This is a genomic window from Pseudomonas sp. AU12215 (assembly GCF_001675465.2).
Classification (GTDB): domain Bacteria; phylum Pseudomonadota; class Gammaproteobacteria; order Pseudomonadales; family Pseudomonadaceae; genus Pseudomonas; species Pseudomonas nitroreducens.
Genome location: NZ_MACM02000184.1, coordinates 56,981 through 113,174 on the forward strand (window position 1 = coordinate 56,981; position 56,194 = coordinate 113,174).

General features: G+C 65.7%; 53 protein-coding genes and 2 pseudogenes (1 of these 55 only partly in view). 13 read left to right on the plus strand and 42 right to left on the minus strand.

Features of this window, described 5'->3' with window-relative positions; genetic code table 11:
- Both metF and A9513_RS32060 read left to right on the plus strand, forming a co-directional pair.
- Positions 1–75 carry the 3' portion of a methylenetetrahydrofolate reductase [NAD(P)H] gene (gene metF, locus A9513_RS32055; RefSeq protein ID WP_024764178.1) on the plus strand. Its footprint begins 774 nt before the window's first position, so the window shows 75 of its 849 coding nt (coding positions 775–849); its start codon lies beyond the left edge, outside the window; it ends in the stop codon at positions 73–75.
- Positions 76–229: 154 nt separating this feature from the next.
- Complete coding sequence (locus tag A9513_RS32060; protein WP_065327943.1) at positions 230–2,269, plus strand: DEAD/DEAH box helicase; 2,040 nt, start codon at positions 230–232, stop codon at positions 2,267–2,269.
- A 396-nt stretch (positions 2,270–2,665) separates the two neighbouring features.
- Here A9513_RS32060 and A9513_RS32065 read toward each other — a convergent pair whose 3' ends face one another.
- The 7 genes from A9513_RS32065 to pip all read right to left on the minus strand — a co-directional run bounded on the left by A9513_RS32065 (position 2,666) and on the right by pip (position 11,189).
- Entirely contained in the window at positions 2,666–3,400 is a 735-nt protein-coding gene (locus A9513_RS32065) for an amino acid ABC transporter ATP-binding protein (protein WP_024764179.1), read from the minus strand.
- Entirely contained in the window at positions 3,393–4,355 is a 963-nt protein-coding gene (locus tag A9513_RS32070; RefSeq protein ID WP_065327944.1) for an amino acid ABC transporter permease, read from the minus strand. Before A9513_RS32070 ends, A9513_RS32065 begins: the two co-directional genes overlap by 8 nt.
- Before the next feature lie 73 nt (positions 4,356–4,428).
- Positions 4,429–5,226, minus strand: coding sequence for a transporter substrate-binding domain-containing protein (locus A9513_RS32075; protein WP_024764181.1), 798 nt, complete (start codon positions 5,224–5,226; stop codon positions 4,429–4,431).
- Between the two features lie 221 nt (positions 5,227–5,447).
- Entirely contained in the window at positions 5,448–8,021 is a 2,574-nt protein-coding gene (gene mdoH, locus A9513_RS32080; protein WP_038803333.1) for a glucans biosynthesis glucosyltransferase MdoH, read from the minus strand.
- Positions 8,014–9,543: a glucan biosynthesis protein G gene (locus A9513_RS32085; protein WP_141678563.1), complete on the minus strand. Its 1,530-nt coding sequence runs from the start codon at positions 9,541–9,543 to the stop codon at positions 8,014–8,016. Before A9513_RS32085 ends, mdoH begins: the two co-directional genes overlap by 8 nt.
- Positions 9,544–9,783: 240 nt before the next feature.
- Complete coding sequence (gene dtd, locus A9513_RS32090) at positions 9,784–10,221, minus strand: D-aminoacyl-tRNA deacylase (RefSeq protein WP_024764182.1); 438 nt, start codon at positions 10,219–10,221, stop codon at positions 9,784–9,786.
- Positions 10,218–11,189, minus strand: coding sequence for a prolyl aminopeptidase (gene pip / locus A9513_RS32095; RefSeq protein WP_024764183.1), 972 nt, complete (start codon positions 11,187–11,189; stop codon positions 10,218–10,220). Before pip ends, dtd begins: the two co-directional genes overlap by 4 nt.
- Positions 11,190–11,368: 179 nt before the next feature.
- Here pip and A9513_RS32100 point away from each other — a divergent pair, with 179 nt between their 5' ends.
- Both A9513_RS32100 and A9513_RS32105 read left to right on the plus strand, forming a co-directional pair.
- Positions 11,369–11,797 (plus strand): hypothetical protein, encoded by a 429-nt coding sequence (locus A9513_RS32100; protein ID WP_065327945.1) that lies wholly within the window; start codon positions 11,369–11,371, stop codon positions 11,795–11,797.
- A complete protein-coding gene (locus A9513_RS32105; RefSeq protein ID WP_065327946.1) occupies positions 11,794–12,270 on the plus strand; it encodes an NUDIX domain-containing protein in 477 nt (158 codons plus the stop codon). Before A9513_RS32100 ends, A9513_RS32105 begins: the two co-directional genes overlap by 4 nt.
- A gap of 2 nt (positions 12,271–12,272) precedes the next feature.
- On the opposite strand, the gene A9513_RS32110 is transcribed toward A9513_RS32105, so the two are convergent.
- From A9513_RS32110 to A9513_RS32120, 3 genes are read right to left on the minus strand one after another with little or no spacing between them, the layout of a single operon-like run.
- Positions 12,273–13,172, minus strand: a complete 900-nt coding sequence (locus A9513_RS32110) for a transporter substrate-binding domain-containing protein (protein ID WP_065327947.1) — start codon at positions 13,170–13,172, stop codon at positions 12,273–12,275.
- A 39-nt stretch (positions 13,173–13,211) separates the two neighbouring features.
- Complete coding sequence (locus tag A9513_RS32115) at positions 13,212–13,562, minus strand: RidA family protein (protein ID WP_024764186.1); 351 nt, start codon at positions 13,560–13,562, stop codon at positions 13,212–13,214.
- 24 nt (positions 13,563–13,586) lie between these two features.
- Complete coding sequence (locus tag A9513_RS32120) at positions 13,587–14,831, minus strand: D-amino acid dehydrogenase (RefSeq protein WP_065327948.1); 1,245 nt, start codon at positions 14,829–14,831, stop codon at positions 13,587–13,589.
- A 63-nt stretch (positions 14,832–14,894) separates the two neighbouring features.
- Here A9513_RS32120 and A9513_RS32125 point away from each other — a divergent pair.
- Positions 14,895–15,876 (plus strand): annotated as a pseudogene (locus A9513_RS32125) (LysR family transcriptional regulator).
- 43 nt (positions 15,877–15,919) lie between these two features.
- On the plus strand, positions 15,920–17,389 hold the full coding sequence (locus A9513_RS32130; protein WP_141678561.1) for a hypothetical protein: 1,470 nt from the start codon (positions 15,920–15,922) through the stop codon (positions 17,387–17,389).
- A 116-nt stretch (positions 17,390–17,505) separates the two neighbouring features.
- Here the strand turns inward: A9513_RS32130 and hutG are convergent, their stop codons facing one another.
- The 12 genes from hutG to A9513_RS32190 all read right to left on the minus strand — a co-directional run bounded on the left by hutG (position 17,506) and on the right by A9513_RS32190 (position 32,295).
- Entirely contained in the window at positions 17,506–18,309 is an 804-nt protein-coding gene (gene hutG, locus A9513_RS32135) for an N-formylglutamate deformylase (protein WP_065327951.1), read from the minus strand.
- Positions 18,310–18,525: 216 nt separating this feature from the next.
- A complete protein-coding gene (hutI, locus tag A9513_RS32140; protein WP_065327952.1) occupies positions 18,526–19,722 on the minus strand; it encodes an imidazolonepropionase in 1,197 nt (398 codons plus the stop codon).
- Complete coding sequence (gene hutH, locus A9513_RS32145) at positions 19,719–21,251, minus strand: histidine ammonia-lyase (protein ID WP_065327953.1); 1,533 nt, start codon at positions 21,249–21,251, stop codon at positions 19,719–19,721. The genes hutI and hutH overlap by 4 nt, the downstream gene beginning before the upstream one ends.
- Positions 21,252–21,300: 49 nt before the next feature.
- The gene (locus A9513_RS32150) at positions 21,301–22,116 is read right to left on the minus strand and encodes a glycine betaine/L-proline ABC transporter ATP-binding protein (protein WP_024764190.1); all 816 of its coding nucleotides are present in this window, start codon (positions 22,114–22,116) and stop codon (positions 21,301–21,303) included.
- Complete coding sequence (locus tag A9513_RS32155) at positions 22,113–22,967, minus strand: proline/glycine betaine ABC transporter permease (RefSeq protein WP_038803328.1); 855 nt, start codon at positions 22,965–22,967, stop codon at positions 22,113–22,115. Before A9513_RS32155 ends, A9513_RS32150 begins: the two co-directional genes overlap by 4 nt.
- Positions 22,968–23,029: 62 nt before the next feature.
- Positions 23,030–24,001, minus strand: coding sequence for an ABC transporter substrate-binding protein (locus tag A9513_RS32160; RefSeq protein ID WP_024764191.1), 972 nt, complete (start codon positions 23,999–24,001; stop codon positions 23,030–23,032).
- Positions 24,002–24,080: 79 nt separating this feature from the next.
- On the minus strand, positions 24,081–25,493 hold the full coding sequence (locus A9513_RS32165) for a cytosine permease (protein ID WP_065327954.1): 1,413 nt from the start codon (positions 25,491–25,493) through the stop codon (positions 24,081–24,083).
- 118 nt (positions 25,494–25,611) lie between these two features.
- Complete coding sequence (gene hutU / locus A9513_RS32170; RefSeq protein WP_065327955.1) at positions 25,612–27,288, minus strand: urocanate hydratase; 1,677 nt, start codon at positions 27,286–27,288, stop codon at positions 25,612–25,614.
- A 400-nt stretch (positions 27,289–27,688) separates the two neighbouring features.
- Positions 27,689–28,432 carry a histidine utilization repressor gene (gene hutC / locus A9513_RS32175; protein ID WP_065327956.1) on the minus strand — a complete coding sequence of 248 codons (744 nt, stop codon included), beginning with the start codon at positions 28,430–28,432 and terminating at the stop codon, positions 27,689–27,691.
- 214 nt (positions 28,433–28,646) lie between these two features.
- A complete protein-coding gene (gene recJ, locus A9513_RS32180) occupies positions 28,647–30,362 on the minus strand; it encodes a single-stranded-DNA-specific exonuclease RecJ (RefSeq protein WP_065327957.1) in 1,716 nt (571 codons plus the stop codon).
- 153 nt (positions 30,363–30,515) lie between these two features.
- A complete protein-coding gene (locus A9513_RS32185; protein ID WP_065327958.1) occupies positions 30,516–31,055 on the minus strand; it encodes a YaeQ family protein in 540 nt (179 codons plus the stop codon).
- A gap of 61 nt (positions 31,056–31,116) precedes the next feature.
- Complete coding sequence (locus A9513_RS32190; RefSeq protein WP_065327959.1) at positions 31,117–32,295, minus strand: diguanylate cyclase; 1,179 nt, start codon at positions 32,293–32,295, stop codon at positions 31,117–31,119.
- A 258-nt stretch (positions 32,296–32,553) separates the two neighbouring features.
- On the opposite strand from A9513_RS32190, the gene A9513_RS32195 reads away from it, so the two are divergent.
- Positions 32,554–33,753 (plus strand): CaiB/BaiF CoA-transferase family protein, encoded by a 1,200-nt coding sequence (locus tag A9513_RS32195; RefSeq protein WP_065327960.1) that lies wholly within the window; start codon positions 32,554–32,556, stop codon positions 33,751–33,753.
- A 128-nt stretch (positions 33,754–33,881) separates the two neighbouring features.
- Here the strand turns inward: A9513_RS32195 and A9513_RS32200 are convergent, their stop codons facing one another.
- Both A9513_RS32200 and A9513_RS32205 read right to left on the minus strand, forming a co-directional pair.
- Positions 33,882–34,568, minus strand: coding sequence for a GntR family transcriptional regulator (locus tag A9513_RS32200; protein ID WP_024765198.1), 687 nt, complete (start codon positions 34,566–34,568; stop codon positions 33,882–33,884).
- Positions 34,569–34,640: 72 nt separating this feature from the next.
- The gene (locus tag A9513_RS32205; RefSeq protein WP_024765199.1) at positions 34,641–35,375 is read right to left on the minus strand and encodes an SDR family NAD(P)-dependent oxidoreductase; all 735 of its coding nucleotides are present in this window, start codon (positions 35,373–35,375) and stop codon (positions 34,641–34,643) included.
- Positions 35,376–35,688: 313 nt separating this feature from the next.
- On the opposite strand from A9513_RS32205, the gene A9513_RS32210 reads away from it, so the two are divergent.
- From A9513_RS32210 to A9513_RS32220, 3 genes are all read left to right on the plus strand, one after another.
- Positions 35,689–36,717, plus strand: coding sequence for an ABC transporter substrate-binding protein (locus A9513_RS32210; RefSeq protein WP_065327961.1), 1,029 nt, complete (start codon positions 35,689–35,691; stop codon positions 36,715–36,717).
- A gap of 98 nt (positions 36,718–36,815) precedes the next feature.
- Positions 36,816–37,892 carry a phosphotransferase gene (locus tag A9513_RS32215; protein WP_065327962.1) on the plus strand — a complete coding sequence of 359 codons (1,077 nt, stop codon included), beginning with the start codon at positions 36,816–36,818 and terminating at the stop codon, positions 37,890–37,892.
- On the plus strand, positions 37,889–39,211 hold the full coding sequence (locus A9513_RS32220; RefSeq protein ID WP_065327963.1) for an aspartate aminotransferase family protein: 1,323 nt from the start codon (positions 37,889–37,891) through the stop codon (positions 39,209–39,211). The genes A9513_RS32215 and A9513_RS32220 overlap by 4 nt, the downstream gene beginning before the upstream one ends.
- Before the next feature lie 77 nt (positions 39,212–39,288).
- Here the strand turns inward: A9513_RS32220 and A9513_RS32225 are convergent, their stop codons facing one another.
- The 3 genes from A9513_RS32225 to A9513_RS32235 all read right to left on the minus strand — a co-directional run bounded on the left by A9513_RS32225 (position 39,289) and on the right by A9513_RS32235 (position 41,279).
- Positions 39,289–39,750: a hypothetical protein gene (locus A9513_RS32225; protein ID WP_024765203.1), complete on the minus strand. Its 462-nt coding sequence runs from the start codon at positions 39,748–39,750 to the stop codon at positions 39,289–39,291.
- Positions 39,751–39,764: 14 nt separating this feature from the next.
- A complete protein-coding gene (locus tag A9513_RS32230; RefSeq protein WP_024765204.1) occupies positions 39,765–40,226 on the minus strand; it encodes a glycine zipper 2TM domain-containing protein in 462 nt (153 codons plus the stop codon).
- Positions 40,227–40,349: 123 nt separating this feature from the next.
- Positions 40,350–41,279, minus strand: coding sequence for a LysR family transcriptional regulator (locus A9513_RS32235; protein ID WP_037011930.1), 930 nt, complete (start codon positions 41,277–41,279; stop codon positions 40,350–40,352).
- 98 nt (positions 41,280–41,377) lie between these two features.
- On the opposite strand from A9513_RS32235, the gene A9513_RS32240 reads away from it, so the two are divergent.
- Entirely contained in the window at positions 41,378–41,977 is a 600-nt protein-coding gene (locus tag A9513_RS32240) for a short chain dehydrogenase (protein ID WP_037011915.1), read from the plus strand.
- A 111-nt stretch (positions 41,978–42,088) separates the two neighbouring features.
- On the opposite strand, the gene A9513_RS32245 is transcribed toward A9513_RS32240, so the two are convergent.
- The gene (locus A9513_RS32245) at positions 42,089–42,487 is read right to left on the minus strand and encodes a DUF488 domain-containing protein (protein WP_024765206.1); all 399 of its coding nucleotides are present in this window, start codon (positions 42,485–42,487) and stop codon (positions 42,089–42,091) included.
- A gap of 87 nt (positions 42,488–42,574) precedes the next feature.
- Here A9513_RS32245 and A9513_RS32250 point away from each other — a divergent pair, with 87 nt between their 5' ends.
- Positions 42,575–43,243, plus strand: a complete 669-nt coding sequence (locus A9513_RS32250; RefSeq protein ID WP_024765207.1) for a COG3650 family protein — start codon at positions 42,575–42,577, stop codon at positions 43,241–43,243.
- A 16-nt stretch (positions 43,244–43,259) separates the two neighbouring features.
- On the opposite strand, the pseudogene A9513_RS32255 reads toward A9513_RS32250, so the two are convergent.
- The 11 genes and pseudogenes from A9513_RS32255 to A9513_RS32305 all read right to left on the minus strand — a co-directional run bounded on the left by A9513_RS32255 (position 43,260) and on the right by A9513_RS32305 (position 52,814).
- Positions 43,260–43,511 (minus strand): annotated as a pseudogene (locus A9513_RS32255) (hypothetical protein).
- Positions 43,512–43,525: 14 nt separating this feature from the next.
- Positions 43,526–44,215 carry an aspartate/glutamate racemase family protein gene (locus A9513_RS32260; RefSeq protein WP_065327964.1) on the minus strand — a complete coding sequence of 230 codons (690 nt, stop codon included), beginning with the start codon at positions 44,213–44,215 and terminating at the stop codon, positions 43,526–43,528.
- Positions 44,216–44,232: 17 nt separating this feature from the next.
- The gene (locus tag A9513_RS32265) at positions 44,233–45,333 is read right to left on the minus strand and encodes a PLP-dependent cysteine synthase family protein (RefSeq protein WP_065327965.1); all 1,101 of its coding nucleotides are present in this window, start codon (positions 45,331–45,333) and stop codon (positions 44,233–44,235) included.
- 38 nt (positions 45,334–45,371) lie between these two features.
- Entirely contained in the window at positions 45,372–46,277 is a 906-nt protein-coding gene (locus A9513_RS32270) for a DMT family transporter (RefSeq protein ID WP_024765210.1), read from the minus strand.
- Between the two features lie 118 nt (positions 46,278–46,395).
- Positions 46,396–46,725 (minus strand): Na+/H+ antiporter subunit G, encoded by a 330-nt coding sequence (locus A9513_RS32275; RefSeq protein ID WP_037011920.1) that lies wholly within the window; start codon positions 46,723–46,725, stop codon positions 46,396–46,398.
- Positions 46,722–46,991, minus strand: coding sequence for a K+/H+ antiporter subunit F (locus A9513_RS32280; protein WP_037011922.1), 270 nt, complete (start codon positions 46,989–46,991; stop codon positions 46,722–46,724). Before A9513_RS32280 ends, A9513_RS32275 begins: the two co-directional genes overlap by 4 nt.
- Positions 46,976–47,476, minus strand: a complete 501-nt coding sequence (locus A9513_RS32285; RefSeq protein ID WP_037011924.1) for a Na+/H+ antiporter subunit E — start codon at positions 47,474–47,476, stop codon at positions 46,976–46,978. The genes A9513_RS32280 and A9513_RS32285 overlap by 16 nt, the downstream gene beginning before the upstream one ends.
- Positions 47,473–48,969, minus strand: coding sequence for a monovalent cation/H+ antiporter subunit D (locus A9513_RS32290; protein ID WP_065327966.1), 1,497 nt, complete (start codon positions 48,967–48,969; stop codon positions 47,473–47,475). The genes A9513_RS32285 and A9513_RS32290 overlap by 4 nt, the downstream gene beginning before the upstream one ends.
- Positions 48,966–49,298 carry a Na+/H+ antiporter subunit C gene (locus tag A9513_RS32295; RefSeq protein WP_024765215.1) on the minus strand — a complete coding sequence of 111 codons (333 nt, stop codon included), beginning with the start codon at positions 49,296–49,298 and terminating at the stop codon, positions 48,966–48,968. Before A9513_RS32295 ends, A9513_RS32290 begins: the two co-directional genes overlap by 4 nt.
- A complete protein-coding gene (locus A9513_RS32300; protein WP_024765216.1) occupies positions 49,298–52,093 on the minus strand; it encodes a monovalent cation/H+ antiporter subunit A in 2,796 nt (931 codons plus the stop codon). Before A9513_RS32300 ends, A9513_RS32295 begins: the two co-directional genes overlap by 1 nt.
- Before the next feature lie 256 nt (positions 52,094–52,349).
- Positions 52,350–52,814 carry a glycine zipper 2TM domain-containing protein gene (locus A9513_RS32305; RefSeq protein WP_024765217.1) on the minus strand — a complete coding sequence of 155 codons (465 nt, stop codon included), beginning with the start codon at positions 52,812–52,814 and terminating at the stop codon, positions 52,350–52,352.
- A 205-nt stretch (positions 52,815–53,019) separates the two neighbouring features.
- Here A9513_RS32305 and A9513_RS32310 point away from each other — a divergent pair, with 205 nt between their 5' ends.
- On the plus strand, positions 53,020–53,256 hold the full coding sequence (locus A9513_RS32310) for a hypothetical protein (protein ID WP_037011935.1): 237 nt from the start codon (positions 53,020–53,022) through the stop codon (positions 53,254–53,256).
- On the opposite strand, the gene A9513_RS32315 is transcribed toward A9513_RS32310, so the two are convergent.
- The 3 genes from A9513_RS32315 to A9513_RS32325 all read right to left on the minus strand — a co-directional run bounded on the left by A9513_RS32315 (position 53,241) and on the right by A9513_RS32325 (position 56,140).
- Entirely contained in the window at positions 53,241–54,380 is a 1,140-nt protein-coding gene (locus A9513_RS32315) for a glycerate kinase (protein ID WP_024765219.1), read from the minus strand. The two genes, A9513_RS32310 and A9513_RS32315, sit on opposite strands and share 16 nt — an antisense overlap.
- A gap of 203 nt (positions 54,381–54,583) precedes the next feature.
- The gene (pdxH, locus tag A9513_RS32320; protein WP_024765220.1) at positions 54,584–55,231 is read right to left on the minus strand and encodes a pyridoxamine 5'-phosphate oxidase; all 648 of its coding nucleotides are present in this window, start codon (positions 55,229–55,231) and stop codon (positions 54,584–54,586) included.
- A 108-nt stretch (positions 55,232–55,339) separates the two neighbouring features.
- Positions 55,340–56,140, minus strand: coding sequence for an OmpA family protein (locus A9513_RS32325; RefSeq protein WP_065327967.1), 801 nt, complete (start codon positions 56,138–56,140; stop codon positions 55,340–55,342).
- Positions 56,141–56,194: the final 54 nt, after the last annotated feature.

Below are 56,194 nucleotides of genomic sequence, written 5' to 3' on the forward strand. Positions count from 1 at the left end.
GGTCTGCATTTCTACACCCTGAACCAGGCTGAACCCAGCCTGGCGCTCTGGAACAACCTCAAGCTCCCCCGCTGAGGATCATTGCTCCGGGCTTACCGTCCACGATCCCGGCCAGCGCAACGCCGGCGTATCGTGGGCGGAGTGCTTCCAGCCCAAGGCTGAGCGCTCGCCCCGAGCTTGAAATCACGCGCCCTCGAGCCGGCAGGTTGCCGGCCTACAGGAACCCCGCATGTCCTTTACTTCCCTCGGTCTCTCCGAGGCCCTGGCTGGCGCCGTTGAAGCCGCCGGCTACGCGCGCCCCACTCCCGTTCAGGAACGCGCCATCCCCGCCGTACTGCAAGGCCGCGACCTCATGGTTGCCGCACAGACCGGCACCGGCAAGACCGGCGGCTTCGCCCTCCCGGTGCTCGAACGCCTGTTCCCCGAAGGTCACCCGGACCGCGAACACCGCCATGGCCCACGCCAGGCCCGTGTCCTGGTACTGACTCCGACCCGCGAGCTGGCAGCCCAGGTGCACGACAGCTTCAAGGTCTACGCCCGCGACCTGCCGCTGAAAAGCGCCTGCATCTTCGGCGGCGTCGGCATGAATCCCCAGGTGCAGGCGATGTCCAAGGGCGTCGACGTCCTGGTCGCCTGCCCCGGCCGCCTGCTCGACCTGATCGGTCAGGGCAGCGTCGACCTGTCCCATGTGGAAATCCTCGTCCTCGACGAAGCCGACCGCATGCTCGACATGGGCTTCATCCATGACGTGAAAAAGGTCCTCGCCAAGCTGCCGGCCAAGCGCCAGAACCTGCTGTTCTCGGCGACCTTCTCCAAAGACATCATCGACCTCACCAACAAGCTCCTGCACAACCCGGAGCGCATCGAGGTCACCCCGCCGAACACCACCGTCGAGCGCATCGAACAACGCGTGTTCCGCATCCCGTCGGTGCAGAAGCGCGCCCTGCTGGCGCACCTGGTGACCGTGGGTGCCTGGGAACAGGTGCTGGTGTTCACCCGCACCAAGCACGGCGCCAACCGCCTCGCCGAATACCTGAGCAAGCATGGCCTGCCGGCTGCCGCGATCCACGGCAACAAGAGCCAGAATGCGCGCACCAAGGCCCTGGCTGATTTCAAGGCCAACGACGTGCGCATCCTGGTCGCCACCGACATCGCCGCCCGCGGCCTGGACATCGACCAACTGCCTCACGTGGTCAACTACGAGCTGCCCAACGTCGAGGAAGACTACGTTCACCGCATCGGCCGTACCGGCCGTGCCGGTCGCACCGGTGAAGCCATCTCGCTGGTGGCGCCGGACGAAGACAAACTGCTCAAGGCCATCGAACGCCTGACCAAGCAGCGCATCCCCGATGGCGACATGCAGGGCTTCGACCCCGATACCGTGCTGCCCGAGGTCCAGCAGCCCGAGGCCCGCGAAGTACCTCAGCGCCAGCCGCGCAAGGACAAGGCCAAGCGTGGCGAACGCAAAGACCGCAGCAAGGACAAGCCTCAGCAGCCCCAGGGTGAGGACCAGCAGAACGCTGCCCCCGCAGCTGAAGGCGAATTCGCCGACAGCGACAAGCCAGCCGGCAAGCGCCGTCGTCGTGGCGGCCGTGGCAAGAAGAAGGGTGACGGCCAGGGCAGCGACGCTCAGCCGAACGCCCACACCCAGGCTCGTGAGCCTCGCCAGCCCCGGCAGCAGGACCAGCAGGGTCAGGGCCGCCAGCAGCAGCCCAGGCAGGTCCGAGCACCGAAGGTCGACGGTAACCGCGATCCTGAAGAGTTCCTCGACGACGACTTCGACAACTTTGGCAACCGCGCCGACTACGTCAGCCCGTTCCCGGACAAGGACCAGCAGCGCAGCCAGCGCCGCCGTGGCGGCCAGGGGCAAGGCCAGAACCAGGGGCAGGGCCAGCAGCGCCCGCGCGGCCAGGGTGGCCAAGGTGCCGGCCAGGGCGGAAGCGGTCAGAACCGTGGCCAGGGGCAAGGCCAGGGCCGCGCCGCCAAGAAGCCTAACGGCGGCGGTCGCACCCAGGGCCAGGGCGGCAACGCTCAGGGCAAGGCCGGCCAGCGCAAGCGCGGCGGCAAGGCTCCGGCTTCGCGCATGAACGACGCCCCGCTGCGCGAGCCGAGCGAGTACGGCGCCGCCAAGCCGACCCGCCAACCGGTAGTGATCAACAAGCGCGACCTGGTCCGCACCGACCGCTTCCCGACACCGGAGCAGCTGGAAGAGCTGGAACCGCGCCGCAAGACCGAGCGTCCCGCGCTGCTGACCCGCAACCGCGACTGACGCTGCAGAAGAAACCGCCCTCCGGGGCGGTTTCTTTTTGTCCGGGATTTGTCGCCGGTGTTCCCTGTGATCGTAGGAGCGGACTTTGTCCGCGATGTTCCGAGCTCGCTGTGAGCTATCACGGACGGAGTTGCTCCTACCCGACAGTCCTGTACTCGGATCAGCCCTCACCCTAACCCTCTCCCAGAGGGAGAGGGGACCGTTCGGTGCAGGATGAAACCTTGGTGCCCGCCGGCACGGGCGGCTCCCTCTCCCTCTGGGAGAGGGCTGGGGTGAGGGAAGGCACTGGCACGGACTTACCTGAAGAAGACAGTTGCTCCTACCAAAGCCATCCCTCACCCCCGAGCAAACACCAAAAAGCCGCCCGAAGGCGGCTCTTTCACAGCGGCGAATACCTCACAGCACCTGCCGCAGGAAGCTCTGCGCGCGGGCATCCCTGGGCTGAGCGAAGAACTCCGCCGGGGCGGCGTCCTCCAGCAGCTTGCCATGATCGAAGAACAGCACGCGATCCGCCACTTCGCGGGCGAAGCCCATCTCGTGGGTCACGCAGACCATGGTCATGCCTTCCACGGCCAGGGTCTTCATCACGTCCAGCACCTCGCCGACCATTTCCGGGTCGAGCGCCGAGGTGGGTTCGTCGAACAGCATCACCTTCGGGTCCATGCACAGCGCGCGGGCAATGGCCACGCGCTGCTGCTGGCCGCCGGAGAGGCGCGACGGGTACTCATTGGCCTTCTGGCCGATGCCGACCTTATCCAGCAGCGCCCTGGCCTTGGCCTCGCGCTCCGCCTTGCCGCGCTTGCGCACGACTTTCTGCGCCAGGCACAGGTTTTCCAGCACGGTCATGTGCGGGAACAGGTTGAAGTGCTGGAAGACCATGCCGACTTCGCGACGGTAGGCGTTGACGTCGGTCTTCGGGTTGGCGAGATCGAGGCCGTCGATGCTCACCGAGCCGGAGTCGAACTCCTCCAGGCCATTCAGGCAACGCAGGAAGGTGGACTTGCCCGAGCCGGACGGGCCGATCACCACCACGACCTCACCCTTGGCCACACCGGTGGTGACGTCATCCACCGCGCGCACGACTTGCCCGCGGGTATCGAAGACCTTGGTCAGGTTACGGACTTCAATCACTTTGGCCGAGCCTCCGCTCCAGGCGCCCCGCCAGATGCGACAGCGGCAGGTTGATCACGAGGTAGAGGGCGGCGACGCAGAACCAGATCTCGAAGGTGGAGAACGAGGTGGTGATCGCCTCGCGGCCGCTCTTGGTCAGTTCAGTGATGGCGATCACCGAGACCAGGGAAGTGTCTTTCACCAGGCTGATGAACTGCCCGGCCAACGGCGGCAGCACGCGCTTGAAGGCCTGCGGCAGGATCACGTGGCGCATCGACTGCGCGGCATTCAGGCCCAGAGAGCGCGCCGCCTCGTCCTGGCCGCGAGCGATGGACTGCACGCCGGCACGGACGATCTCGGCCACATAGGCGCCGGTGAACAGCGCCAGCGCTGCCACGCCGGCGAACTCGCGGGACAGGTTCAGCACGGTGCCGATGAAGAAGTAGAAGATGAAGATCTGCACCAGCAGCGGCGTACCGCGCACCAGCTCGACGTAGAGGGTCGAGAGGTCGTGCAGCGTCGGGTTCTTCGACAGACGGCAGAGACCGGTGAACAGGCCGATGAACAGACCGAACGCGCCGGAAACGAAAGAGATCCACAGCGTGGTCCACAGGCCCCAGGCGAGCGGGCCGGCCGCCCAGTGGCGGGTTGCGCCGACCACATCGCCTTCGGCGACGTCGTCGTTCTCGGAGAACTGCAGGCTGTCCGACGCAACGGTCAGCACCTGCTGCTTGCCATCCTCGTCCACCAGCGTGACGCGGGCATCGCTGCCGTACGGCTCGATCTTCTCCACCCGCGAGATGCTGTCCGCACGCAGCGGTTCTTCGGCCTGGTAGGCGAAGTACTGCGGGACGCGGTTCCAGCGCCACTCGTAGGAGATCAGCGAAGTGGAGTACCAGATGGCCAGGCCGATCAACAGCAGGATCAGTCCGGTCAGCCCGTGCCAGGGCCAGGTTGCGCGTTTCGTTCTAGCCACGAATCTCTACCGTGAAAATGCGAACGCGCAGGCTCAGGGCCTGCGCGTCGGGTCGACCAGTGTCAGACGTGGATTATTCCATGTCCTTGAGCCAGTCGGTGTTCTTGAACCACTTGTCGTGAATGCGATCGTAGGTGCCGTCTTCACGAATCTGCTTGAGGAAGTTGTTGATGAAGTTGATCGAGTCGTAGTCGCCCTTCTTGAGACCGAAGGCCAGCGGCTCGTAGGTGAACGGCTGATCCAGGTGCACCAGCTTGCCGGCGCCGAACTTGCCGACGGCAACGACGTTGTACGGAGAGTCGTAGATGAAGGCGTCGGCCTTGCCGTTGACCACATCCATGACCGCTTCGGGCTCGTTGTCGAAGCCGTGGTACTGGGCCTTGGAGAGCTGCTTCTTGGCGACAAATTCGCCGGTGGTGCCGATCTTCGAGGTGATGCGGTACTTGGCGTCGTTCAGGTCCTTGTAGGACTTGATCTCGCCTTGCAGTTCCTTGCGAATCAGCAGGGTCTGGCCGACCACGATGAAGGGATCGGTGAAGTTCAGGCGCAGGTTGCGTTCCTGGGTCAGGGTCATGCCCGAGCCGATCATGTCGAACTTGTCGGTGAGCAGGGCCGGGATGATGCCGTCGTAGGCGGTGGAAACCAGTTCCAGCTTGACGTTCATGGACTTGGCCATGGCCTTGAGCAGGTCTACTTCGAAGCCGACGATCTGACCGCGCTTGTTGGTCATCTCGAACGGCATGTAGGTCGGGTCCATGCCCACGCGCAGGGTGCCGCGCTTGGCCGCTTCATCGATGGCGCCGGCCTGAGCCGCGCTCACGCTGACCAGGGCGCAGACGCCCATCACCAGCGATGCCAGGTACTTTTTCATCCCCATACTCCCAAGCAAGTGAAAGAACTTGTTGTTTTTCCCAGCGATCGAACCGGGCGCGCAAGAGCAAGCCTTGCGCGGAAGGGTGCGAAGCGTACCCCATGCGCCGGATATCTCAATCTTTTCTGGATAGCTGGCGAAGGTTACCAGCAGCGGTGCGCGGGGAAAACAGCGGAAACCGGCAGGTCGCCCCGTCCCGAACGAGACGGGGCGACCTGCGGTCAGGATTGCGCGGCGGGCAGCGCCAAGACGCCCTGTTCCGCAACCGGGGCCAAGGGGACGGCGGGAGCATGGGCATCGGCCTTCAGCGATTGCCGCCAGGGACCGATCCACTGTTCCCTGTCCCCCTGCCAGAGCGCCAGGTGCAGGCGCGACAGCGCCACCGGATCGCTCAGCAGCGCCAGCCGGCGGTTGCCGTCGAGCTGCTCGGGACCGGCTTCCAGCGCCTTCTCGACCAGCGCGGCGCGGGTCGATTCGATGGCGGCGGACTGGCCGTGGCGGGCAGTACCCATGGCACAGGCCAGGGCGTTCAGCACCGGGTCCACGGCAGAGCGGACGAAGCCGTCCTTCAGCGCCTGCCAGCGGTTCTGGTAGGTATACTCGTCGGTAGCGCGCAGCTCGCGCGGGGTGTCGTATTCCTCGGGGATGAGGAACAGCTTCTCGTCGCGCGAGGCCAGGCCCAGCTTGACCCGGCTGCTGATCACCGAGACCGGGATCGACAGCATCAGCGCGCCGACGATGGGCGACAGCCACCACAGGAACCGCGGGTTCAGCCACGCCACCAGCAGCGCCCAGCACAGGCCCAGCAGGGTCTGCAGGCCATGGCGACGAATCGCCTCGCTCCACGGGGTGTCGTCGTCGTCACGCTGCGGCGACTTCCACTGGGCTTCCCAGCCGAGGAAGGCGGCCAGCACGAAGCGGGTGTGGAAGAGCATGCGCACCGGCGCGAGCAGCACGGAGAAGAGCATTTCCAGCAGCATGCTCAGGGTCACCTTGATTACGCCGCCGTAGCCCTTGGCGCCCTTGGCCCAGATCAGCATGACGCTGAGCAGCTTGGGCAGGAACAGCAGGGTCAGGGTGGTGGAGAACAGGGCGATGGCCTTCTCCGGGTGCCACTGCGGCCAGATCGGGAACAGCTGGCGCGGCTCGAGGAAGTACTGCGGCTCCATCAACTGGTGCACCGCCAGCAGCGCGGTGGACAGTACCAGGAAGAAGAACCACAGGGGCGCCGACAGGTAGGACATCACGCCGGTGAGGAACACCGCGCGATGCACCGGATGCATGCCCTTGACCAGGAACAGGCGGAAGTTCATCAGGTTGCCGTGGCACCAGCGGCGGTCGCGCTTGAGCTCATCCAGCAGGTTGGGCGGCAACTCCTCGTAGCTGCCTTCCAGATCGTAGGCGATCCACACGCCCCAGCCGGCGCGGCGCATCAGCGCGGCTTCGACGAAGTCGTGGGAGAGGATCGCGCCGGCGAAGGAGCCCTTGCCCGGCAGCGGCGCCAGGGCGCAGTGCTCGATGAAGGGTTTCACTCGGATGATCGCGTTGTGGCCCCAGTAGTGGGATTCGCCCAGCTGCCAGAAGTGCAGGCCGGCGGTGAACAGCGGGCCGTACACGCGGGTGGCGAACTGCTGCATGCGCGCATAGAGCGTGTCCATGCCCGACGCCTTGGGCGCGGTCTGGATAATGCCGGCCTCGGGGTTGGCCTCCATCAGCCGCACCAGCTTGGTCAGGCAGTCGCCGCTCATCACGCTGTCGGCGTCCATGACGACCATGTACTTGTACTGGCCACCCCAGCGACGGCAGAAGTCGTCGATGTTGCCGCTCTTGCGCTTCACCCGGCGCCGGCGGCGACGGTAGAAGATACGACCGAAGCCCAGGGCTTCCTTGCACAGCTCGATCCAGGCCTTTTCTTCCGCCATGGCGATGTCGGGCTGATTGGTGTCGCTGAGCACGAAGAAGTCGAAGCGATCCAGCTCGCCGCTGGCCGCCACCGATTCATAGGTCGCCCGCAAGCCGGCGAAGACGCGCGGGACGTCTTCGTTGCAGATCGGCATGACGATGGCGGTGCGGGCGTCGGCGGCAATCGGCTCGCTACCCGCGCTGCTGCCGGAGATGCGGTAGCGGTCACGGCCGGTGAGCAGTTCCCAGAAGCCCATCAGGGCGGTCCAGAACCCGGCAGAAACCCAGCAGAAGAGGATGGCGAAGAGGGTCAGCACGCCGAACTGGATGGCGTAGGGCAGCACCTGCTCCAGGGTCTGCAGCCAGGTCTGGCGGTTGATCTCTTCCAGGTCGACGAAGGCCCAGCCCTGGTAGGGCAGGATGCCTTTCATGTAGTAGGTGGCGACGGTGGTCTGGCCGAGCATGAGCAGGACCAGGATGAACCGGCGCAGCGAACCGACTCGTTGCCAGCGCGCCTTGGGCAGGTCGCGGGCGGGCTTGGCCGGATTGCTGCGCCCGGTCAGGCGGCGCCAGCCGCGCATGATCGGGTTGGTGCGCCAGGGTTCGGGAATCACCTTGGTGCGCTGGATCGGCGGCGCGGCCTTGAGGTAGGTGCGGCCGTTGTCGTCCATGCCCAGCATCTGGGCATCGTCCAGGTCCTGCCCATAGCCGTGGCGCAGACGCGCGCCGACCGAAGCCAGCGCAGCGTCCTCGCCCTGGATATCGCCAGCGAGCTGCTGATGCAGCTCGCTGAAGGAACCGGCCTGGGCCAGCTGCTCACGCTCCTGCGCCGAAAGGGGCAGGTGCGCGAGGTAGTCGGCCACCGGCGCGGTGGTAGCGGTGGAGTTATTCATCGGCAGGCAGCTGGTAGCTCCAGGTTTCGGAAATGGTCTGGCCGCCGTTTACCAGCGCCGCACGCATTTCCGTCGGCTTTTTCGGGTCCTTGACCTTGATCCGCAGGGTCAGACGCCAGCCTTTGGTCACCGCGTTGTAGCGCAGGGCGTTTTCCTTCACCTCGGCATTGTCGTCGGTGCTCACCTGGGTGCTCACCGGAGCATCGCCGGCCAGCGCCTTCAGGGTCGGGCCGACAAAGTCGACGACCAGGGCGACGCTGCCATCAGGCTGGCGAATCAGGTTCTTCTGCTTCACGTCGCCGACCGAGCGCAGGGTCTGCATGACCCAGGCGTTCTTCGCGTCGTGCAGCGCGTCCTCATCCTTGGTCCAGCGCATGCGGTAGGCGAAGTCCAGCGGCTCGCCGGCTTCCGGGCGCTTCTCCGGATTCCAGAAGGCGACGATGTTGTCGTTGGTCTCATCCGGGGTCGGGATTTCCACCAGCTCGATGGTGCCCTTGCCCCAGTCGCCCTGCGGCTCGACCCAGGCGGACGGACGCAGGTCGTAGCGGTCGTCGAGGTCTTCGTAGCGGGAGAACTCGCGGCCGCGCTGCAGCAGGCCGAATCCTTTCGGGTTCTCGACGCTGTAGGCGCTGACGGACAGGTGTTTGGGGTTGTTCAGCGGACGCCAGATCCACTCGTCGTTGCCGGCGTGGATCTGCAGACCGGTGGAGTCATGCAGTTCCGGGCGGAAGTTGTGCTCGGCGGACGGCTGGTTGGAGCCGAACAGGAACATGCTGGTCAGGGGCGCCAGGCCCAGCTTGCTCACCTTGTCGCGCAAATACACGCGGGCCTTCACATCGACCACGGTGTCGTTGCCCGGACGAATGGTGAAGCGGTAAGCGCCGGTCGCGCGGGGCGAATCCAGCAGCGCGAAGATCACCAGGTGCTTGTCCTTGGGCTTGGGCTTCTCGATCCAGAACTCGCGGAAGCGCGGGAATTCCTCACCCGATGGCAGCGCGGTATCCAGCGCCAGGCCACGGGCGGAGAGGCCCCACCACTGGTCCTTGCCGATGATGCGGAAGTAGCTCGCCCCCAGGAAGGTGGCGATCTCGTCCTGCTTGTCCGGCGAGTTGATCGGGTACAGCAGGCGGAAGCCGGCGTAACCCAGATCCTTGGTCGCATTGGCGTCGAACTTCAGCGAACCGAAGTCGAAACGGGAGGGATCGTACTTGATCTCCTTGACGTCGGTCGCCGTGACTTCGTTGATCTTCACCGGGGTGTCGAAGTGCATGCCCTGGTGATAGAAGCTGATCTTGAAGGGGGTCTTCTCGTCGGCCCAGTAGGCCTTCTCGTTACGGAAGCGAATCTGCTGGTAATCGGCGAACTTCATTTCGCTGAATTCCGATGGCAGGTTGCTCGTCGGTGCGCTGTACTTCTCAGCAGCCAGCGCCTTGGCCTGTTCGCCAACGTCGTCGAGATTGAAGGCCCAGGCATGGGTAGCGCTCAACGCCAACAGGGCGGAGCCGACCAGTCCGCGAAGGATGTGGCGCGAAAGCGGTTGTTGAACGGAACGGAAAATCACGAGTCCCCCTCGTCCGTGAACACAAAACGATTAAAGCCAGCAAAGGCGATGCCAAATTGCCGGCGATTGAATTCCGACCCCGGTGAGCCTGAATGATTCCCCGCTTTTTTCCACGGGTACTTCCGGCTCCCGGAGGCGCATTGTTCTAGATGCATAAGCCCTAACCATCATCCCACGGCGATATGACAAGCTGCCGCGCGTTCAAGCCTCCAGTAGAAAGGTCACCGGCCCGTCATTGACCAGGTGGACCTGCATGTTGGCGCCAAAACGGCCAGTGGCGACCAGCGGATGACGCTCTCGCGCCTGTTCCACGAGTAGATCGAACAACGCGGCGCCCCTTGCAGGAGGCGCCGCGCTGGAAAAGCTCGGTCGCAGGCCCTTGCGGGTGTCTGCGGCCAGGGTGAACTGCGAAACCAGCAGCAGGCCGCCGCCGACATCGCTCAATGAAAGGTTCATTTTACCTTCATCGTCGCCAAACACTCGATAGTTAAGCAGCTTGTGCAGCAAACGGTTGACCGAGTCTTCGTCGTCCTGGGGTTCGACCCCTACCAGAGCCAGCAGCCCATGGTCGATAGCGCCGACGATTTCGCCGTCAACCTCGACGCGGGCGCCTCGCACCCGCTGGATCAAACCCTTCATTCAGCCTCCGGCGGCAGGTTCAGCAGGCGGCGGCCGATTTCATTGGTGGCGCGGATCAGCGCATCGGTGATGCCCGGCTCGCCGGCCACGTGGCCGGCGTCGCGGACGATCTGCAACTCGCTGTTGGGCCAGGCCTTGTGCAGCGCCCAGGCATTGTCGAGCGGGCAGACCACGTCGTAGCGGCCGTGAACGATCACCCCCGGCAGGTGGGCGATCTTGTGCATGTCGCGCAGCAGCTGGTCCGGCTCGAGGAAGCCGTCGTTGACGAAATAGTGGTTCTCGATGCGGGCGATGGACAGCGAGCGGTGCGGGTCGGCGAAGCGATCCACCACCGCCGGGTTCGGCCGCAGCGTGGCGGTCCGGCCTTCCCAGGTGGACCAGGCGCGCGCGGCGTGCATCTGGGCGATCTGGTCGGGGCCGGTCAGGCGGCGATGGAAGGCGTGCAGCAGGTCGTCGTGCTCGTCGGCGGGAATCGGCGCCAGGTAGTCTTCCCAGTAATCCGGGAACAGGCGGCTTGCGCCCTCCTGGTAGAACCAGCGGATTTCCTGCGGACGGCAGAGGAAGATGCCGCGTACGATCAGCGCCAGCACGCGCTCGGGATGGGTCTGGGCGTAGGCCAGCGAAAGGGTGGAGCCCCAGGAACCGCCGAACAGCACCCACTTGTCGATGCCCAGGTGCTCGCGGATGCGCTCGATGTCCTGCACCAGATGCCAGGTGGTGTTGTTCTCCAGGCTGGCGTAAGGCGTGGAGCGGCCGCAGCCGCGCTGGTCGAAGGTGACGATGCGGTAGATATTGGGGTCGAAGAAGCGCCGCGACATGGCATCGCAACCGGAGCCCGGGCCACCATGGATGAACAGAACCGGCAGTCCGTCGGGCGTACCGCTCTCGTCCACATAGAGGACGTGCGGCTCATCGACGGCCAGTTCATGGCGGGCGTAAGGCTTGATTTCCGGATACAAAGTTTGCATGGCTCGCTCCTGGATCAGTGCGTACGGTCGCTCCCGGACCAGTAACCATCCTAGGGCCTGTCGCCACCTTATAGAAAGTCGCGTTGCCGCAGCGCGACTTCCATCGAAAGTCTTCGGCCCCCACGGTGTCGGGCATGATACTCGGGCCAGCGAAAAACCCATAAGGGAGTTAGTGAGCCATGCCACGGAAGTTGTTTCTTTCTCTTTTCCTGCTGATGCTCGCCTTGGCCGGCTGTGATCGCGACGACCCGCGCGCACAGCTGGACGCCGCCGTGAAGCAGTTGCAGGACAACCTCGAAGCCAAGAATAGCGGGGCCGTGATCGATCAGCTGGCTGGCGACTTCCGCGCCAATGGCGAGTTCGATCGCGACTGGGCCAGGCGCACCATGACGCTGATGTTCCTGCGGCACCAGCAGGTCAAGGTGATCCTGCTCAGCAGCGAGAGCAGGATCGACCCGACCTACGCCAACCGCGGCCATACCGACGCGCAGGTCGCCCTCACCGGCGCCGAGAACCTCCTCCCTGATAGCGCCGGGCATTACTCGGTCAGGCTGGAGTGGTGGCGCGAAGGATCGGAATGGAAACTGGCGAGGCTCGACTGGCAATGACTTCCCCCTTGCAACACCGCATTCGCGCCGCCGGGCTGCTGGTCAGCAACGACGAAATCCTGCTGGTGCGTCATGCAGTCGCCGGCGACGAATACTGGATTCCACCGGGCGGTGGCTTCGAGTCGGACAAGGACGAGTGCACCCGCGACACCGTGCGCCGCGAGTGCCGGGAGGAAACCGGGCTGGCGGTGGAGGTCGGCCCGCTGGTCTACGTGCGCGAGTTCGCCGAGCCGCTGGCCGGGCGCTTCCACATGGAGCTGTTCTACCGCGTGGATGCCTGGGACGGCCGGGTCAACCTGGACAACCTGCGCGGCCTGGGTGGCGACGAGTTCGATATCCGCGAAGTCGCCTGGGTGCCGCGCCGCGAGCTGCCGCGCCTGCCCTCCTACTACCCCGCCGAATTGCTCGACGATGTCTGGGAGCGCCTGGCCGAGGCGCAACCGCTGATCCGCCACCTCGGCCTGCAGCGCTAGGATTACTGCACCGGTTCGCTGGTGGGCTTGGCAATGATCGCCTGCAGCTCGGCGGTCATGGGGAATTCCAGGTTGAGGTTCTTCGGCGGGATCGGCTGCTCGAACCAGCGCTGGTAGATGCCCTTGATCTCGCCGGAGGAATACAGCTCGGCCAGCGTCTGGTTGACCAGGGCGAGGAACTGCGGATCGTCGCGGCGCACCATGCAGGCGTAGATTTCTCGCGATTGCGGCTCGCCCACCACCACCCACTGGTGCGGGTCGCGGGCCTTGGCCTTCTCGCCGTAGAGCAGCGCATCATCCATGTAGAAGGCCACCGCGCGACCCGACTGCAGCATGAGGAAGGCTTCGCCGTGGTCCTTGGCGCTGACCACGTTCATGCCCAGCTTGTGCTCGGCGTTATAGGCCTTCAGGTAGCGCTCGTTGGTGGTGCCGGCGGTGGTCACCACGTTCTTGCCCTTGAGGTCGGCGAAGCCCTGGATGCCGCTGTCCTTGGCGGTCAGCAACTGGCCTTTCACATAGATGAAGCCGTAGGAGAAGGCGACCTGCTTCATGCGCTCGGCGGTGACACCGGTGGAACCGCACTCCAGGTCCACCGTGCCGTTCTGCACCAGCGGAATGCGCGTCTGCGAGGTCACCAGGTTGTACTTCACCTTGAGATCGGGCTTGCCGAGCTTCTGCCGGATGCGCTCGACCACCTTGCCGGCCAGGTCCACCGAGTAACCCATGGGCTGCCCGCTGTTATCGCCCAGGTAGGAGAACGGTACCGAGGCGTCGCGATAACCCAGGGTTATCGTGCCGCGCTCGGCGACTTTCTTCAGCGTGCCGTCCAGTGCCTCGTTGGCCTGCGCCAGCGCGCAGACCAGGCTGGACGCCGCCAGCATTCCCAGTGCAAGTCGTTTCATGGGTGCGATCCTTCTTGTTGTTGTGAGTCGGGTTAGGGGTCAGGGCCGCGCGGCAATCACGGTGATTTCCACCAGCACCTGCGGCCGCGCCAGCAGCGCCTGCACCGTGGTGCGGGTCGGTGCGCAGCCTTCCGGCAGCCAGCCGGACCAGATGCCGTTCATGGCCTCGAAATCGGCGGCGATGTCCTTGAGGTAGATGGTCGCGCTGAGGATGTCCGCCTTCCCGGTGCCGGCTTCGGCCAGCAGCGCGTCGATCTTCGCCAGCACTTCGCGGGTCTGGCCCTGGATGTCGGTGGCCTGCCCAGGTACCTGCCCGGACAGGAACACCAGCGAGCCGAAGACCATAGCGCCGGAAAGGCGATCGTTGGTGGCGATGCGTGTGAGTTGCATGGTGTGTCTCCCCATTCGAAGAAATCAGCCGGCCAGCCGCGCGGGCGTCAGGCCGGTCGTGTCGATATCCGGGTGACGCCCGGCGATCTGTGCGGCGATCAGTTGCGCACTGCCACAGGCGAGGGTGAAGCCCAGCGCGCCGTGGCCGAGATTCAGCCAGAGGCCACGCGGCCCGCAGGCCCCCACCAGCGGCACGCCGGTGGGCGTGGCCGGACGCATGCCGGCCCATTCGATGGCGGCGCTGTAGTCACAGGCGTCCGGCAGCGTATCCGCCGCCTGCTGCCGGATCAGCGCCAGTCGCCTGGGTTCCAGGCGCGGGTCGAAGCCGACGATATCGACCATGGCAGCGATGCGCAGACGTTCGCCGAGGCGTGCATAGACCACCTTGCGGTCGTAGTCGGTGAGGCTCACCTCCAGCGCGTGGTCCTCGGCGCGGATTGGCGCGGTCAGGCTGTAGCCCTTCAGCGGATAGAGCGGCAGGCGCGGTCTACCCGGCAGCAGCGCCGCGCTGCGGTAGCCGGCGGCGAGGACCACGTGATCGGCCTCGAAGGTCTCGCCGCCCGCCTCCACACCGATCACGACGCCATTGCGAATCATCAGCCGGGAAGCCGGGCGGGCATACACCAGCCGGCAACGTCCCGATGCCTGAAGTCGCTCGGCGAGCCGCTGGCAGAACAGGAAGCAATCGGCGACCTCCTCGTCCGGCGTATGGATGCCACCGACGAAGGGCGCACTCGCCAGCGCCGGGTCCAGCCCGCGGCACTGCTGCGCCGAGAGCACGAATTGCGCTGAAGGATCGGATAGGGTCTGCCGCGCACTGCGGAAGCTGCCTTCATCGCGGAAGGCCACCAGCTTGCCGTTGCGCCGCCAGTCGAAGCCGTCCAGCCCATCCTCCCGCCACTGCGCCAGCGTGCTCTGGCTGAACAGCGCGAGGCGCAGTAAATGTTTCGCATTGGCCTGGTTCACCGAGCGCCGACAGGCCGCCGTGAATTCCATCAGCCAGCGCCACTGCGCCGGATCCAGACGCGGGCGCAGGCGCAGCGGCGAGTCGCCGCGCAGCAGCCAGCCCAGTGCCTGCTGCGGTACGCCGGCATCGGCCAGGGGCGCCACGTAGCGGTAGGACAGCTGGCCGCCGTTGGCGAAACTGGTTTCCAGCCCGCCCGCATCCCGTGCTTCCAGCACAGTGACGTCGAAGCTCTCCTGGACCAGCGCCTGCGCCGTAGCCAGCCCGACCACGCCCGCGCCGATGATGCAAATCCGCTGTGCCATTGCCGTCTCACTGTCCATCCATTCCAGGCTCCGACCTTAGGACCGGATGACAGGCGGCGAACAATGAATAAACATGGGCAACCCATAAACCAGGGTTATACCTTGGCGAATCCGCTGACGGAGGCAAGCCATGCGCCTGCGCCATATCGAAGTGTTCCAGGCCATCCGCGAAACCGGCTCGGTCAGCGGCGCCGCGCAATTGCTGCACGTCTCCCAGCCGGCAGTGACCAAGGTGCTGCAGCACGCCGAGCAGCAGTTGGGCTTCCCGCTATTCCTGCGCGTGCGCGGCAAACTGCAGGCGACCCCCGAGGCGCTGGAGCTGGAGCGCGAAGTCGCCAAGGTCACGGAAAGCCTGCAGGGCGTGCGCCGCCTGGCGCAGAGCCTGCGCGGCCAGCCGGAGAACCGCCTGCGCGTGGGCGCCACGCCGGCCCTGGCGCTGTCGCTGCTGCCGCCGGTGATCCGCGAATGGACCGACCGCTACCCGCAAAGCAGTTGCGAACTGGCCACCCAGCATTCCCGCGAACTGATCCAGAACCTGCTGATGCGCGAGCTCGACCTCGCCCTCACCCTGCAGCAGACCGACCACCCCGGCCTGCGCTCGCAGGTCATCGCCAGCGGCCCGCTGGTAGCCCTGGCACCACGCGCGCACTGGCCGGAAGACCGTTTGGGCAAGGCGCTGACGCTGGACGAACTGGCCGGCGAGCCGATGATCGGGCTGTCCACCTCCGACCCGCTGTCGGCGCGGCTGGAAAGCTACCTGGCGAACGTCGAACCACCGCCGCGCGTGCGCATTTCAGTACAGACCTATGCACTGGCGCGCACGCTGGTGGAGGCAGGAACAGGATTGGCGCTGGTCGACCCCTTCACGGCACTGGGCGCGGACGAAAGACTCACCGCACTGCGCCCGCTGTCACCTCCGGTGAAGGTCACGCTCTACGCCCTGACCCGAGCCGACGAGACCCCGCCGCACACCCAGGCCCTGCTGCTGGAGATGCTGGTGCGACATGCCGAGATGCAGTTGGCCGATCTCCAGACCGAGGATTGAAGCAAGGTCCGCGAAGTCTGCTGCGCCTGATTGCTACGCGTCATTGTCAAACGAGGGGAAATACCCGAATCTTCCGCGCCCCGAAGGGATTGGTTTTGATCTGAAAGGACTCGTCATGACATTGCTTCGCCCACTTCTCCTTGCTCCGTTTCTGCTCTCGCTTGGCGCCTGCGCCACGCAAACCGCCACCGGAAAGAATCCCACGCAAGCCCTCGACAAGCTGGTGACCAATACCGCCAGCGCCGGCAACGTTGTGGAAAACAGCGTCCTGCGCGCCGGCAACGAAGCCGCCCTCGCCCTGCGCCTTCCACGCGGCCTGCTGCAGCTTCAGGTAAGTTGCTCGGCTGAGAGCGCCAACTGGTTATATGTCGACACTCCCGGTCGCATGTACGCTGTGGGCCAGTCGCAATATCGCGAACCCATCCCGCTGACGAGTGACACCGCCAGAACACTGCGTAGCTTGCCGCAGGTGGTTCAGGCCTGCGCTCAGAACCCGGACTGGCGCAAACTGGCGAACTTCGAAAGCGGCAACGACGGACATGTCCTGCTGGACATCGCCAGCCTGGAACCACAGCCCGACGGGAGCCTGAAGCTCTGGGCTGCATTCGACTACCCGTCGCTGGCCTACGATGCGCCCTACCAAGCGCCTTACGGCAGCAAGGTCGAGCAACTGCAAGTCAATTGCGGCCGTAACACTTACACCTGGCTGACTGGCTACGACCTGGATCCGCGCCAGCGAGTCACGGATGGCCGCATCGAGGCCTCCCCCAGCGCGCGCACCTTCAGCTCCGCCTCAGCCGACTACCTCGCCATCCTGCAAGCTGCCTGCAAGCCGCACGAACAACTGTCCGCGCTGGCGCGGGCGGAGAATCGCGACAAGCCCGCCCCTGATCTGGAAAACCAACCTGCGCTGGATGCCGGAGTCGCTCGCTACGTGACCTCCCTGGGCTTCGATGCGCCTCGAAAATCTCTGTCCTACCTACGCACCGAAGGCACCTCGACCTTCAAGGGAGAAACCAAGCCATTGATTGAGGAGTTCTGGTTCCAGCCGGGCGATACTCCCGGCCTGCTGCACATCAAGCGGCAGGGCACGGGCTACGTCTCGCAGGACACCAGTTTCATGGGCATGCTGGAGCTCAGCAGCGTGACCCACTACAGCAAGGCGCAGGGCACCTGTGAGGTAGAAAAGCTGGAATTGGAAGGCAACTGGAAACAGATGCCTGTGGGTGAAAAGCTCAGCTACCGGCTCACTCGAAAAGAGAACTTCAGCATCATCGGCCAGACCCGAGACACCCAGGAAACGCGCTGCGAGGTGATCCGCGAGTTGTCCGCAGCCGAGCTGAATCCCCAACTATCCGGCAGCGCCAAAGAGATTCATTGCTCGGTAGTCGACGACAAATACAAGCGCATCGATACCCGATACTTCCTGGAAGACTACGGCCTGGTATTCCGCCAGGGCGATAGCCGAAATGAATTCTATTACTCCGATTCGCGCATCGTTCGCTTTCGCTGAAGCAGTTTCGGGAAGAAAAGACAGCCCCCTGTCACACCGGGGAAGCGCCGCCGGGATGCGTGGTCCAGCGGCGCCGCGCCGACAAGCCCCGGCGCGGCAGGAGGCTGTGTAAAAACTTACCGGCCGTAGTGCTCGCGGCCCCAGGCGATGAAGGTTTCCAGCATGCGCCGGAGTACCTGGGCGGTCGGTGCGGCGAGGTCTTCGCGGTAGCCGAAGGGTGCGTGCTCATCCATGTAGTTGCACTGCGCGAGTTCCAGCTGCACCGCATGCACGTTGTCCTGCGGCTGGCCGTAGTGGCGGGTGATGTGGCCGCCCTTGAAGCGGCCGTTGAGGATGTGGCGATAGGCCGGCGCGTCGGCGCACACCGCCACCAGTCGCTCGGCCAGTTGCGCGTCGCAGCTGGCGCCGCTGTTGGTGCCGATGTTGAAGTCCGGCAACTTGCCGTCGAACAGGTGCGGGATGACCGAGGCGATCGAGTGGGCATCCCACAGCAGCGCGTAGCCGAATTCTGCCTTCAGCCGTGCGAGTTCGCCGGCCAGGGTCTGGTGATACGGCGTCCAGACTTCCTTGAGGTAACGCGCACGCTCTTCCGCGGAAGGCGCCTGCCCTTCCTTGAACAGCGGGCGGCCGTCGAACAGGGTGTCCGGGTAGAGGCCGGTGGTGGCCGTGCTGTACAGCGGCTTGTCGTCGGCCGGGCGATTGAGGTCGATGACATAGCGCGAGTAGCCGGCGGCCAGGGTGCTGGCACCCAGTTCTTCGGCGAAGGCATAAAGCTGCGGGATGTGCCAGTCGGTGTCGGCCAGCTCACGGGCCTCGTCGACCAGACCGGCTTCCACGGCCGGGGTCAGGCGCAGGCCGGGGTGCGGCATGCTGATGAGCAGTGGCACGCGGCCGCGTTTGAATTCGAGAACGTTATTCATGGGTAGTTATCTCCACACCCAGCGAGATGAGTTCATTTTCGTGCTGAAAGTCTGTGCCAATGCTTCCCCCTCACCCCAGCCCTCTCCCAGGGGGAGAGCGGGCCGTCCGTACCGGCCTACAGCAAAGCGTCATCCTGCACCGAACAGTCCCCTCTCCCGCTTGAGGAGCGGGGCGCGCAGCCAGGGTTAGGGTGAGGGGCTTTTGAACTTGCGGTTTCACAACTCTTCGCCGTGACGAATGATGCGCTTGGGCAGGTCGCCACCGAGCCAGTAGGCCAGTTCGGCGGGGCGCTGGATGTCCCAGGCGATGAAATCGGCGACCTTGCCCGCTTCCAGGCTGCCGTGGCTGTCGGCCATGCCCAGCGCCCGCGCGGCGTTGAGGGTGACACCGGCCAGCGCTTCCTCCGGGGTCAGGCGGAAAGCGGTGCAGGCCATATTCAGCATCAGGCGCAGCGACAGCGCTGGCGAGGTGCCGGGGTTGAGGTCGCTGGCGATGGCGATGTTCACGCCGTGCTTGCGCAGGGCGTCCATCGGCGGCAGCTGGGTTTCGCGCAGGACGAAGAAGGCGCCCGGCAGCAGCACGGCAACGGTGCCCGCTTCGGCCATGGCCATGGCGTCGCTCTCGTCCATGAATTCCAGGTGGTCGGCGGATAGCGCGCCGTAACGCGCCGCAAGACTGGAACCATGCAGCGAGGACAATTGCTCGGCGTGCAGTTTGACCGGCAGGCCCAGGCGCCGGGCGGCCTGGAACACCCGTTCGACTTGCGCCGGAGAGAATGCTAGGTGCTCACAGAAGGCATCCACCGCGTCCACCAGCCCCTCTTCGGCCAGCGCCGGGAGGATGCGGGTGCAGACCTGCTCGATGTACTCGTCGGCGCGCCCGGCATACTCCGGCGGCAGGGCGTGGGCGGACAGACAGGTGGTACGCACCGTCACTGGCAACTCCTGCTCCAGACGGCGGGCCACGCGCAGCATGCGCCGTTCGCTGTCCAGATCCAGGCCGTAGCCGGACTTCACTTCCAGCACGGTCACGCCGTCGGCCAACAGTGGGCGGGCACGCTTGATGGCGCTGGCCAGCAGTTCCTCCTCGCTGGCCTCGCGGGTGGCGCGCACGGTGCTGGCGATGCCGCCGCCGGCCGCCGCGATGTCCGCGTAGCTGACGCCGTTCAGGCGCTGCTCGAACTCGCCGCTGCGATCGCCGCCGAACACCAGGTGGGTGTGGCAGTCGATGAAGCCGGGCGTGACCCAGGCGCCGCCCAGGTCGGTGCTCTGTACCGGGCGCTCGGGCAGCTCGGCACGCGGACCGATCCAGCTGATGCGTTCACCCTCGGTGATGATCGCGGCGTCTTCGATGATGGCGTAGCGGCCATCTTTCATGGTTGCCGCGTGGCAGTGGTGCCAGAGGTGTTTCATTGCAGTCTCCCGATGCTCGCGCCGACGCTTTCCAGTGCTGCCGGGTCGGCCAGCAGTGCGGTGGCACGGTCGATGTCCGGCGCCAGCCAGCGGTCGCTGTCATAGGCCGGTACCTGCTCGCGCAGCAGGCTCCAGGCACAGTCGGTGCCGGCGCCGAAACGCTGCGGCTTGAGGAATTCAAAGGCCTGGGCAGCCAGCAGGTATTCGATGGCGAAGATGCGCCGGGTATTGTCGATGGCGCGGCCGAGCTTGAGCGCGGCGCTGGTGCCCAGGCTCAGGTGGTCTTCCTGCAGGCCGGAGGTGACGAAGTTGTCCACCACCGCCGGCTGCGCCAGCTGGCGGTTCTCGCCGGCCAGGGAGGCGGCGACGTATTGCACGATCATCATCCCCGAGTTGACGCCCGGCTGGCTGACCAGGAAAGCCGGCAGGCCGCTGACCAGCGGGTTGATCAGACGGTCCAGGCGGCGTTCGGATACCCCACCCAATTCAGCCACGGCAATCGCCAGCAGGTCGGCGGCCATGGCCACGGATTCGCCGTGGGGGTTGGCCTGGGACACCACGCGGTAATCGTCCGGCGTACCCAGCACCAGCGGGTTGTCGGTGGCGGAGTTGAGTTCGGTCTCGATCTGCTTCGCCGCGTGTTCCAGCTGATCGCGGCAGGCGCCGTGGATCTGCGGCATGGAACGGATGCTCAGCGCGTCCTGGGTGCGGACACCCTTGCTGCTGGCGATCACTTCGCTGCCTTCGAGCAGCGCGCGCAGGTTGGCACCGACCTTCTGCATGCCCGGGTGCGGCTTGAGCGCGATGATCTCGGCGTCGAAGGCGTCGATCTGCCCGCGCAGGGCTTCGAAGCTCATGGCGCCGATCACGTCGGCCCATTGCGTCAGGCGCGTCGCGTCGTCGAGGGCGAGGCAGCTCAGGCCGGTCATGCAGGGCGTGCCATTGACCAGACAGAGCCCGTCCTTGGCGCCCAGCTGCACCGGCTCCAGACCTTCGGCGGCCAGGGCCTGGAAGGCCGGGACGACTTCACCGCGATAGCTCACGTCACCAATGCCCAGCAGCGCCACGCCGACGTGGGCCATGTGGGTCAGGTAACCGACCGAACCCTGCGACGGCACGCGCGGGGTGATGCCATGGTTGAGCAGCGCGACCAGCGCTTCCACCACGCGGCGGTGCAGGCCGGATTTGCCGTGGCTGTAGTTGGTGATGGCCGCGCAAATAATCGCGCGGGTCTGCTCATCCTTCAGCGGTTCGCCGACACCGCAGGCATGGCTGAGCAATGTGTTGCGCGACAGCTGCGCCAGTTGCTCGCCCTGCAGCACCACGTTGCACAGCGCGCCCAGCCCGGTACTGATGCCATAGGCCCGTTCCCCCCGGCTGACGATGCGCTCGACGATACCGTGGGCGTTGTCGATGCGCGCCCAGGCGGCCGCCGACAGTTGCAGCCGCGCGCCGTGGCGCGCCACCGCGACCAGATCCTGCCAGCGCACTGGGCCGTTGCCGATGGTAATGGGGGAAGCGGACGACATGCGGAACTCCTGTAGGCGGGGAAGCCCCCTTCCCCGCCGGTGAATGACGTTAGATAGCAGCGACACGGCGCTGGACGAAGCGGTCGACGTATTCGTCGGCAGGCTTGTGCAGGATGTCGCTGGGCGCACCGACCTGGATCAGCTGGCCGTCCTTGAGGATGGCGATGCGGTTGCCGATGCGCACCGCTTCGTCGAGGTCGTGGGTGATGAAGACGATGGTCTTGTGCAGGGTTTTCTGCAGCTCCAGCAACTGGTCCTGCATGTCCGCGCGGATCAGCGGGTCGAGGGCGCTGAAGGCTTCGTCCATGAGGATGATGTCGGTGTCCGCCGCCAGGGCGCGGGCCAGGCCGACGCGCTGGCGCATGCCGCCGGAGAGCTGGTGCGGGTAGGACTTTTCATAGCCCTTCAGGCCCACGGTGTTGATCCAGTGCAGCGCGCGTTCCTGGCACAATGCCTTGCTCTCGCCACGGATCTTCAGGCCGTAGGCGACGTTGTCGAGCACGCTCTTGTGCGGCAGCAGACCGAAGCTCTGGAACACCATGCTGATCTTGCGCCGGCGGAAGTTTTCCAGCGCGGCAGCGTCGTAGCCGAGCACGTCCTCACCGTCGACCAGGATCTGCCCGCTGGTGGGGTCGATCAGACGGTTGAAGTGGCGCACCAGGGTCGACTTGCCGGAACCGGAGAGGCCCATGATGACGAAGATTTCCCCGGCCTCGATGGACAGCGACAGGTCGTTCACCCCGACCACGCAGTCGGTGGCGGCGAGGACTTCGGCCTTGCTCTTGCCCTGGCGGATCATCGCCAGGGCCGCATCGGCCTTGGCGCCGAAGATCTTGTAGACGTTCTTGACCTGGATCTTGCTCATTTGCTGGCCTCATGGTGGCGCGAGCGGCCGTAAGCCTGGGTGATGCGGTCGATGACCACGGCAAGGATGACGATGGCGAGACCCGCCTCCAGGCCCTTGCCGACGTTGAGGGTCTGGATGCCCACCAGCACGTCCTCGCCCAGACCACGGGCGCCGATCATCGAGGCGATGACCACCATCGACAGGGCCATCATGGTGGTCTGGTTGATGCCGGCCATGATGCTCGGCAGCGCCAGCGGCAGCTGCACGCCGAACAGTTGCTGGCGGCGGTTGGCGCCGAAGGCGGTGATGGCCTCCATCACTTCGCGGTCGACCTGGCGGATGCCCAGGTCGGTGAGGCGGATCAGCGGCGGCGCGGCGTAGATCACCGTGGCGAAGATCGCCGGCACCTTGCCCAGGCCGAACAGCATCAGCACCGGGATCAGGTACACGAAGCTGGGCATGGTCTGCATGATGTCCAGCAGCGGCAGCAGGATCGCCCGGAAGCGGTCGCTGCGTGCGGCAAGGATACCCAGCGGGATGCCGATCAGCACCGAGATGATCGTCGCAACCATCATCAGCGCCAGGGTCTGCATCAGCTTGTCCCACAGGCCCACGGCGCCCACCAGGAACAGCAGCCCGACGATCACCACGGTCGGCAGGATGCGCCGGGTGGCGTGCCAGGCGATGCCGGCGACGATGGCCAGCATCAGCCACCAGGGCGTCGCGCGCAGCACGCTCTCCAGGTTGACGATGGCCCACAGCAGGGTGTCGGAGATGTGGCGGAACACGTCGCCGTAATTGGTAACCAGGGCATCGACCCAACCGTTGACCCAGTCGGCGATGGAGAAGGTGAAGCGTTCGGGAAACATGGCACGTACTCGTCAGGAGTGGGCATCACCGGGGAAGCAGCGCCTCCCCGGATTCGGCGGCGTCAGAGCGCGGCCTGGACCTTCTTCGCAGCGTCCTCGCTGACCCAGGTGGTCCACACTTCCGGGTGTTCCTTGAGGAAGGCCTTGGCCAGTTGCTCGGAGGTGAGTTTCTCCTTGGCCATCTTCGCCAGGTTCTGGTTCAGCAGGTCGATGGGCAGGTTGACCTTTTCCAGCACGGCGACCAGTTCCGGGGCCTGGTCGTGGAAGGCCCTGGACAGGCCGACCTGGATCTTCACGTCCTTGTTTACGCCCGGCTCATCCAGCTTCACCAGGTCGGCCTGGCCCATCAGCGGCGTCGGCGACCAGTAGTAGAAGAGAATAGGCTCCTTGCGCTTGTAGCTCGACAATACGGCGGCATCCAGGGCCGGGCCGGTGCCGGGGCGGAAGTTGGTGAACTTGTCCTCGAGGCCGTACTTTTTCAGCATCTCGGAGTTTTCCAGCTCGCAGGTCCAGCCGGCCGGGCAGTTGTAGAAGCGGCCCTTGCCCGGCTCTTCCGGGTCGCGGAAGACCTCGGCGTACTGCGCCAGGTCAGTGACGGCCTTGAGATTCGGCGCCTTGGCTTCGATGTTGCGCGCCTTGTCGCCCTCGATCACGAAGCGCGGTACGTACCAGCCCTCGGTGGCGCCGACGATGGGCGCGCCCACGCCGACCACCTTGTTCGCGGCGGCGGCCTTGTTCCAGGCGTCGCTGCGGCCAATCCATTCCTCGCTGAAAATCTGGATGTCGTTGTTCGCCAGCGCCTGCTCCATGGTGATGGAGTTGCCCGGCAGGCTGTCGGTTTCGCAGCCGTAGCCGTTTTTCAGGATGATCTGCATGAGGTCGGTGAGCAGCATGCCGCTCTCCCAGTTCAGCCCTGCGAATTTCACCGGCTTGCCACTCTCGCACCAGCCGGCGGCCTGGGCCGAAGTCATGGTGCCGCCCAGCAGACCGGCGGACAGGAACAGGCCCAGCAGCGTCTTCTTGGTGTTGTTCATCTGATGCTCCTAAACGTGAATGAGGTTGGGCAGTGCAAGGGCCGCGCAGGCTTGTGGCCGCGCGGCCGGGCCGGTCTGTTCAGGTGCGGGCCGGCAGGATCAGCCGGTCCGGTACTGCCCGCGTGACGCGGCGGGCGACCAGGTAATAGAGAACGGCCGGAACCACGAGGCCGATGATCCAGGAGATATCCACGCCACCCAGGGCGTCCACCATCGGGCCGGTGTAGAACTTGGTGGAAATGAACGGCAACTGCACCAGCACGCCGATCACATAGACGCTGATGCCGGGGATGTTCCAGCGGCCGTAGCGGCCATCGGGGTCGGCCAGCGCCGGCACGTCGTAGTGCTCGCGGGTGATGCAGTAGTAGTCCACCAGGTTGACCGCGCTCCACGGGGTGAAGAAGGCCAGCAGGAAGAGGATGAAGGACTTGAACGCGCCAAGGAACGAATGCTGGCCGAGCAACGCGATCAGGGTCGCGGCGCCGACGATCAGCAGGACGAACACCAGGCGCTGCACACGGCTCACTTCCAGGTGGCCACGGAAGCCGCTGATCACGGTGGCGATGCACATGAAGCTGCCGTAGGAGTTCAGCGTCGAGATGGTGATCTTGCCGAAGGCGATGCTGAAGTACAGCAGCGCAGCAACGGCGCCACTGCCGCTCAGGCCGACGATATAGGCCACCTCATGGCCGGCGAACTGCCCGTTGGCCCCGGCCGCGGCGAACACGCCGAAGATCATCGCCACCTGGGCACCGATCACCGAGCCCGCGCCCACGGCGAGGAAGGTTTTCACCGAGGACGTCTTGCTCGGCAGGTAGCGCGAGTAGTCCGCGACATACGGCCCGAACGCAATCTGCCAGGAGGCGGCCAGGGACACCGCGAGCAGGAAGCTGCTCCAGCTGAAGTGGCGGATCTGCAGCAACGCGCTGACGTCGGTCTGGCTCATCAGGCGGCTGAACAGGTAGACGAAGGCGATCACCCCGATGACGCTGGCGATGCGACCGATGACGTGGATGACGCGGTAGCCGAGCACGGTCACCAGCACGATGACGCTGGCGAACATCAGGATGCCGGCGCTGTCGCTGACGCCGAACAGCTGGCCCAGCGCCTGGCCGGAAAGCACCGTGCCGGTGGCGGTGAAGCCCAGGTACATCAGGCACACCAGCACGATCGGGATGGCCGCGCCGTAGACGCCGAACTGCACGCGGCTGGAGATCATCTGCGGCAGGCCGAGCTTGGGCCCTTGGGCGGCGTGCAGCGCCATCACGCCGCCGCCCAGCAGTTGGCCGATGAGCAGGCCGATCAGCGACCAGAACACGTCGCCGCCCAGCACCACGGCCAGGGCGCCGGTGACGATGGCGGTGATCTGCAGGTTGGCGCCCAGCCATAGGGTGAACTGGCTGTAGAGCTTGCCGTGGCGCTCGGCCTCGGGGATGTAGTCGATCGAGCGCACCTCGATCAGGGGTTTGGAGCTATCACTGGCCTGGGACATCGTTATTGTTCTCCCGAAGGGAATTCTTGTCTGTCGATGTACTGCTGCTTTACGGACCTGGCCGCCGCACCACGCCGTGCGGCGGCCCTCTCCCTGGTCCTGGCTTGCTATCGCCGAATTACTTGCCGGTGATCATCGGCAGGTTCAGGCCCTGTTCCTTGGCGCAATCGATCGCGATCTGATAACCCGCGTCGGCATGGCGCATCACGCCGGTGCCTGGGTCGTTGGTCAGCACSCGGGCGATGCGCTCGGCAGCTTCGTCGGTGCCGTCGCAGACGATCACCATCCCCGAGTGCTGGGAGAAGCCCATGCCCACCCCGCCGCCATGGTGCAACGAGACCCAGGTGGCGCCGCTGGCGGTGTTCAGCAGGGCGTTGAGCAGCGGCCAGTCGGAYACGGCGTCGGAGCCRTCGCGCATGGCTTCRGTCTCGCGGTTGGGGCTKGCCACCGARCCGGAGTCGAGGTGGTCGCGGCCGATCACGATSGGYGCCTTCAGCTCGCCRCGGCGGACCATYTCGTTGAACGCCAGGCCGAGYTTGGCGCGCTGSCCCAGGCCGACCCAGCAGATGCGCGCCGGCAGGCCCTGGAAGCTGATGCGCTGCTTGGCCATGTCCAGCCAGTTGTGCAGGTGGGCGTCGTCSGSGATCAGTTCCTTGACCTTGGCRTCGGTCTTGTAGATGTCCTCGGCGTCGCCGGACAGCGCGGCCCAGCGGAACGGACCGACGCCACGGCAGAACAGCGGGCGGATGTAGGCCGGGACRAAGCCGGGGAAGTCGAAGGCGTTGGCGACGCCCTCTTCCTTGGCCATCTGGCGGATGTTGTTGCCGTAGTCGAAGGTCGGCACRCCCTGCTKCTGGAAYKCCAGCATGGCKTTGACGTGCACGGCCATGGATTGCTTGGCGGCCTTGACCACGGCGGCCGGGTCGGTCTGCGCGCGGTCGCGGTACTGCTCCCAGGTCCAGCCGGCCGGCAGGTAGCCGTTGAGCGGRTCGTGGGCGGAGGTCTGGTCGGTCACCATGTCCGGGCGCACGCCGCGCTGGATCAGCTCCGGGAGGATTTCCGCGGCGTTGCCCAGCAGGGCGATGGAGATGGCCTTGCCTTCGGCGGTGTAYTGGGCGATGCGCGCCAGGGCGTCGTCGAGGTCCTTGGCCTGCTCGTCGACGTAGCGGCTGGCGAGGCGGAAGTCGATGCGGCTCTGCTGGCATTCGATGTTCAGCGAGCAGGCGCCGGCCAGGGTCGCGGCCAGYGGCTGGGCGCCGCCCATGCCGCCGAGRCCGGCGGTGAGCACCCACTTGCCTTTCAGGTTGCCGTCGTAATGCTGGCGGCCGGCYTCGACGAAGGTTTCGTAGGTGCCCTGGACGATGCCCTGGCTGCCGATRTAGATCCACGAGCCGGCGGTCATCTGGCCGTACATGGCCAGGCCCTTGGCRTCGAGYTCGTTGAAGTGCTCCCAGTTGGCCCAGTGCGGCACCAGGTTGGAGTTGGCGATCARCACGCGCGGGGCRTTGGCGTGGGTCTTGAAGACRCCGACCGGCTTGCCGGACTGMACCAGCAGGGTCTCGTCTTCATTCAGYTCYTTSAGGGTGGCGACGATCTTGTCRTAGCACTCCCAGTTGCGCGCGGCGCGRCCGATGCCGCCGTACACCACCAGYTCCTTSGGGTTCTCGGCGACTTCCGGGTCGAGGTTGTTCATCAGCATGCGCAGCGGCGCTTCGGTCAGCCAGCTTTTGGCGTTCAGTTGGGTGCCGCGCGGGGCACGGATTTCGGTATCACGGTAACGGCCGGTGGAGCTCATCTGGACTTCCTCGATGCAGGGGTGGCGCCACGCTGGAAGGCGGTCCGGCGCGGCGGAAACGGGTGAATAGAGGGCAACAGGCATTGCCGTACTCATCTAGTGTCACCTGATATGTGTAAAACCTTATATCAACCTGTATATACAAGCTAATGCAAAGCGAGGGCCAAAATAGGCCGGCGGTACCCAGGGAGCACAGTCACGTGACGACAATGTCGTTTTATTTCAAATGGATAGAAATCTTATGCACAGGCAGGCGACGCCCCTCACCACGGCCAGCAGCGAGAGAAGGCGGCGAGAAAGGAAGGAGAAAAAGTAACAGCGCGGTGCACAGAGGTAACAAAACGGTGCACCACAGGAGACAGCAGGGCGGATTTTCCGCCCCCCTCGGGATGACAGCTGACTACTGCCCGAAACGACCTTCGAGGCGATAGCGCGACCCCGGATAGACCAGTCGCGCAGCACCCACCTGCCCCTTCGCCGACCAGGTGCGGCGGCGAATCAGCAGGCAGGCGTCGCCACGCTTGATGCGCAGCAGCTTGCAGTCGGCCGCTTCGGCGTTGATCGCCTCGACCACATGTTCACCCTCGGTCAGCGGCGCCAGCTGGATCAGGTAGGCATAGGGGGTGATACGGGTGAAGTCCTGCTGCAGGTACTCCGGCGCTACCTCGGCATTGACGAAGCGCTCTTCCAGTTGCACCGGCACTTCGTTCTCGTAGTGCACGACAACGGAGTGAAAGATGCGCTGGACGTTTTCCAGCTCGAACGGCAGCGCCAGGGTCGCGCCCTCGGGCAGCGGTTCCAGAAGCACCACTTCACAGCGGTGCTGATGCCCGCGTGCGGCGATCTCCTCGGCGATGTTATGGATCTCGAAGAGCGCCGCGTGGCCCTTCTGTTCGGCAACGAAGGTCCCCACGCCCTGCAGGCGCACCAGCACGCCCTCGATGGTCAGCTCGCGCAATGCGCGATTGATGGTCATCCGGCTCACACCGAGCAGGGCGAACAGTTCGCTTTCCGACGGCAGCTTGGAGTTGGGTTTCCAGACGCCGTTGCGGATCTGCTGCAGGATGATTTCCTTCACCCGCGCATACAGGGGCGCCGGAGTTTCCAGCGCGAACGCGGCCAGGGAGGAATGATCTTGGGACACGGCAGCTCCTGAATCGGCGGAAGGCGGGCTAGCCGCCAGTTTACCCGCGGCTACGCCTGCCGCCTACGCGCCGTCACCGAAGCCGAACCACGGGCAATAGGTGTGCAGCTTTGACAGGGCGCATAACGCGCCAGCGTTATCCCCCACGATGGGGGCTGCGGATAACCTGTTCCAGGTTATTCGCCCTACAGTCGACGAAAATCCGTACTCATGATCAGCGCGGCGCAATATGCGCCACCATCAGCTGCACCGTCTCGTTGCCACGGAACTCGTTGACGTCGAGCTTGTAGGCCACTTCCGCCCAGCGCACGGTGGGGTTGGGCCAGATTTCGCGGTCGATGTTGAAGGCGATGGCGTCCAGCTGCAGCGAGCCGCACTCGGTCTTGAGCACCAGCTTCAGGTGCCGCTCGCCAACCACGCGCTGCTGAACGACCTGGAAGATGCCGTGGAACAGTGGCTCCGGGAAATGCTGGCCCCAGGGGCCGGCCTGGCGCAGCGCGCGGGCCAGCTCCAGGTGGAACTCCTCGGCGCCCAGCTGGCCGTCGGAGAGCAGGCGCCCGGTGAGGTCTTCTTCATCCAGCTGACGGCGCACTTCGGCGTCGAAGGCAGCGGCGAAGGCACCGAAATTCTCCTGCGGCAACGACAGGCCGGCCGCCATCGCGTGGCCGCCGAACTTGCTGATCAGCCCAGAATGACGGGCGGCCACGGCGTCCAGCGCGTCACGGATATGGAAGCCCGGCACCGAACGCGCCGAGCCCTTGAGCGTGCCGTCGCCGGCATCGGCGAAGGCAATGGTTGGCCGGTGGTAACGCTCCTTCAGGCGCGAGGCAAGGATGCCGATCACGCCCTGGTGCCATTCCGGGTCGAACAGGCACAGGCCGAAGGGCATCTCCTCCACCGGCAGTTCCTTGAGCTGGGCCAACGCCTCGCGCTGCATGCCCTGCTCGATGGCCTTGCGATCCTGGTTGAGCTGGTCGAGCTGCACCGCCATGTCGCGGGCGACGCTTTCGTCTTCGCAGAGCAGCAGTTCGATGCCCAGGGACATGTCGTCCAGGCGCCCGGCAGCGTTCAGCCGCGGGCCGAGGATGAAGCCGAGGTCCGTGGAGGTGATGCGCCGGCAATCGCGCCCGGCCACTTCCAGCAGCGCACGCAGGCCCGGACGCGCGCGGCCGGCACGGATACGCGCGAGGCCCTGATGGACCAGGATGCGGTTGTTGGCGTCCAGCGGCACCACGTCGGCGACGCTGCCCAGGGACACCAGGTCGAGCAATTCAGCCAGGTTCGGCTCGGCGATGCCGCACGCAGCGAACCAGCCGCGTTCACGCAGGCGGGCACGCAGGGCGAGCATCACGTAGAAGATCACGCCGACACCGGCCATGGCCTTGCTGGGGAAGTCGCAGCCGGGCTGGTTCGGGTTGACGATGGCGTCGGCGGCGGGCAGTTCCGGCCCCGGCAGGTGGTGGTCGGTGACCAGCACGCGCAGGCCGGCGGCCTTGGCGGCGGCGACGCCGTCGATGCTGGAGATGCCGTTGTCCACGGTCACCAGCAGCTCCGGGCGCTTCTCCAACGCCACGGCGACGATTTCCGGCGTCAGGCCGTAGCCGTACTCGAAGCGGTTGGGCACCAGGTAATCGACCCAGGCCGCACCGAGCATGCGCAGCGCCAGCACGCCGACGCTGCTGGCGGTGGCGCCATCGGCATCGAAGTCGCCGACGTAGAGAATCCGCTGGCCCTTTTCCAGCGCATCGACCAGCAGCTCCACCGCCGCGTCCACGCCCTTGAGCTGCTGGTACGGGATCAACCGTGCCAGGCCCTTGTCCAGCTCGGCCGCGCTCTGCACGCCGCGGGCGGCGTAGAGACGGGTCAGCAGCGGCGGCAGGTCGCCCAGGTCGGGCAGGGTTGGCGGGAGGGGGCGGGATTCGATGCGCATGAAGTCCAACTATTCCTTTTTGCTTGGTCTTGCACCTTGCGAGCTAGAGCACGGCAAGGCGTGAACAGGCGTGGGCCGCGGAGTTTGCTGCAGCAAATGAGCAGGCCTGCGCCTGTTCACAACGCAGCCGGGCCGACGCGCAGCTAGCGCAAATCAGCGCTCGCCCATCAGCCATTCCACCTGCAGCTCGTGCTGGCCGCGCTCGTCGGTGACGAAGAGGGTCCCTTCGCTGATCATCACGGTCCAGTTGATCGAGCGCGGAAGGTCGCGGGAGATTTCTTCCAGCGCTTCCTGAGGCAGGGCGACGACATTGAGGTTCTTCAGGTGGCGGACGCTGTCGAGCACCTTGGTGGTCCACACGCGCAGGTTGCCGTAGGCGACCAGGGTCAGCTTCTCGCAGCGGCGCGAGCACCAGGTCAGGCGATCGGCATCCGGCTGGCCGACTTCGATCCAGTGCAGCACGCGGTCGTCCAGGCTCTTTTCCCACAGCGAGGGCTCTTCCACGTCCGACAGCCCACGGCCGAAAGCCAGTTGCTCGCTGTACCAGATGACGTAGGCCAGCAGGCGCACCGCCAGGCGCTCCTCGGTTTCCGAGGGGTGGCGGGCGACGGTGAAGCGCAGGGTCTCGTAGACCCCACGGTCGAGGTCGGTCAGGCTGATATCGGCTTTGTAGGGCGTGGCGGACAGGGCCATGGGCGTTCCCGGCGAATTTTCGAAGGCGGCAAGTCTACCGCGAAAGCGCCGGCACCGTGGGTCAAGTGCGCGGACGTCGGTCGGCTCCAGGCTCCGGCGCGGCCAGTTCGATGCGGTTGCGGCCCTTGGCCTTGGCGGCGTAGAGCGCCTGGTCAGCCAGGGACAGCAGGCGCAGCAGGTCGTGGCCGGCCTCGCGGCTGGTAGCAATGCCGATGCTTACGCTGAGCTGGCCCTCGGCCATGAACGGCAACTCGGCGAACTCCCGACGCACCCGCTCCGCCACCTGGCACGCGCCCTCGGTATCGGCGCCCACCAGCAGGCAGGCGAACTCTTCCCCGCCGATGCGGGCGAACTGGTCGTGCTTGCGCATCCGCGAGGCGGTGATGCGACTGAATTCCACCAGCACGCGGTCGCCGGCGGGATGGCCGAAGGAGTCGTTGAGGCGCTTGAAGTTGTCCAGGTCGCAGAGCAGCAGCGAGGCCTGTTCGCCCCGCTCGGCGCACAGGCGCAGCAGGCGCTCGCCGGTCTCCATGAAGGCGCGGCGATTGCCCACGCCGGTCAGCGGGTCGCTCAGGGCAGCACTGCGGAACTGCAGCTCGGCACGTTCCTTGACCATCGCCAGGGTGGCGAAGGCGATACCGATGGCGAACAGCATGGTCTCGAAGACCAGGAAGGTGAAGAAAGCAGAACCCTGGCCGTTGTTGGCCACGCTCTCGAACGGCATGCCGCGGTCGACCACCAGGCGTACCGAATAGACCAGGGTATGCAAGAGCAACAACGCCAGTGTCGGCTTGAGTTCGACTTCGAGCTTGCGCCGGTCCCGCCACAGCTCGCTGATCGCCGCGAGGCAGTACAGGATGGTGATCCCCGTACTGACCGCGATGCGCGCAGCCAGGGACTCGTAGAAGGGCGGGAGCAGGCACAGCAGCGCCCAGAATGTCGCGCCTGCGCCGATCAACGGCCAGTGCGGTTTGCGTCCGGTGAAGACGCGCATGGAAGTCCAGGTCATTGCCGAACAGAGGTGCAGGACCACATTACCGAGCAGGATCGGCAACCAGTCGATGCCCATGCCTCGCAACGTGGCCAGGAAGGTGCCAATGGCACCCAGCAGCAACGCGACGCTCATGTAGCCCAGCGAGTGATCGCGACGACCGCTGTGCCAGGCGAATGCCATCAGCACACCGACAAGAGTCAGTACGTAGAGGTCGACGACAACCAGCGTCGGCAGGTTCAACGTCATGCAGCCCCCTCGCCACCCGTCAGCTCGCATTCCCCGGAGAATGCCGTCAGACCATCGGGCTGTTGGAAGGAAGACGAACGCATCACGGCATACCTGCGCGAAACCGAGCGAGCTGAAGTAAGAAGCATCTGAATGTGGCTACTCTACGCGCGCTCAAGGCCGCCGCAAAGCGACGTTTCCAGACGCCTGCCCGGCGGCCTGTTCGAAGCGCCGTGCACGCGTTAGAGTCCGGCGATTCCTCTCTGATCGGACAGACCGATGAACAGCACCGCCAAACCCCTCGCCGGCCTCAAGGTCATCGAACTGGGCACCCTGATCGCCGGCCCCTTCGCCTCGCGCCTTTGCGCGGAGTTCGGCGCCGAGGTCATCAAGGTCGAATCACCGGACGGCGGCGACCCGCTGCGCAAATGGCGCAAGCTCTATGAAGGCACGTCGCTGTGGTGGTTCGTGCAGGCGCGCAACAAGCGTTCGCTGACGCTGAACCTCAAGCATGAAGCCGGCCGCGAGGTGCTGAAGAAGCTGCTGGCCGAGGCCGACATCCTGATCGAGAACTTCCGTCCCGGCGTGCTGGAGAAGCTCGGCCTGGGCTGGGAAGTGATCCACGCGCTGAACCCCAAGCTGGTGATGGTGCGCCTGTCCGGCTTCGGCCAGAGCGGCCCCTACAAGGACCAGCCGGGCTTCGGCGCGGTGGGCGAGTCCATGGGCGGGCTGCGCTATATCACCGGCTTCGAGGACCGCCCGCCGGTGCGCACCGGCATTTCCATCGGCGACTCCATCGCCGCGCTGTGGGGCGTGATCGGCGCGCTCATGGCACTGCGCCACCGCGAAGTGAACGGCGGCGCCGGCCAGGTGGTGGACGTGGCCCTCTACGAAGCGGTATTCGCCATGATGGAATCCATGGTTCCGGAGTTCGACGTGTTCGGTTTCATCCGCGAGCGCACCGGCAACATCATGCCTGGCATCACGCCCTCCTCCGTGCACACCACGGCCGACGGCAAGCACGTGCAGATCGCCGCCAACGGCGACGCCATCTTCCGCCGCTTCATGACGGCCATCGGCCGCCCCGACCTCGCCGAAGACCCCACGCTTGCCAGCAACGACGGCCGCGATGCCCGTCGCGATGAGCTCTACGGCATCATCGATCGCTGGGCGCGCTCCGCATCGCTGGAGACCGTGCTCAAGGTGCTGAACGAAGCGGAGGTGCCGGCCAGCCGAATCTTCTCCGCCGAGGACATGTTCAGCGACCCGCAATTCCTGGCGCGGGAGATGTTCCTCTCCGCCAAGCTGCCGGACGGCAAATCCTTCCGCATGCCCGGCATCGTGCCCAAGCTCTCCGATACCCCCGGAAGCGCCGAGTGGATCGGCCCGAAACTGGGCGAGCATACCGACGAAGTGCTTTCCGGACTGGGCTACGACGCAGCCGCCATCGCGGCGATGCGCAAGGATGGCGCGGTCTGACCACTTTGCTTGGGTAGGGCGCATAACGCGCCAGCGTTATCCGCCGTATTGAAGCCGGCGGATAACCTGTTCCAGGTTATTCGCCCTACGGCTCTTGGTGTAGCAGCGAGCTCCTGCAATAAAGCCAGTCAGCCCGCTTCCTGCTCCGGCGCCTCGCTCTGGGCGATGAACTCCAGCATCTTCTCGCTGCCGTCCAGCAGGTCGGCGTGGATCGCCTCGCGGGCGGCGGCGCCGTTGCGTTCGCGCAGAGCGCGCAGGACGTCCCAGTGGTGCTCGATGGCCATGCGCTCGTTGAAGTCGGCGTAGGCCTGGGCGATCAGCGGGCCGGTGCGCATCCACAGACTGTCGAGGAAAGCACGCAGCAGCGGCATGCCGGCGATGTCGGCGAGGGCGAAGTGGAAGGCCTGGTTGAGCTTGAGCGCCAGCACCAGGTCATCCGCGTGGATCGCGTCAAGATTCTCGCGGATGTTGGCTTCCAGTTCGTCCAGCTGCTCATCGCTGGCGCGCGCGGCGGCAGTCTCGGCGGCGAGACCTTCGAGCGCCACGCGGATGCTGCGGATCTCCAGGTACTGCTCGAGGGTGAGCAGCGGCACGCGGATGTCCCGCGGCGTCTTCAGCACCAGCGCCTGTTCCTTGGCCAACTGCAGGATGGCGTCACGCACCGGGGTAACGCTGGTACCCAGCTGCTGGGCCAGATCACGGATACGCAGGCGATCATCCGGCTTGAAGCGGCCGGTGATCAGCGCCTCGCGCAGCAGCGCGTAGACGCCGCTGCCCAGGTAGGAATGATTGAGCCCTTCGATCGGGTAGTTCATCGCCGTCTCATCACGTGGTGCGGAATTCGGGCGCGAATGATGGTCGCAGATCGCGCCGAATGCCAGCCGGTTTCACACATGCTGCCCGCCGTTGACGTGGATTTCCGCACCATTCACGTAGGACGCGCCGCTGGTGCAGAGGAAATGGATGAGCGAAGCAACTTCCTCCGGCTTACCCAGGCGATGCATCGGAATATCGCGCTCGACGATCAGCTCGGTGCCCGAAGACAGGATGGCCGTGTCGATTTCCCCCGGCGCGATGGCGTTCACTCGCACGCCGTGCGGGCCGAAGTCATGGGCCATCTCGCGGGTCAATGCGGCCAGGGCAGCCTTCGAGCACGCATAAGCAGCGCCGGCGAACGGGTGCACACGTGAACCGGCGATGGAGGTGACATTGATCACCGAGCCCTTGGCTGCCTTCAGTTCGTCGAACAGGCCGCGCGCCAGCAGCGCGGTGGAGAACAGGTTGACGTTGAACACCTTCAGCCAGGTGGCGTAGTCGCTGCCCAGCACGCCCAGGCGTTCGCCCTCCGGGCCCTTGGGCGAGATGCCGGCGTTGTTCACCAGGGCGTGCAGCGAGCCGCCGAGCTTCTCGCGGATCATCGGCAGGCTGGCCTGCACGCTGTCGATGTCTTCCAGGTCCAGGTGGATATGGTTGATCAGGCCTTCGGCCCAGGGGCACTCGGCGCTCCAGTCCTGGCGCGAGGCGGTGAACACGCGCCAGCCGGCAGCGTTGAAGTGCTTCACCGTGGCATGGCCGATGCCGCGGCTGGCGCCAGTGAGAAGCAGGGTTCTGGTCTGGTTCATGGTGCAGGCATCCCCTTCGTATGAGTGCGCTCGAGTGGTCAGCGTCCTTGGAGCGCTGGCTTCAATAAAAACATGATGCATCATGTTTTGGAAGATGTTTTAATCGGTCCAGCTTGGTCCTGCAACGAGCTATCCGAACAACAACAAGAAACGGAGCAACTTCCCATGATCGACCGCACCTGTTCCGCCCGTTCCTCTCCCTGATGTCCGAGGGCAACGCCAGCCGGCCTTACAGCTTGGTCCGGCGCGCCGCCCCACTCTTGAAGCTGCCCTCTTATTCATGGGCCGGATTGGCCCGCTCAGGAGTCATCGCATGTTCAAGAAAGCCATAGCACTGATGATGTTGGCCGGCGGCGCCGCCCAGCTCCACGCCGAGACACTGACCGTGGTGTCGTTCGGTGGCGACAACAAGGTGGCCCAGGAAAAGGCCTTCTACAAACCCTTCGAGCAGCAGGCCAAGGTCACTGTGCAGGGCGCCGAGTACAACGGCGAGATGGCCAAGATCAAGATCATGGCCGACACCGGCAAGACCAGTTGGGACGTGGTCGAGGTGGAATCCCCGGAACTGATGCGCGGTTGCAGCGAAGGCCTGTTCGAGCAGCTCGACTGGAGCAAGCTCGGCAAGCAGGCCGACTTCCTCGACGCCGCCGTGAGCGACTGCGGCGTGGGCATCTTCATCTGGTCCACGGTGCTCACCTACGACGCCAAGAAACTCGCCAGCGCACCCACCGGCTGGGCCGATTTCTGGGACGTGAAGAAATACCCGGGCAAGCGCGGCCTGCGCCGTGGCGCCAAGTTCACCCTGGAATTCGCCCTGGAAGCCGACGGCGTGAAACAGGCCGACCTGTACAAGGTACTGGCCACCAAGGAAGGCGTGGACCGTGCGTTCAAGAAGCTCGACGAGATCAAGCCGTACATCCAATGGTGGGAAGCCGGTGCGCAGCCGCTGCAATGGCTGGCCGCCGGCGACGTGGTGATGACGTCGGCCTACAACGGCCGCGTCGCCACCGCGCAGAAGGAAGGCCGCGACTTCGCCATCCAGTGGAACGGCAGCATCTACGACCTGGACCACTGGGCCATCGTCAAGGGCAGCCCGAAGAAGGAGCTGGCCGAGCAGTTCATCGCCCTGGCCAACAAGCCTGAGCACCAGAAGGTCTTCGCCGAGAACATTCCCTACGGCCCGACCAACAAGAACACCATCCCGCTGATCGACGCCGCCATCGCGCCGAAACTCCCCACCGCGCCGCAGAACCTGGAGAACGCGCGCGCCATGGACACCGAGTTCTGGATCGACCACGGCGAGGAACTGGAAACCCGCTTCAACGCCTGGGCTAGCAAGTAAGTGGATGGCTTCCGCCCGGCCCCGCGCCGGGCGGACGCTCCACCTCGCCCGGCCGCTGCAATACCGAACGACCGCTGAACCCTGCTGGAGATGTACCCGTGCCCCTCAATACCGCTCCCGTCCACGATCACCTGCTGGAAGCGGCCCCCGCCCAGGTGAGCGACGCCCAGGCCGCTGCCATCGCCGACGAATACTTCGGCCAGCGTGGCACGCTGCACCGCCTCGCCGGCGAACGCGACCTGAACTTCCACATCGCCCACGGCCATGGCGACGACCGCCTGCTGAAGCTCTCGCACCCGCTGGAGGACCCGCAGGTCGTGGACTTCCAGACTCGCGCCCTGCTGCGCGTGGAGGCCCTCGACCCGACCCTGGCAGTGCAGCGCGTCTATCCCTCGCTCAACGGCGACCACCAGATTTCCATCCGCGTCGATGGCCAGCCGATGATTGCCCGGCTGTTCTCCTTCGTCGACGGAGTTCCGCTGCACCGCGTCCCGCAACGCAGCCGCGCCCTGCGCGAGAACCTGGGCGACGACCTGGCGCGCCTGGGCCTGGCGCTGAAGGGTTTCGAACACCCGGCCACCGCCGACCACGAACTGCTCTGGGACCTCAAGCACGCCTCGCGCCTGCGCAACCTGCTGGTCTACATACAGGATCGAGAACAGCGCGCCCTGGTCGAGCGCTTTCTCGACAATTTCGAACGCCACGCCCTACCCCGCCAATCGACGTTGCGCGCCCAGGTCATCCATAACGACCTGAACCCGCACAACGTCATCGTCGATGCCGAGCATCCGGACCGGGTGCGCAACATCCTCGATTTCGGCGACATGGTCCACGCGCCGCTGATCAACGACCTCGGCGTCGCCGCCGCCTACCAGGTGGGCGAGCCGGACGCGCCGCTGGCCACCGCCTGCGAGATGATCGCCGCCTACCATCGCCGCTGCCCGCTGCTGGCCGAGGAGCAGGAAATCCTCGCCGACCTGATTGCCACGCGCCTGATCATGACCCTGAGCATCACCGCCTGGCGCGCCAGCCTGCACCCCGAGAACCGCGACTACATCCTGCGCAACACCCGCCACGCCTGGCAGGCCGTGCAAGCCCTGGCCCGCCTGAGCCGGGAACAGGCGCAGGAGCAGATCTTCGCCGCCTGCGCCACACAAGAGGAGCCCCGCCCATGACCATGCCCAACGGATTCAGTGCCGCCGATGCCGAGCGCCTGAGCGATGCGGAACGCCGCCTGATCGAGCGCCGCGCGCGCCTGCTCGGGCCGGCCTACCGCCTGTTCTACGAGCGCCCGCTGCACACCGTGCGCGGCGAGGGCGTGTGGCTCTACGACAACCAGGGCAACCGCTACCTCGACGCCTACAACAACGTCGCCTCCATCGGCCACTGCCATCCGCGCGTGGTGCAAGCCATCGCCAGCCAGGCGGCGGTGCTCAACACCCATACCCGCTACCTGCAGGAAGGCATCCTCGACTACGCCGAGGACCTGCTCGCCACTTTCCCCGAAGGCCTGGACCAGGTGATGTTCACCTGCACCGGCAGCGAGGCGAACGACCTCGCCCTGCGCATCGCTCGCCATTACACCGGCGGCACCGGGGTGATCATCACCCGCTTCGCCTACCACGGCGTCACCGGGACCATTTCCGAGCTCTCGCCGTCCCTCGGCGCCGGCATCACCCTGCCCGCCCACGCCCGCACCGTGCGCGCGCCCGATGCTTACCGACTGGGCGCAGAGAACGTCGGCAAACTCTTCGCCGACGATGTGCGCGCCGCCATCGCCGACCTGCGCGCCCATGGCATCAAGCCCGCCGCGCTGCTGCTCGACGGCATCTTCGCCAGCGACGGCGTGCTGGCCGATCCGGCCGGATTCCTTGCCGAAGCCGTGAAAGTCGCCCAGGACGAAGGCCTGCTTTATATCGCCGACGAAGTGCAGAGCGGCTTCGCCCGCACCGGCGACGCCATGTGGGGCTTCCAGCGCCACGGCGTGCAGCCGGACCTGGTCACCCTTGGCAAACCCATGGGCAACGGCCAGCCCATCGCCGGCGTCGTGGTGCGCCCGGAAATCCTCGAACGCTTCGGCCGCGAGGTGCGCTACTTCAACACCTTCGGCGGCAACCCGGTGTCCTGCGCGGCGGCCCAGGCGGTACTCGACGTGATCCGCGACGAACAGCTTCAGGAGCGTTCGCAGCGCATCGGCGCCTTCATGCTCCAGGGCATACGCCAACTGGCCGAGCGCCACGAGCTGATCGGCGATGTGCGCGGCGCGGGGCTATTCCTCGGCGTCGAACTGGTCACTGACCGCACGGCGAAAACACCCGCCGCCAACCAGACGCGCCAGGTGGTCAATGGCATGCGCGAACGAGGCGTGCTGATCAGCGCGGCCGGTCCGCTGGAGAACATCCTGAAGATCCGTCCGCTGCTGGCCTTCGAGCAGGAACATGCGGAACTGTTCCTCGACTGCCTGGACAAGGCGCTGACGGATGTCGCCATCTGACATCTGCGTCTCTCAGAAACGACAAGGGCCGCGATGAACACTCATCGCGACCCTTTTCATTCTGACGGGATCGATCCTCAGAAGCGCACGCCAACGTTGACCATCGCGGCCGAGCCTCCCAACACCACGAGCTCAGCGCCAACGGGCCCCAGGTGCGCGCCAACGGAAGGAATGATCGCCGGAGCCACGCCATAGCGGTTGAGCGGAATCTTGTCGCGGTACTCGCCACGATACCCCTGCAACGCGCCGCCGGTGACCTTGGCGTAGAACGGCGTACCTTCCCAGTCGAAGCGTTTGCCGGCGTAGACATAGTTGGAGCGCTGGCTGAAGGAGTTCTTGAAGGTCGCGCCGCCGAATACCACGCCATCGCCGCGATTACGCTCCAGGCCGATCAGCTCCTGGTGGTTGTTGTGATCCGGATCCGTGGTCCAGTGGGTCGTGTAGACGCTGGTCTGCAGGTACCAGAAGCCCTTGTCTTCATCCGCAATGGCGAAACCACAGCCAAGCAGGACGAGAGCGGCGATCAACAGGCGGCGCATGGGGGGTTCTCCGTTCAGATGGTGACGCGGCTGGCGCCATTGACCGTCATGATGCGAACACGGTCACCAACGCGGAACTGCTGGGAATCGACCGCCTGGACATAAGCGCGGGTGCCGCCGTCATCCTCGCGGACCACGATCTCGACGCCCTGAGTGCGGGTGATGCCCTCTTCCACCGCCGAGCCCGCCGCGCCACCCGCCACGCCACCGAGAATGCTGGTGATGGCCTTGCCGCGGCCGCCGCCAATGGAGCTGCCGGCGATGCCACCGACGGCTGCACCGGCCAGGGTACCGATGGGGGTCTTGGTACCTTCGATCTGTACCGGTCGCAGGGATTCGATGGTGCCCATGCGTACGTTCTGCACCGCACGGGCATCGGCACGGGAATAGGAAGAACCCGAGAGGTCGGAAGCGCAGCCGCTCAGCAGAGCGGCGCTGGTGAACAGGGCGGTCAACAGCAGAGTGGAACGGTTCATGGTGGTCACCTCGGAAGGGTCGGAAAAATTAGGGCAAAGCCTACGTGGCCTTGCCTGAACTCCCCCTGAACCCTTTCTGAACCATCACTGAACAAAGCTGAACGAAGCTGAATGAAATGTCTGTCACCCCTCCAGAGCGACCAACTGCCGGCGGCTGTGTTCGAACCAGCCCAGCAGATAGTCCGCCAGCAGCTGTGTGCGGCGCGGCAGGCGGCTTTGGTAAGCGTGAATGAGGAACACCGGCTGGGTGCGGGTCTGGTAATCGCGCAATAACCAGACCAGGCTGCCCTCCGCCAATTCCTGCTGAACCATGTAGGACGGCAGCCGGCTGATCCCCGCGCCGGCCAGAGCCGCCTTCTTCAGCAAGGTGTAGTGATTGCTTGCAAGCAAGCCTCTGACCGTGACGCGGAACAGTTCGTGGTGGCGTTGGTAAAGCCAGACGTCGCTGTCCTGATAATGAGTGTTCTGCAGGCAGGAATGCTGCGCCAGGTCCGCCGGCGCCTCGGGCACGCCGTGCTCCGCAAGATAGCCCGGCGTGGCGCAGGTCAACTCCTGCAAAGCGAAGAGCGGCCGCGCCACCAGGCGCTCATCCACCGCCAGACTGCCGGAGCGGATGGCCAGGTCGAAGCCGTCCGCCACCAGGTCGCGACGCTCGTTGGAGAGGTCCAGCTCCAGGCAAATGTCCGGGTACTGGCGGGAAAACTCCATCAGCCACGCATCGAAGAAAGTCTCTCCCAACGACACTGGCACGCTCAGCCGCACCTTGCCCTGTGCCTCTTCCTGCAACGCCAGTACCGCCTGCCGCGCCCGCGCGGCCTGGGCATTGAGCGCTTGAGCCTCGGGCAGCAGCGCAGCACCGGCGGCAGTCAGGGACAGGCGTCTGGTCGTGCGGTGCACCAGGGTCGCGCCCAGCGTCAGCTCCAGCGTCGCGATCCGCTTGGATAACTGCCCCTTGCTGCAGCCGAGTTTTTCCGCGGCACGGGTGAAGCTGCCGCATTCCAGCAGTACGGCGAAGGCGGAAAGGTCTTGCAGGTCGTTGGCGATTGTTTCCATATGAAAACCAAAGGTTGTCAATTAGCTTAATTATCAAAACAGAAGACCACTCTAGACTGAATTCACTTTCAGCCAAACCACCTCAGTGGAGAGTCTTCATGAAAATCATCCTGATCGGCGCCAGCGGCACCCTCGGCCAGGCCATCGCCAACGAACTGGCCCCGCGCCACGAGATCATCCGCGTCGGTCGCAGCAGCGGCGACTATCGTGTGGACATCACCGACAGCGCCTCGATCCGCAAGCTGTTCGAGCAGGTTGGCGGCTTCGATGCGCTGATCAGCGCCGCCGGCAAAGTGCACTTCGGCGCGCTGTCGGAAATGGGCGAGGCGGAAATGGCGGTCGGCCTCAAGGACAAGCTGATGGGGCAGGTGAACCTGGTGCTGATCGGCAGCCAGTACGCCAACGACAGCGCTTCCTTCACCCTCACCACCGGCATCCTCAGCGAACAGCCCATCGTGCTGGGCAGCTCGGCCAGCCTGGTCAACGGCGCGGTGGAAGGTTTCGTGCGCAGCGCCGCCCTGGAGCTGCCGCGCGGCCAGCGGATCAACGCGGTCAGCCCGAATGTGCTGGTGGAATCGATGGAGGGCTACGCGCCGTTCTTCCGCGGCTTCAAGCCGGTGCCTGCCGCGGATGCCGCGCTGGGCTTCGCCCGCAGCGTGGAAGGCAAGCAGACCGGGCAGGTATACAAGATCTGGTGAGGCTGGCGGGCTGATGCTTCTGCGTCGGCCGTTGGCCTTGGTTCGCGAGCAGGCCCGCTCCTACAGGAAAACCTTCGCCGGGAACTGTAGGAGCGAGCTCGCGAACTGCCTCTATTCTCTCTTCCCGGCATAGCAGACCGGGGAACTCCCCTCGCCCTGCTTCGCCAACTCGTCCTCAAGGAACTCCGCCAGCACCCGGGCGTTGTTGTGCTCCTCGTCCCTGGCTGCATAGAGCAGCGTCAGCGTTCCCTTGCGTGCGAGGTCCAGCAGCCCCATCCAGTGCTCCGGGTGTGCGTTCAGTTCACCGTGGTAGGCCTTGCGGAATTCCTCGAACAGGCTCGGGTCGTGGTGGAAGCGCTGGCGCAGTTCGTTGGACGGCGAGGCCTCCTTGGCCCAACACTCCATGTACAGGTCTTCCTTGCGAATTCCCCGTGGCCAGAGCCGGTCCACCAGCACCCTCAGGCCGTCCCCCTCGGTCGCCGGTTCGTAAGCACGCTTGCAGCGGATCATCCGAAATTCTCCTCGCCGTTGGGCATTGCCCTTGAGGTGACCGGCTTCGCTGGGTAACGTGGGCGCACTTTCGAGGGAGCCCGTTCCATGCGATCCAGTCGTTTCATTCTGTTCAGCCTGCTACCCCTGTTCGCCGCCTGCCAGGTGTGGACGCCGAACAAGACCGATCTTAACGCCTCCACCCGCCTGCAGGGCGAACTGAGCCGTGTGGACGGCCAGCTGGTGTTCCGCAGCTGCACCGAGCAACGCCGCTTCAGCATCGAGGACACCGGCAACACCGGCCTGCCCCGCGACGCACTGGAAATGTTCAACGATGGCGCCACCTCGCTGTACGCCGACCTGCGCGGCAGCTTCAGCGGCAGCAGCGCCCAGGGCACCGACGGCAAGCTGGAAGTGGCCAAGGTCTATCGCCTGCAGAATGAGGGCTCGGGCTGCGACGACCCGAACTTCAAGCGCGCGGTGGTCCGCGCCCACGGCAACGAGCCGGGCTGGAGCGTGCTGGTCAACAGCCAGGGCATGCTGATCGAGCAGCCGGGCAAGGAATCGCTGGCGCTGCCGTACATCGCCGAGGGCGTGCCTGACGGCAGCACCAGCTATTCCAGCGAGGCCAATGGAGAGAAGGTCGAGTTGTGGGTGGCTCCAGCCCGCTGCCAGGACAGCATGAGCGGCGCCCTGAGCAACCTCTCCGCCGAACTGCGCCTCGACAACAAGGTCATGCGCGGCTGCGCCTATCCGGGCGGCTCCAGCGGCGATTGATCGCCGCCGGCGGGGCTCAGACCAGCAGCCCCGCCGCGACCAACCTTGCCTTGAGTGCGGCGAATTCCTCGGCGTACTCCCAATAGGCCAGCCGGCCATCGCTGGCAGTGACCAGCACGTACTTCTCGCTGATCGACTGGATGCGCTCGACGCGCACCAGCTTCTCGACGAAGTCCGGGTCCGAAACCTGCTCGATCACCTCGCGGTTCTGCTAGTCATAGCCGTGCATGATGAACGCGGCACGTACCTTCAGGCTGATGAAGCTCATGCTGTTTGTCCTCGTCAAAGCGCAGCGTCGGCGGCATGCAGGGCGTGAAGCGCGGTGGTGTCGAACAGTGGCACCGAGGCGTCCGCCGGGCCGACCAGCAGGGAAATCTCCGTGCAGCCCAGGATCACCGCCTCGGCGCCCTGCGCCACCAGCGCGGCGATGATCCGCCGATACTTTTCCCTCGATTCGTCGCGAATCCGCCCCAGGCAGAGTTCCTCGTAGATGATCCGGTGCACCACCTGGCGATCGGCCTCGCTCGGCGTCAGCACCTTCAGCCCGAACCTGTCCACCAGGCGATCCTTGTAGAACGCCTGTTCCATGGTGAAACGCGTGCCCAGCAGGCCGACCGTGGTCACGCCCGCCGCGCGTATCGCCTTGGCGGTCGGGTCGGCGATGTGCAGCAGCGGGATATCCACCGCCGCCTCGATGGTCGGCGCCACCTTGTGCATGGTGTTGGTACAGAGCACGAGGAAATCCGCCCCCGCCGCCCTCAGCGAGCGAGCCGCGTCAGCCAGCACGCGGCCGGCAGCGTCCCAGTCGCCGACATGCTGCAGACGCTCGATCTCGTGGAAGTCCACGCTGTACAGCACGACCTTCGCCGAGTGCAGGCCGCCCAGGCGCTCCTTGATGCGTTCGTTGATCTGCCGGTAGTAGGGAATGGTCGATTCCCAGCTCATGCCGCCGATCAGGCCAATGGTCTTCATGCTTCGCTCCAGATGAATCAATCCAGTCCGATACAGGGCAGATCGCCGGGCAGCGCCGCGCCGTGCTCGGCGCACTGGCGCACGGCCTCTATCAGCGGATCGAGGTCGAAGCCCTGGGAAATCAGCCATAGCGGGTTGTAATAGGTCGTCGCGTAGCGCTCGCCGCTGTCACAGAGGATCGCCACCACCGAACCACTCTCGCGCCGAGCCACCATCTGACGCGCGACCAGCAGCGCGCCGATCAGGTTGGTGCCGCTGGAGGCGCCGACGTGCCGGCCCAGCCGCTGCGCCAGGTAGTGCATGGCGGCCAGCGACAGGTCATCCGGCACCTTGCAGCAGGCATCCAGCACGTTGGGCAGGAACGACGCTTCCACGCGCGGGCGGCCGATGCCTTCGATGCGCGAGCCGTAGCTCAGGGTGAGGCCGCGGTCGCCGGTGCGGTAGGAATCGAAGAACACCGAGCGTTCGGCGTCGGCGCAGAGCACACGGGTGTCATGCCGGCGGTAGCGGGCGAAGCGCCCCAGGGTCGCCAGGGTGCCACCGGTGCCGGGGCTGGAGACCAGCCAGGCCGGCTCGGGGAAGCGCTCGTGGCGCATCTGCTGGAAGATCGACTCGGCGATGTTGTTGTTCGCCCGCCAGTCGGTGGCGCGCTCGGCGTAGGTGAACTGGTCCATGAAGTGGCCGCCGGTTTCCTTCGCCAGTCGCTCGGATTCGGCGTAGATCTGCGTCGGGTCGTCCACCAAGTGCGCCTGGCCGCCATAGAAGGCGATCTGCGCGATCTTCTCCTTCGAGGTGCTGGCGGGAACCACGGCAATGAACGGCACGCCGAGCAGCCGGGCGAAATACGCTTCGGAGATCGCCGTCGAACCACTGGATGCCTCGATCACCGGAGCGCCCGGCCGCAGCCAGCCATTGCACAACGCGTAGAGGAACAGCGAGCGGGCCAGGCGGTGCTTGAGGCTGCCGGTGGGGTGGCTGGACTCGTCCTTGAAATACAGGTCCACGCCCGGCAGGCCGGGCATGTCCAGGGGAATCAGGTGGGTATCGGCGCTGCGTTGGAAATCCGCTTCGATGATGCGGATCGCCTCGCGGGTCCAGTTGCGTTCCTGGGCGGCCATCGTGTCGTTCTCCTGGCAGGGCAAGCGATTCAGTGAGTTCAGTCCAGCACACCGGCGGGCGACGTGGGCGGCGCGCTGCGCCACTGGCTGAGGGCGACACCGGCAAACACCAGGCCGGCGGCCAGCGCCTGCTGGCCGCTGAGCACCTCGCCCAGCAGCAGCGCGGCGAAGATCAGGGTGAACACCGGGATCAGGTTGATGAAGCCGGTCGCCTGGCTTGCCGGCAGGCGGCTGACACCGAAGTTGTACAGGCCATAGGCGCCGACGGTTACCACGCTGCCCAGGTAGACCAGCGCGAACCAGCCAGTCGGGCCGGGTGCCGCCGGCAGCCCGGAGGTTGCCAGCGCCAGCGGCAGGAAGAACACCGAGCCGATGAACGCCTGCATCGCGGTCAGGATGAAGGGCGAATAACGCGCCGACAGGTGCTTGAGCAGCAGGGTATAGCCGGTGGCGCAAAGCATTGCCAGCAACTCGTAGAGGTTGCCCAGCAGCGGGTTGGGCGCATGGCTGTCCGGCTCGCTGGCCAGCGTCAGCCAGAGCGAGCCGAGCACCGCCAGGGCAAAACCCAGCCAGGTGTTGCGGGCGATCTTTTCCTGCAGCAGGAAGAAGGCGCCGACCGCCACCAGCAGGGGCAGCAGCGCGGTGATCATCCCGGCCTGTGCGGCACTGGTCTGTTGCAGCGCCAGGGACTCGAAGATGAAGTACAGGCAGGGCTCGCAAGCGGCCAGGGCGAGCAGCCACCTCCAGTCACCGGGTCGGTAGTCGATTCGCCCGCGCCAGCGCCAGGCGGCGAGGAAGATCAGGCTGCCCAGCGCCATCCGGGCGAAGATCACCCACATGGCGGGCATTTCCAGGAAGGCGAATTTCAGCGCGATGAAGGAACTGCCCCAGAGCGCCATGGCCAGCACCAGGCACGCGAGGGCGAACGGCCGGGATTGCTGCACGGGACGCTCCAGTCAAAAGGTCCCCGGAGTATAGGAGGCGCCCGGTTGCAGCCGACAGGTACAGAACGGAGGGGAAACTGTATGGGCCGACGTGCTCGCTTCTACAAGAGCCGGAAACTCACTCCCAAGGCTTGCCCTTGGTCCCCCGCTCCACCGGCACGCGCCGCTGCATCGCTGCCTTCGCCAACAGGTGCGCGCTCACCGGTGCGGTGATGAAGAGGAACACAGTGATCAGAATCTCGTGCAGGCTCACGCCCTCGCCGCGCGTACTGAAGTACAGCAGCGAGGCCAGCACCACGCCGCCCACGCCCAGGGTCGAGGCCTTGGTCGGCGCGTGCAGGCGCGTGTAGAAGTCCGGCAGGCGGTACAGGCCGATGGCGCCGAGCAGGGCGAACAGGCTGCCGGCCAGCAGCAGGAAGCAGACCAGCGCCTCGATGATCACGTTCATTCGATGATGTCTCCGCGCAGGAGGAACTTGCACAGCGCCACGGTGCTGACGAAGCCCATCACCGCGATCAGCAGCGCCGCCTCGAAGTACAGGCCGCTGCCCTTCCAGATGCCGAATAGCACGATCAGCGCGATGGCCTCGATCGACAGCGTATCCAGCGCGAGGATGCGGTCCGCCACCGAAGGCCCGCGGATCAGGCGCGCCACGGTGAGCAGCACGGCGATGCCCAGCACTGCCAGGCAGATCGGGATCACGATGCCGAGCACGGGAACACCTCCTTCAGCGGCGCCTCGTAGCGCGCCTTGATGTCCGCCACCAGCGTCTGCGGATCGGGCACGTCGATGCCGTGGACCAGCAGCGTGCGGCGATCGGCGGACAGGTCGGCGGAACAGGTGCCGGGGGTCAGGGTGATGACGCTGGCGAGGATGCTGATGGCCAGATCATCGGTCAGCTCCAGCGGGATTTCCACGAAACCCGGCCGTAGATTCGCCTTCGGCCCCAGCACCAGTTTCGCCACCTGCAGGTTCGCCACCACGATGTCGTAGAGCACCAGGCCGATGAAGCGCAGCAGTAGCCCCGGCCGCTGGATGCGCGGTGCGGACAGCAGCAGGTTGCGGCACAGCAGTGGGATCGTCAGGCCGAGGAAGGCGCCGAGCAGCCAGTGGCCAAGGGAGAAATCATTGACCAGCAGTAGCCAGCTCAGCAGCAGTACGCCACTGAGCAGCGGGTGCGGAAGCAGCCGACGGCTCATGCGCCACCTCCCAGCAGGATCGCCTGGCGATAGAGCCCGGCGTCCAGTAACTGCGCCGCCGTGGCCTGTGCATAAGTGAGCAGGGGCCGTGCGGCCACCACCATCAGCGGCGCGCTGGCCAGCAGGCCGAAGGTCGCCAACAGCTTCACCGGCTCGCGCTCGGCGCTGCCCAGCACGGTATTCCCGGTGCGCCAGAACAGCGTGCTGCCGGCGCGGCTCAAGGCAACGATGGTCACCAGCCCACTGAGCAGGACCACGCTCCACAGCGCGACGGCCTCGCTGCCGCCGGTTACCGAGCGCAGCAGCATCAACTTGCCGAGGAAGCCCGACAGTGGCGGCAACCCGGCAACCGCGATGGCGCCGAAGAAGAACGCACCGCCCAGCAAATGCGGCTGCAGCAACGCCGGGCCTTGTACCAGCCGGCCGGCTTTGTCGCCACGCTGGCGGGCGATCAGGTCGGCCAGCAGGAACAGGCCACCGGCCACCCAGATGCTATGCAGCAAGTAATAAAGCGCGGCGGACAATGCTTCCGGCGTGCCCAGGGCAATGGCCGCCAGCAGCGTACCGGCCGATACCACGACCAGATACGACAGCATGGCTTGCAGCGTGGTCGCCGCGAGTGCCCCCAGCGCACCGGCGACGATGCCGGCCAGGGCCAGCGGCCACAGCCACGCCTGCGCGAGATTCGCCAACTCGCCGGCCTGCTCGCCGAAGATCAGCGTGTACACCCGCAGGATCGAGTAGATGCCCACCTTGGTCATGATCGAGAACAGCGCCGCCACCGGCGCGGTGGCTTCGGCGTAGGCCCTGGGCAGCCAGAAATACAGCGGCAGCAGCGCGGCCTTGAGCCCGAACACCACCAGCAGCAACAGCGCCGCCGCGCGCACCAGCGGCGCCTGCTCGGCGCTCAGCTGCGCCACGCGCTCGGCCATGTGCGCCATGTTCAGGGTGCCGGTGATGCCGTAGAGCGTGCCCACGGCGATGAGGAAGAACGCCGAGCCGACGAGGTTGAGCACCACATAGTGCACCCCCGCACGCACGCGCCCTGCCCCGCCACCATGCAGTAACAGCGCGTAGGAAGCGATCAGCAGGATCTCGAAGAACACGAAGAGGTTGAACAGGTCACCGGTGAGGAACGCACCGTTCAACCCCAGCAACTGGAACTGGAACAGCGGGTGGAAGCGCTTGCCGCGCTTGTCATCCCCGCGCAGCGCGTAGATCAGTGACAGGCTGGCGAGCAGCGCGGTGGCGGCAATCATCAGCGCACTGAGGCGGTCCAGCACCAGAATGATGCCGAACGGCGGCCGCCAGTTGCCCAGCGCGTAGAACTGCACCACGCCACTGTCGGCCTGCTGCAGCAGCACGGCGGCAAGCGGCAGCAGCGTCAGCGTGGCGAGCAGCGACAGGCCGCGTTGCAGGCGCTCGCCGACCAGCAGCAGCGCACAGCCGGCGAACAGCGGCAGCAGGACGGGCAGGATCAGCCAGTGGTTCATCGGCCTTCCTCCCCGTCGCCGCCATCCACATGGTCGCCGCCGGTATCCGCCAGCCCGCGCAAGGCCAGCACAATGACGAAAGCCGTCATGGCGAAGCCAATGACGATGGCGGTCAGCACCAGCGCCTGGGGAATCGGATCGCCGGCGTTGGCGACCTTGCCGATCACCGCCGGGTCACCGGCAAGGCGGCCCATGGCGAAGAGGAACAGGTTCACTGCGTAGGACAATAGCGTCAGCCCCAACACGACAGGGAAGGTGCGCGCGCGCAGCAGCAGATAGACGCCGCTGGCGGTCAGCAACCCGAGGGCGATGGCGAACAGCGCTTCCATCAGTACGCCTCCTTAGTCAGCGGCTCCGGCGGCGCGGTGACCGAACCCAGCCCGGAAAGAATCAGCAGCGTCGCGCCGACCACGGTGAAGTACACGCCCAGGTCGAAGAGCATGGCGGTGGCCAGCTCAATCTCACCCACCAGCGGAATGTGGAAGTGGCCGAACGCCGAGGTGAGGAACGGGAAGCCGAAGAACCATGCGCCCAGCCCGGTCAGCCCGGCGATCAGCACGCCGAGGCCGGCAAGGCGTCCGTAGTCCAGCGGCAGGCGCGTGCTCACCCAGCGGCTGCCACAGGCGATGTACTGGAGAATGAGCGCGACCGAAGTGATCAACCCGGCAATGAAGCCGCCGCCCGGCAGGTTGTGCCCGCGCAGGAAGATGAACACCGAAACCAGCAGCGCCAGCGGCAGAAGCAGGCGCGAGAGCGTGGCGAGGATCGGTGGGAAGCGGTCCTTGGCCCAGGCGTGGCCCTCGTCATCCTGCTCGCGGCGCAGCAGGCGCAGGCCGTCGAGCAGCGCGAAGATGCCAACCGCGGCGATCGCCAGCACGGTGATCTCGCCGAGGGTATCGAAGCCCCGGAAGTCCACGAGGATCACGTTCACCACGTTGTGTCCGCCGCCGCCGGAAACGCTGTTCTCCAGGTAGTAGCCGGCGATGCTGTCGTAGGGACGCGTGAGCACGGCATAGGCCAGCAGTGTGACCATCAGGCCAGCGCCGACGGCGATGATGAAATCACGCAGGCGGCGCAGGCTGCTGGAACTCTTCGGCGTGCGTGCCGGCAGGTAGTACAGCGCCAGCATCAGCAGGACCATGGTCACCACTTCCACCGACAGTTGGGTCAGTGCCAGGTCCGGCGCGGCGAAACGGGCGAAGGCCAGCGCCACCAGCAGGCCGGCGATACTGAGAATGACCAGCGCGGTCAGGCGCTGGCGGTGGAACCAGACGGTGAGCGGCCCGGCGATGGCCAGCAGGACCAGGCCCAGGGCGGTGATGCCATCCAGCGGCGTCTGCGCACGGTTGCCTTCGATACCCGGCAGCGGCGCGAGGCCGGCAAAAACCACGACCACGGCGGCCAGCACCAGCAGCATCGAATAGCGCTGCAGCGAGCCGTTCTCCAGGTAGCCGGTGACCCGCGCGGCAAAGCGCACCACCCGCTGCACCTGTTGCTCGAACACCTGCTTGGCGTCCATCGCCGGCAGCCCGGCGTACCAGTCGAACAGCGGCTTGCGCAGCACATAGAGCAGCACGCCGCCGGCGGTGGCGACGAAGCTCATGGCCAGCGGCACATTGAAGCCGTGCCAGATCGCCAGGCTGTATTCGGGTAGCGCGCCGTTCAGGCTCGACGCGGCGGCGCCGGCCAGCAGCGGGCCGACGATGATGCCCGGCATGATCCCCACCAGCAGGCAGATCAGCACGAGGATTTCCACCGGCACCTTCATGTAGCGCGGCGGCTCATGGGGGTGCGGGTTGGGCAGGTTGATCGGCTCGCCGTTGAAGAACACGTCGTGGATGAAACGCACCGAGTAGCTCACCGAGAACAGCGCGCCCAAGGTCGCCAGCGCCGGGATCAGCCAGTTGAAGCTGCCCATCATGTTCTGCGCCAGGGTCTCGCCGAAGAACATTTCCTTGCTGAGGAAGCCGTTGAGCAGCGGCACACCCGCCATCGAAGCCGACGCCACCATCGCCAGCACGGCGGTGTGCGGCATGTACTTCCACATGCCGTTGATGCGACGCATGTCGCGGCTGCCGGTCTCGTGGTCGATGATCCCGGCGGCCATGAAGAGCGAGGCCTTGAAGGTCGCGTGGTTGATGATGTGGAAGATCGCCGCGACGTTGGCCATGGGCGAATCCAGGCCGAACAACAGGGTGATCAGGCCCAGGTGACTGATGGTCGAGTAGGCCAGCAGGCCCTTGAGGTCGTTCTGGAACAGCGCGACGAACGCCCCCATCAGCAACGTCGCCAGGCCGGTGAGGCTGACCAGGTAGAACCACAGGTCATTGCCCGACAGCAGCGGGTACAGGCGCGCCAACAGGAACACGCCGGCTTTCACCATGGTCGCCGAGTGCAGGTAGGCGGAGACCGGCGTCGGCGCGGCCATCGCGTGGGGCAGCCAGAAATGGAATGGGAACTGCGCCGACTTGGTGAACACCCCCAGCAGCACCAGGCACAGCGCCAGCGGGAACAGCGGGCTGGCCTGCAGCACCTCGCGCGCGCCGAGCACGCTGCTCAACTCGAAGCTGCCGACCACGTGGCCGATCAGCAGGATGCCGGCCAACAGCGCGAGGCCACCGCCACCGGTCACCGCCAGCGCCATCCGCGCGCCCTTGCGCGCATCCGAGCGATGCCCCCAGAAGCCGATCAGCAGGAACGACGACAGGCTGGTCAGTTCCCAGAACACCAGCATCAACAGCAGGTTTTCGCTGAGCACCACGCCAAGCATGGCGCCCATGAACAGCAGCAGGAAGGCGAAGAAACGCCCGGCAGGCTCCTTCTCCGACAGGTAATAGCGGGCGTAGAGGACCACCAGCAGGCCAATACCGAGGATCAACAGGGCGAACAGGAAGCCCAGGCCATCCAGACGCAGGCTGAGGTTCAAGCCCAGCTCCGGCAACCACTCCGAGCGATAGACCCGAGGATCAGCGCCCAGCACCCCGCGCTGGCTCAACAGCAGGGCCAACCCGGCGAGCGGCACCAGGCCGGTCGCGGCAGCACAGGCCGTTCGACCGAAACGCTCGGCCATCAGCGGCAGCAATACCCCGAAGAAAGGCAGCGCGATGATCAGCGCCAGAATCATGTCCTGCTCCTTCTCGCCAGCGGACGGCGTCCATACAAACGACCCCGCACCGCAGGGGCCGGCGTACGAAGGCCACGATTATCCATATCTATCGATTACGCGTCATGGATTGAATTATTACGAAAATTCAGCCCTGGTCGCGCCGGCAGCGCCCCAGGTCGACATTCCAATCCCCAAAACGATAGCGCGCGACAGTCGGAGCGACTGCCGCGCGCTGAGTTTCGATGGCCGCTACAGGTGGGCGGCCGGTAACCGGTCAGTGAGAGACGCGGCTGGTACCGTTGACGGTCAGGATGCGCACACGCTCGCCCACGCGGAACACGGCGCCTTCGTCGACCTGCTGGACATAGGCGCGGGTGCTGCCGTCGTCTTCGCGAACGGTGATTTCCACGCCCTGGGTACGGGTCAGGCCTTCCTCGGTAGCCGCACCGAGCAGGCCGCCGGCCACGGCGCCAATGATGGCAGTGACATAGCTGCCCTTACCGCCACCGATGGCGCTGCCACCGATGCCGCCGACTGCAGCGCCGGCAACCGAGCCGATCGGTGTCTTGGTGCCTTCGATCTTCACGGGGCGCAGGGCCTGGATGGTACCCATTCGAACATTCTGCACGGTACGTGCTTCTTCACGGGTATAGGTGTCGCCGGTCAAGCTGGACTGGCAACCACCGAGGGTCATGGCCAGAGCAGCGAAAGTCACGGCGATCAGGGCAGTTTTACGCATTGGGGAACCTCCGAGTAGGGCTACGACTATTAGACTCCGACGACAGCCCGCCTGTCACGCCAGGTCGTGAAACAGCTGATCTCGATTCAGCTTTCGTACAGTTTGTGCCATATCCGCCGAAATCGCCTGCCGTGGCTCAGTTTTTCCTGCAGGAGTATCGGTTAGGCTGGTGCCCGCAGAAGAAGCACCCGACCTGGATTCGCGCATGGACTACTTCATCATCGTCGCCACCACCGCCGCCGGCCTGTATTTCCACTGGTGGATCTACTGGCGCATCCGTCGCTGGATGGACCGCGACCTGGCACTGTCGCTGGCGGGCGATGATCCGCACAAACGCCACTACCTGCTCGAATGCCTGGCGGATGCCAAGCGCCAGAAAGTGAAACGTCGCGACCTCCCTGACTGGCTGCAGCGCGCCGCCGACGACTACCGCGCAGCCTGAGCCAGCGACCAGAAGCGTGCCAGCGCCTCGGCGCGGTTTTCCAGCTCCTGCGCCGCCCGTGCGCAGGCATCGGCCAGGGTGATGGGCCCCGGCGCCAGGCTGAACGCTGCCTCGATACCCGCCTCGCGCAATTCAGCCAACCCTTCGCCAACGCTACCCGCCAGTGCAATCACCGGCACGCCCGTGCGACGGGCGACATGCGCCACGCCCACCGGCGTCTTTCCATGCAGGCTCTGGCCATCCAGCCGCCCTTCCCCGGTAATGACCAACGACGCGCCGGCAAGCGCCGTGTCCAGTTCCGACAGCTCGGCGATCAGCTCGATGCCCGGGCGGAACCGCGCCTTGAGGAACGCCCGGCAGGCGAAGCCCAGACCGCCCGCGGCACCGACGCCGGGGAACAGGCTGTGATCCTGCCCGAGAGCCTGCGCCGCCACTTCGGCGAAGCGTTTCAGCGCGGCGTCCAGCTGCTGCACCTGCGCCGGGTTCGCGCCCTTCTGCGGTCCGAAGATGGCTGAGGCGCCATGCGGGCCGCAAAGGGGATTGTTCACATCAGCAGCGACTTCGACCTCGACCGCGCCCAGCCGCGGGTCGAGGTTCGACAGGTCGATACGCTGAAGTTGCGAGAGCTGCGCGCCGCCGGCGCCCAACTCCTTGCCCTGGTCATCGAGGAAACTCGCACCCAGCGCCTGCAGCAGACCCAGGCCGCCGTCATTGGTGGCACTGCCGCCCAGGCCGATGATGATTTTCTTCGCGCCGGCATTCAGCGCCGCGCGAATCAATTCGCCCGTGCCGCGGCTGGTGGTGCGGGTGGCATCGCGCAGGCTTTCGGGCACCCAGTGCAGGCCGCTGGCGGCAGCCATCTCGATCACCGCCGTGGCGTCTGCCAGGCAGCCCCAGTGGGCTTTCACCGGCTGCTCCAGCGGGCCGCAGACCTCCAGCTCGCGACGTTCGCCCGGCCGCGCGGCCAGCACCGCATCCACCGTGCCTTCGCCGCCGTCGGCCATGGGCCGCAGCAGGGTTTCGTCGTCAGGCCGGGCGCGCAGCCAGCCACGGGAGATGGCTTCGGCGACCTCAGGGGCGGAAAGGCTTTCCTTGAAGGAGTCGGGAGCGATGACGACTTTCATGGGACAGGTCCGTTGTGCGAGAGGATGGAGGGCATCCTACACCGCAGCACGGTTTTCCCGACGTGCGCAGGAGCGGACTTCGTCCGCGATTGTTCCGATTCAGGCCTGAAAGTCGATATGACCTGTAGGAGCGACATTGCTCGCGAACAACCCCAACGGTGAGGCAATTCGCGAGCCAGCTCGCTCCTACGAAGGGCAGAAGCTCAGGGAGCGAGACGTTCGCGCACCCAGGCGCCGTTCTCGACGCGGAAGTTGAGGCGATCGTGCAGGCGGCTCGGACGGCCCTGCCAGAACTCGATGCGGCTCGGCAGCAGGCGGAAGCCACCCCAGAAGTCCGGGCAGCTCGGTGCGCTGTCGGCGAAGCGCTGCTCCGTCTCGGCCAGCAATTGCTCCAGTTCGCCGCGGCCATCGATCACCCGGCTCTGCGGCGAGGCCCAGGCGCCCAGGCGGCTGCCCAGCGGGCGCACGCGGTAATAGGCGGCGGACTCTTCGGCGGAGACTTTCTCCACCCGTCCTTCAATGCGCACCTGGCGTTCCAGCGCCGGCCAGAAGAAGGTCATGGCCGCGCGCGGATTCTCCAGGAGCTGCTGCCCCTTGGCGCTTTCATAGTTGCTGAAGAAGGTGAAACCACGCTCGTCCAGACCCTTGAGCAGGAGCACGCGGCAATGCGGCTGGCCGTCGGCGTCCGCAGTGGCGAGCATCATCGCGTTGGGTTCGACCGGCAGTTGCTCGGTCTTCACCGCGTCTTCGAACCACTGGTTGAACAGGCTGAACGGTTCGGCGGGCGCCTGGGCCTCGGTCAGTCCATCACGGGTGTATTCGCGGCGCATATCGGCCAGGGTCTGAGCCATCGGAAATCTCCTGCAGAAGAAGTCCTTAAGCTTATCCAGAGTTGCGCCTTCGCGCTTGATCCACGACAAGCGTCATTCCAGACGGAATGACGCTTTGCGTGCGGCGGTTCAGTTGGCCTGGGCGAGCGCCAGCAGGCTGGTGCGCTGGGTCACCAGTACTTCGACGCGGCGGTTCAGCGCGCGGCCTTCGGCGCTGGCGTTGTCGGCGCGCGGCAGGCTGGAGCCGACGCCCTTCAGGCGCAGGCGATCGGCGCCCAGGCCACTGAGGCGGAAGATCGAGGAGACTGCCTGGGCACGTTGCAGGCTGACCTTGTCGTTGGTCGCCTTGTCGCCCGAGCTGTCGCTGTGGCCGAGCACCAGTACGCCGCTCTCCGGATCGTTCTGCAGCATCTTCGCCACGTTGCCCAGCGGCGCCAGGGTGATCGGCAGCAGCAGTTCAGGGCGCTTGGGATTGAAGGAGCCTTCCACCGGCGCGATCAGTACCAGGGCGTTTTCGCGGCGCTCGACGGTGAACTTGCTGCCCGCTACCGCTTCACGCAGGGACTTCTCGTGCTGGTCCAGCCACTCCTTGCTGACCTTGGTGTCCTGCGGCTTGGCGGCCTTCTCGGCGCCAGGCTTGCTGTCGCTCACACCGAATGGCCACCACCAGTGGCCACCGGGCTGCTGGCTGCCGGTATCGGCGACCTTGGCTGCCTCGACCGGTTTCTTCTGCGGTGCGGGCGCGGCCGCGCTCGCTTCCTCGTCGCCACCGAAGGGCCACCACCAGTGAGCGGTGCCCGGTTTGGCAGCGGCCACGGCGCTATCCGGCGCCTTGGCCTGGTCCTGGGACTGGAACTGGCTGCAGGCGGAAAGCCCGACACACAGCGCAAGGGTGGAGACTTTCAGCGAATTCGAGAACAGCAGGTTCATGGGAGCGATTCCACAAGTCGGAACATGAAGGGAGGCCAGGCGCCACCGGTAGGC

Coding starts and splice junctions, on each gene's coding strand:
- A9513_RS32165 (WP_065327954.1), bottom strand. CDS start 25,493: ATGTCCCAGGCCAGTGATAGCTCCAAACCCCTGATCGAGGTGCGCTCG.
- A9513_RS32210 (WP_065327961.1), top strand. CDS start 35,689: ATGTTCAAGAAAGCCATAGCACTGATGATGTTGGCCGGCGGCGCCGCC.
- A9513_RS32305 (WP_024765217.1), bottom strand. CDS start 52,814: ATGCGTAAAACTGCCCTGATCGCCGTGACTTTCGCTGCTCTGGCCATG.
- A9513_RS32200 (WP_024765198.1), bottom strand. CDS start 34,568: ATGAACTACCCGATCGAAGGGCTCAATCATTCCTACCTGGGCAGCGGC.
- A9513_RS32100 (WP_065327945.1), top strand. CDS start 11,369: ATGCCACGGAAGTTGTTTCTTTCTCTTTTCCTGCTGATGCTCGCCTTG.
- hutI (WP_065327952.1), bottom strand. CDS start 19,722: ATGAAACACCTCTGGCACCACTGCCACGCGGCAACCATGAAAGATGGC.
- hutG (WP_065327951.1), bottom strand. CDS start 18,309: ATGAATAACGTTCTCGAATTCAAACGCGGCCGCGTGCCACTGCTCATC.
- A9513_RS32160 (WP_024764191.1), bottom strand. CDS start 24,001: ATGAACAACACCAAGAAGACGCTGCTGGGCCTGTTCCTGTCCGCCGGT.
- A9513_RS32185 (WP_065327958.1), bottom strand. CDS start 31,055: ATGGCCCTGTCCGCCACGCCCTACAAAGCCGATATCAGCCTGACCGAC.
- A9513_RS32220 (WP_065327963.1), top strand. CDS start 37,889: ATGACCATGCCCAACGGATTCAGTGCCGCCGATGCCGAGCGCCTGAGC.
- A9513_RS32325 (WP_065327967.1), bottom strand. CDS start 56,140: ATGAACCTGCTGTTCTCGAATTCGCTGAAAGTCTCCACCCTTGCGCTG.
- A9513_RS32105 (WP_065327946.1), top strand. CDS start 11,794: ATGACTTCCCCCTTGCAACACCGCATTCGCGCCGCCGGGCTGCTGGTC.
- A9513_RS32250 (WP_024765207.1), top strand. CDS start 42,575: ATGCGATCCAGTCGTTTCATTCTGTTCAGCCTGCTACCCCTGTTCGCC.
- A9513_RS32075 (WP_024764181.1), bottom strand. CDS start 5,226: ATGAAAAAGTACCTGGCATCGCTGGTGATGGGCGTCTGCGCCCTGGTC.
- pdxH (WP_024765220.1), bottom strand. CDS start 55,231: ATGGCTCAGACCCTGGCCGATATGCGCCGCGAATACACCCGTGATGGA.
- mdoH (WP_038803333.1), bottom strand. CDS start 8,021: ATGAATAACTCCACCGCTACCACCGCGCCGGTGGCCGACTACCTCGCG.
- A9513_RS32060 (WP_065327943.1), top strand. CDS start 230: ATGTCCTTTACTTCCCTCGGTCTCTCCGAGGCCCTGGCTGGCGCCGTT.
- A9513_RS32265 (WP_065327965.1), bottom strand. CDS start 45,333: ATGGCCGCCCAGGAACGCAACTGGACCCGCGAGGCGATCCGCATCATC.
- A9513_RS32260 (WP_065327964.1), bottom strand. CDS start 44,215: ATGAAGACCATTGGCCTGATCGGCGGCATGAGCTGGGAATCGACCATT.
- A9513_RS32240 (WP_037011915.1), top strand. CDS start 41,378: ATGAAAATCATCCTGATCGGCGCCAGCGGCACCCTCGGCCAGGCCATC.
- A9513_RS32190 (WP_065327959.1), bottom strand. CDS start 32,295: ATGACGTTGAACCTGCCGACGCTGGTTGTCGTCGACCTCTACGTACTG.
- A9513_RS32295 (WP_024765215.1), bottom strand. CDS start 49,298: ATGGAAGCGCTGTTCGCCATCGCCCTCGGGTTGCTGACCGCCAGCGGC.
- A9513_RS32150 (WP_024764190.1), bottom strand. CDS start 22,116: ATGAGCAAGATCCAGGTCAAGAACGTCTACAAGATCTTCGGCGCCAAG.
- A9513_RS32120 (WP_065327948.1), bottom strand. CDS start 14,831: ATGGCACAGCGGATTTGCATCATCGGCGCGGGCGTGGTCGGGCTGGCT.
- A9513_RS32285 (WP_037011924.1), bottom strand. CDS start 47,476: ATGAGCCGTCGGCTGCTTCCGCACCCGCTGCTCAGTGGCGTACTGCTG.
- A9513_RS32110 (WP_065327947.1), bottom strand. CDS start 13,172: ATGAAACGACTTGCACTGGGAATGCTGGCGGCGTCCAGCCTGGTCTGC.
- A9513_RS32155 (WP_038803328.1), bottom strand. CDS start 22,967: ATGTTTCCCGAACGCTTCACCTTCTCCATCGCCGACTGGGTCAACGGT.
- A9513_RS32115 (WP_024764186.1), bottom strand. CDS start 13,562: ATGCAACTCACACGCATCGCCACCAACGATCGCCTTTCCGGCGCTATG.
- A9513_RS32230 (WP_024765204.1), bottom strand. CDS start 40,226: ATGAACCGTTCCACTCTGCTGTTGACCGCCCTGTTCACCAGCGCCGCT.
- A9513_RS32205 (WP_024765199.1), bottom strand. CDS start 35,375: ATGAACCAGACCAGAACCCTGCTTCTCACTGGCGCCAGCCGCGGCATC.
- A9513_RS32235 (WP_037011930.1), bottom strand. CDS start 41,279: ATGGAAACAATCGCCAACGACCTGCAAGACCTTTCCGCCTTCGCCGTA.
- A9513_RS32275 (WP_037011920.1), bottom strand. CDS start 46,725: ATGAACGTGATCATCGAGGCGCTGGTCTGCTTCCTGCTGCTGGCCGGC.
- A9513_RS32245 (WP_024765206.1), bottom strand. CDS start 42,487: ATGATCCGCTGCAAGCGTGCTTACGAACCGGCGACCGAGGGGGACGGC.
- A9513_RS32290 (WP_065327966.1), bottom strand. CDS start 48,969: ATGAACCACTGGCTGATCCTGCCCGTCCTGCTGCCGCTGTTCGCCGGC.
- dtd (WP_024764182.1), bottom strand. CDS start 10,221: ATGAAGGGTTTGATCCAGCGGGTGCGAGGCGCCCGCGTCGAGGTTGAC.
- A9513_RS32195 (WP_065327960.1), top strand. CDS start 32,554: ATGAACAGCACCGCCAAACCCCTCGCCGGCCTCAAGGTCATCGAACTG.
- A9513_RS32225 (WP_024765203.1), bottom strand. CDS start 39,750: ATGCGCCGCCTGTTGATCGCCGCTCTCGTCCTGCTTGGCTGTGGTTTC.
- pip (WP_024764183.1), bottom strand. CDS start 11,189: ATGCAAACTTTGTATCCGGAAATCAAGCCTTACGCCCGCCATGAACTG.
- hutH (WP_065327953.1), bottom strand. CDS start 21,251: ATGTCGTCCGCTTCCCCCATTACCATCGGCAACGGCCCAGTGCGCTGG.
- A9513_RS32310 (WP_037011935.1), top strand. CDS start 53,020: ATGGACTACTTCATCATCGTCGCCACCACCGCCGCCGGCCTGTATTTC.
- A9513_RS32315 (WP_024765219.1), bottom strand. CDS start 54,380: ATGAAAGTCGTCATCGCTCCCGACTCCTTCAAGGAAAGCCTTTCCGCC.
- recJ (WP_065327957.1), bottom strand. CDS start 30,362: ATGCGCATCGAATCCCGCCCCCTCCCGCCAACCCTGCCCGACCTGGGC.
- A9513_RS32300 (WP_024765216.1), bottom strand. CDS start 52,093: ATGATTCTGGCGCTGATCATCGCGCTGCCTTTCTTCGGGGTATTGCTG.